The 43,304-nt window shown below is 55.1% G+C and carries 44 protein-coding genes and 1 tRNA gene; 24 read left to right on the plus strand and 21 right to left on the minus strand.

Translation table 11 applies throughout. From position 1 onward, the window contains the following. From ABJK70_RS01530 to ABJK70_RS01570, 9 genes are all read left to right on the plus strand, one after another. A partial coding sequence (locus ABJK70_RS01530) for a helix-turn-helix domain-containing protein (RefSeq protein WP_347257297.1) occupies nt 1-237 on the plus strand: 237 nt, incomplete at its 5' end. Between the two features lie 3 nt (nt 238-240). Further along, complete coding sequence (locus ABJK70_RS01535; RefSeq protein WP_347257298.1) at nt 241-810, plus strand: PIN domain-containing protein; 570 nt, start codon at nt 241-243, stop codon at nt 808-810. Between the two features lie 226 nt (nt 811-1,036). Further along, entirely contained in the window at nt 1,037-1,993 is a 957-nt protein-coding gene (locus ABJK70_RS01540; RefSeq protein ID WP_086134400.1) for a helix-turn-helix transcriptional regulator, read from the plus strand. 226 nt (nt 1,994-2,219) lie between these two features. After that, nucleotides 2,220-2,486 (plus strand): CopG family ribbon-helix-helix protein, encoded by a 267-nt coding sequence (locus ABJK70_RS01545; protein WP_077732361.1) that lies wholly within the window; start codon nt 2,220-2,222, stop codon nt 2,484-2,486. Then, on the plus strand, nt 2,483-2,773 hold the full coding sequence (locus ABJK70_RS01550) for a type II toxin-antitoxin system RelE/ParE family toxin (RefSeq protein WP_077732360.1): 291 nt from the start codon (nt 2,483-2,485) through the stop codon (nt 2,771-2,773). Before ABJK70_RS01545 ends, ABJK70_RS01550 begins: the two co-directional genes overlap by 4 nt. 172 nt (nt 2,774-2,945) lie before the next feature. Further along, nucleotides 2,946-3,443, plus strand: a complete 498-nt coding sequence (locus ABJK70_RS01555; protein ID WP_205781084.1) for a hypothetical protein — start codon at nt 2,946-2,948, stop codon at nt 3,441-3,443. 577 nt (nt 3,444-4,020) lie between these two features. After that, nucleotides 4,021-4,248: a hypothetical protein gene (locus ABJK70_RS01560; protein WP_077730419.1), complete on the plus strand. Its 228-nt coding sequence runs from the start codon at nt 4,021-4,023 to the stop codon at nt 4,246-4,248. Nucleotides 4,249-4,270: 22 nt separating this feature from the next. Continuing rightward, the gene (locus ABJK70_RS01565; RefSeq protein WP_168175412.1) at nt 4,271-4,435 is read left to right on the plus strand and encodes a hypothetical protein; all 165 of its coding nucleotides are present in this window, start codon (nt 4,271-4,273) and stop codon (nt 4,433-4,435) included. 189 nt (nt 4,436-4,624) lie between these two features. Continuing rightward, nucleotides 4,625-4,843, plus strand: a complete 219-nt coding sequence (locus tag ABJK70_RS01570) for a tyrosine-type recombinase/integrase (protein WP_347257299.1) — start codon at nt 4,625-4,627, stop codon at nt 4,841-4,843. A gap of 59 nt (nt 4,844-4,902) precedes the next feature. Here the strand turns inward: ABJK70_RS01570 and ABJK70_RS01575 are convergent. Then, nucleotides 4,903-4,979, minus strand: a tRNA-Met gene (locus ABJK70_RS01575). A gap of 194 nt (nt 4,980-5,173) precedes the next feature. Between ABJK70_RS01575 and ABJK70_RS01580 the strand changes: the two genes are divergently transcribed. Then, the gene (locus ABJK70_RS01580; RefSeq protein ID WP_347257300.1) at nt 5,174-5,551 is read left to right on the plus strand and encodes a VTT domain-containing protein; all 378 of its coding nucleotides are present in this window, start codon (nt 5,174-5,176) and stop codon (nt 5,549-5,551) included. Nucleotide 5,552: 1 nt separating this feature from the next. Here ABJK70_RS01580 and ABJK70_RS01585 read toward each other — a convergent pair whose 3' ends face one another. After that, on the minus strand, nt 5,553-7,457 hold the full coding sequence (locus ABJK70_RS01585) for a cytochrome c peroxidase (protein ID WP_347257301.1): 1,905 nt from the start codon (nt 7,455-7,457) through the stop codon (nt 5,553-5,555). 185 nt (nt 7,458-7,642) lie between these two features. On the opposite strand from ABJK70_RS01585, the gene ABJK70_RS01590 reads away from it, so the two are divergent. Beyond that, nucleotides 7,643-10,108, plus strand: a complete 2,466-nt coding sequence (locus tag ABJK70_RS01590; protein ID WP_347257302.1) for a glycogen/starch/alpha-glucan phosphorylase — start codon at nt 7,643-7,645, stop codon at nt 10,106-10,108. Nucleotides 10,109-10,189: 81 nt separating this feature from the next. Here ABJK70_RS01590 and ABJK70_RS01595 read toward each other — a convergent pair whose 3' ends face one another. From ABJK70_RS01595 to ABJK70_RS01610, 4 genes are all read right to left on the minus strand, one after another. Next, nucleotides 10,190-10,660 carry a hypothetical protein gene (locus ABJK70_RS01595; RefSeq protein WP_077730423.1) on the minus strand — a complete coding sequence of 157 codons (471 nt, stop codon included), beginning with the start codon at nt 10,658-10,660 and terminating at the stop codon, nt 10,190-10,192. Between the two features lie 245 nt (nt 10,661-10,905). Beyond that, entirely contained in the window at nt 10,906-11,778 is an 873-nt protein-coding gene (locus tag ABJK70_RS01600) for a carbon-nitrogen hydrolase family protein (RefSeq protein WP_347257303.1), read from the minus strand. Between the two features lie 247 nt (nt 11,779-12,025). Further along, nucleotides 12,026-12,631, minus strand: a complete 606-nt coding sequence (locus tag ABJK70_RS01605) for a GNAT family N-acetyltransferase (protein WP_077730425.1) — start codon at nt 12,629-12,631, stop codon at nt 12,026-12,028. A 10-nt stretch (nt 12,632-12,641) separates the two neighbouring features. Further along, nucleotides 12,642-13,052, minus strand: coding sequence for a ketosteroid isomerase-related protein (locus ABJK70_RS01610; protein WP_077730426.1), 411 nt, complete (start codon nt 13,050-13,052; stop codon nt 12,642-12,644). A gap of 324 nt (nt 13,053-13,376) precedes the next feature. On the opposite strand from ABJK70_RS01610, the gene ABJK70_RS01615 reads away from it, so the two are divergent. Both ABJK70_RS01615 and ABJK70_RS01620 read left to right on the plus strand, forming a co-directional pair. Then, on the plus strand, nt 13,377-14,153 hold the full coding sequence (locus ABJK70_RS01615) for an MBL fold metallo-hydrolase (protein WP_077730427.1): 777 nt from the start codon (nt 13,377-13,379) through the stop codon (nt 14,151-14,153). Then, nucleotides 14,150-16,324, plus strand: coding sequence for a bifunctional diguanylate cyclase/phosphodiesterase (locus tag ABJK70_RS01620; protein WP_347257304.1), 2,175 nt, complete (start codon nt 14,150-14,152; stop codon nt 16,322-16,324). Before ABJK70_RS01615 ends, ABJK70_RS01620 begins: the two co-directional genes overlap by 4 nt. A 33-nt stretch (nt 16,325-16,357) precedes the next feature. Here the strand turns inward: ABJK70_RS01620 and xseA are convergent, their stop codons facing one another. The 3 genes from xseA to ABJK70_RS01635 are packed head-to-tail and all read right to left on the minus strand — an operon-like array spanning nt 16,358 to nt 18,561. After that, the gene (gene xseA, locus ABJK70_RS01625; protein ID WP_347257305.1) at nt 16,358-17,716 is read right to left on the minus strand and encodes an exodeoxyribonuclease VII large subunit; all 1,359 of its coding nucleotides are present in this window, start codon (nt 17,714-17,716) and stop codon (nt 16,358-16,360) included. Between the two features lie 42 nt (nt 17,717-17,758). Then, entirely contained in the window at nt 17,759-18,133 is a 375-nt protein-coding gene (locus ABJK70_RS01630) for a S4 domain-containing protein (RefSeq protein ID WP_240502519.1), read from the minus strand. 53 nt (nt 18,134-18,186) lie between these two features. After that, a complete protein-coding gene (locus ABJK70_RS01635; RefSeq protein WP_077730430.1) occupies nt 18,187-18,561 on the minus strand; it encodes a rhodanese-like domain-containing protein in 375 nt (124 codons plus the stop codon). A gap of 282 nt (nt 18,562-18,843) precedes the next feature. Between ABJK70_RS01635 and rimP the strand changes: the two genes are divergently transcribed. The 7 genes from rimP to pnp all read left to right on the plus strand — a co-directional run bounded on the left by rimP (nt 18,844) and on the right by pnp (nt 27,324). Further along, nucleotides 18,844-19,296, plus strand: a complete 453-nt coding sequence (rimP, locus tag ABJK70_RS01640; protein WP_077730431.1) for a ribosome maturation factor RimP — start codon at nt 18,844-18,846, stop codon at nt 19,294-19,296. 16 nt (nt 19,297-19,312) lie between these two features. Then, nucleotides 19,313-20,818 (plus strand): transcription termination factor NusA, encoded by a 1,506-nt coding sequence (nusA, locus tag ABJK70_RS01645; protein ID WP_077730432.1) that lies wholly within the window; start codon nt 19,313-19,315, stop codon nt 20,816-20,818. A 29-nt stretch (nt 20,819-20,847) separates the two neighbouring features. Beyond that, nucleotides 20,848-23,496 carry a translation initiation factor IF-2 gene (gene infB / locus ABJK70_RS01650; RefSeq protein WP_086134393.1) on the plus strand — a complete coding sequence of 883 codons (2,649 nt, stop codon included), beginning with the start codon at nt 20,848-20,850 and terminating at the stop codon, nt 23,494-23,496. A 31-nt stretch (nt 23,497-23,527) separates the two neighbouring features. Next, complete coding sequence (rbfA, locus tag ABJK70_RS01655) at nt 23,528-23,893, plus strand: 30S ribosome-binding factor RbfA (RefSeq protein ID WP_077730434.1); 366 nt, start codon at nt 23,528-23,530, stop codon at nt 23,891-23,893. 9 nt (nt 23,894-23,902) lie between these two features. After that, nucleotides 23,903-24,832 (plus strand): tRNA pseudouridine(55) synthase TruB, encoded by a 930-nt coding sequence (truB, locus tag ABJK70_RS01660; RefSeq protein ID WP_077730435.1) that lies wholly within the window; start codon nt 23,903-23,905, stop codon nt 24,830-24,832. Nucleotides 24,833-24,953: 121 nt separating this feature from the next. Next, nucleotides 24,954-25,223 (plus strand): 30S ribosomal protein S15, encoded by a 270-nt coding sequence (rpsO, locus tag ABJK70_RS01665; protein ID WP_086134391.1) that lies wholly within the window; start codon nt 24,954-24,956, stop codon nt 25,221-25,223. A 19-nt stretch (nt 25,224-25,242) separates the two neighbouring features. Then, nucleotides 25,243-27,324, plus strand: a complete 2,082-nt coding sequence (gene pnp / locus ABJK70_RS01670) for a polyribonucleotide nucleotidyltransferase (protein WP_240502529.1) — start codon at nt 25,243-25,245, stop codon at nt 27,322-27,324. A gap of 67 nt (nt 27,325-27,391) precedes the next feature. Here the strand turns inward: pnp and epmB are convergent, their stop codons facing one another. Continuing rightward, nucleotides 27,392-28,372, minus strand: a complete 981-nt coding sequence (epmB, locus tag ABJK70_RS01675; protein ID WP_156880072.1) for an EF-P beta-lysylation protein EpmB — start codon at nt 28,370-28,372, stop codon at nt 27,392-27,394. 82 nt (nt 28,373-28,454) lie between these two features. Between epmB and efp the strand changes: the two genes are divergently transcribed. Together efp and epmA are read left to right on the plus strand one after the other, a co-directional pair. Continuing rightward, entirely contained in the window at nt 28,455-29,021 is a 567-nt protein-coding gene (gene efp, locus ABJK70_RS01680) for an elongation factor P (protein ID WP_077730439.1), read from the plus strand. Nucleotides 29,022-29,095: 74 nt separating this feature from the next. Further along, a complete protein-coding gene (epmA, locus tag ABJK70_RS01685; RefSeq protein WP_347257306.1) occupies nt 29,096-30,079 on the plus strand; it encodes an EF-P lysine aminoacylase EpmA in 984 nt (327 codons plus the stop codon). Nucleotides 30,080-30,105: 26 nt separating this feature from the next. Here epmA and ABJK70_RS01690 read toward each other — a convergent pair whose 3' ends face one another. From ABJK70_RS01690 to ABJK70_RS01725, 8 genes are all read right to left on the minus strand, one after another. Further along, entirely contained in the window at nt 30,106-30,504 is a 399-nt protein-coding gene (locus ABJK70_RS01690; protein WP_077730441.1) for a TraR/DksA family transcriptional regulator, read from the minus strand. 46 nt (nt 30,505-30,550) lie between these two features. Next, entirely contained in the window at nt 30,551-30,796 is a 246-nt protein-coding gene (locus ABJK70_RS01695; protein ID WP_077730518.1) for a DUF1496 domain-containing protein, read from the minus strand. A 77-nt stretch (nt 30,797-30,873) separates the two neighbouring features. Beyond that, a complete protein-coding gene (gene alr, locus ABJK70_RS01700) occupies nt 30,874-31,956 on the minus strand; it encodes an alanine racemase (protein ID WP_077730442.1) in 1,083 nt (360 codons plus the stop codon). Nucleotides 31,957-31,958: 2 nt separating this feature from the next. Next, entirely contained in the window at nt 31,959-33,344 is a 1,386-nt protein-coding gene (dnaB, locus tag ABJK70_RS01705) for a replicative DNA helicase (RefSeq protein WP_077730443.1), read from the minus strand. Nucleotides 33,345-33,346: 2 nt separating this feature from the next. Beyond that, a complete protein-coding gene (gene hldE / locus ABJK70_RS01710) occupies nt 33,347-34,768 on the minus strand; it encodes a bifunctional D-glycero-beta-D-manno-heptose-7-phosphate kinase/D-glycero-beta-D-manno-heptose 1-phosphate adenylyltransferase HldE (RefSeq protein WP_347257307.1) in 1,422 nt (473 codons plus the stop codon). Between the two features lie 82 nt (nt 34,769-34,850). After that, nucleotides 34,851-36,140 carry an amidase gene (locus ABJK70_RS01715; protein ID WP_347257308.1) on the minus strand — a complete coding sequence of 430 codons (1,290 nt, stop codon included), beginning with the start codon at nt 36,138-36,140 and terminating at the stop codon, nt 34,851-34,853. 12 nt (nt 36,141-36,152) lie between these two features. After that, the gene (locus ABJK70_RS01720; RefSeq protein WP_168183833.1) at nt 36,153-37,586 is read right to left on the minus strand and encodes an Nramp family divalent metal transporter; all 1,434 of its coding nucleotides are present in this window, start codon (nt 37,584-37,586) and stop codon (nt 36,153-36,155) included. Nucleotides 37,587-37,631: 45 nt separating this feature from the next. Continuing rightward, entirely contained in the window at nt 37,632-38,603 is a 972-nt protein-coding gene (locus tag ABJK70_RS01725; protein WP_347257309.1) for a DUF6635 family protein, read from the minus strand. 179 nt (nt 38,604-38,782) lie between these two features. Here ABJK70_RS01725 and ABJK70_RS01730 point away from each other — a divergent pair, with 179 nt between their 5' ends. Beyond that, nucleotides 38,783-39,193, plus strand: a complete 411-nt coding sequence (locus tag ABJK70_RS01730) for a hypothetical protein (protein WP_077730446.1) — start codon at nt 38,783-38,785, stop codon at nt 39,191-39,193. 266 nt (nt 39,194-39,459) lie between these two features. Here ABJK70_RS01730 and ABJK70_RS01735 read toward each other — a convergent pair whose 3' ends face one another. Beyond that, nucleotides 39,460-39,726: a DUF2024 family protein gene (locus tag ABJK70_RS01735; protein ID WP_077730447.1), complete on the minus strand. Its 267-nt coding sequence runs from the start codon at nt 39,724-39,726 to the stop codon at nt 39,460-39,462. Nucleotides 39,727-40,175: 449 nt separating this feature from the next. Between ABJK70_RS01735 and ABJK70_RS01740 the strand changes: the two genes are divergently transcribed. After that, a complete protein-coding gene (locus tag ABJK70_RS01740) occupies nt 40,176-40,751 on the plus strand; it encodes a MarR family winged helix-turn-helix transcriptional regulator (RefSeq protein ID WP_077730449.1) in 576 nt (191 codons plus the stop codon). Nucleotides 40,752-40,803: 52 nt separating this feature from the next. Here the strand turns inward: ABJK70_RS01740 and glnK are convergent, their stop codons facing one another. Then, nucleotides 40,804-41,142 carry a P-II family nitrogen regulator gene (gene glnK / locus ABJK70_RS01745; protein WP_077730450.1) on the minus strand — a complete coding sequence of 113 codons (339 nt, stop codon included), beginning with the start codon at nt 41,140-41,142 and terminating at the stop codon, nt 40,804-40,806. A gap of 27 nt (nt 41,143-41,169) precedes the next feature. Then, nucleotides 41,170-43,107, minus strand: coding sequence for an acetate--CoA ligase (acs, locus tag ABJK70_RS01750; RefSeq protein ID WP_077730451.1), 1,938 nt, complete (start codon nt 43,105-43,107; stop codon nt 41,170-41,172). Nucleotides 43,108-43,304: the final 197 nt, after the last annotated feature.

A 43,304-nucleotide genomic window follows, 5' to 3' on the forward strand; every position in this document is an offset into this window, starting at 1 on the left:
TTAATTCCGGTACATGCCGAACTGACGACTCAAGAAGCGGCCGACATCCTCAATGTCTCCCGCCCTTACCTCATAAAACTCCTGGATGAGGGAACAATCCCTTATCACAAAGTTGGAAAACACCGCCGAGTGCGGTATCAGGATGTCGTCGATTACAAAACACGCATCGACCAGGAACGGCGGAAGACATTAGAAGAACTGGCAGCCCAGGCACAAGAACTCAACATGGGCTATTGATGAATGAGCAACTTTGCTGTCGTATATGACGCCTGCGTGCTTTATCCCGCACCGCTCCGCGACTTCTTGATGTGGCTTGCGTTGACCGACCTATACCGGGCCAAATGGAGCGAAAAAATCCATCAAGAATGGATTCGAAACCTGATCGCCGAACGGCCGGATCTCACCATAGACCAGCTCAACCGAACCAAACAGCTCATGGACAACAACGTCCGGGATGCCTTGGTAACGGGTTACGAATACCTGATTCCTGCCCTCGACCTTCCCGATCCCAATGACCGCCATGTTCTGGCGGCTGCGATCCGGAGCCATTCCAGCCTGATTGTCACGTTCAACCTGAAAGACTTCCCGGCGCGAGAGCTCGCAAAGTACGACATTGAAGCGATTCACCCCGATGACTTCATCTTGGATCTATTCGATCTCGATGCCTCTAAGGTTTTGGAAGCCGCCGCAAGCCACCGGCGGAGCTTAAAACACCCGGCAAAAACGGTTGAAGACTACCTCGATACCCTACTGAGACAAGGCATTCCGGAAACCGTCAGCACCCTTAAAAGCATGTCCTTCGCTCTTTAAACGAAAGCCAGAGCACCAATTCGAACACGCGCGAAGCGCCAATGAGCGGTTGCTGGACGACATGAAGCGTAGCCGGAAACGAACGCTCTGAGCATATAGCGTTAGTCAAATAACGAAAGCTTTACACCTTCTCACCGGAATCGATTGCTGGGTGCCACCGGTTGTCTCTTGATAATATACGGTAATGTATATATTATACGTATAAATGTATCGTTGGAGGTAGAATATGGCTCGCTCGGCATTGAAAAGACGCAGACTCATGGCGGGAATGACCCAGACGCAAGTAGCTGACGCGATGGGAGTTAGTCAGCCTAACTATCAGCGCTGGGAGGCGGGTACCGCGTCGGTGCCAGCAGCAAAATTGAGAAAGCTTGCGAGAGTTCTAGAGACATCAGTCGATGAGATCCTTGGTAAGCCACTGGCGTTTGACTTGTTTGGAACAGACGAGAACGCGGGAGATGCTCGAAAGTACTTTGGCGAGGTGGCTATTCACTTTGGAACTAGAGGATCACTGCTGCTTCCTATTTCAGAAGAGGTTTGCTCAAGTTTGCATAGACAGCTGCAGGGAAGAAGTAGCTTTATCATCGCGGAGTCGCTTGACAATCGAAAGGTGTTTATTCGGCGTGCTGCAATCAAGGATGTCTACTTTTCCAGTGAGGCGTATGACACCTATGGACCCGAGGTGTACGAGGACCATTTAGGCGTACTGCCCGACGATGATTTCTGGCGAATAGTGGAGCACATGGACTTCTTAGACTGTCTTGAGGAGGAGTTTGAGGAAAGCAAGATAAATGAAGTTCTTAATAAGATCGTGATGACCGATGAGGATCTAGAACGTCTCGTGGTGTCTGGCAAAGTTGCACCGGAGGATCGCGAGAAGGTGAAAGAAAAGGCAGCTGCAGAAACTCAAAAATTTTTGGACCGCGCGACGAGTATTATCTGGCAGCTGTCTTCGGGGCAGTTACGCTGCGAATACTTAAACGAGAGCAAGCTTCTTTACGACACATTCAGCCTTATTGAGATTGACCCGGATGACGTTGATGAACTGATCTATCTGCCTGTTGAGGGATACCATAGATCGATCTTCATCAGAAAATCCGAAATCGACTATGTATCGATTCCTGCCCACAAGTTCAACGAGGGATCACTTGAAAGTGCTGAAGAGGAGCTCGACAACTCTTAGGCTTGCGTCTCGCCGCCGGATTTTTATTGATGGATGCGCTCACTACCGAAAACGAAGGTTTTGAGCTGGGGCTTAAATCAAATAACGAAAGCCTGACACCCTCTCCCAAAATGTCGCCCAATGCCCCTCTTCACACGCGGACGAGTCTACCCTTGAATTAGAGTGGTCCCCGTGGAATGATTACCTATGAACCACGTTGAACCATTCCGATAGGGGAGGGTGAATTATGACGACCGAAGCCTTTACTGTGCGCACTGACGGCGAGACCGTTAAACGCCTTGACCAACTCGCAGCACAGCTCGACCGCTCGCGCAATTACCTGGTGAACCAGGCGATCCAGGAATATCTGGAGCTGCATGCTTGGCAGATCCAAAAGATTGAGGCCGGCATTGCCGCCGCCGATCGCGGCGATGTGATCCCGCATGAGGAGGTGATGTCCGAAATGGACGCCTTGATTGAAGAAAAAATCAGAGCGTTCGAAGACCGTTCGTGAAAATCGTCTGGACCGGCCCCGCCCGCCAAGACTTGCGGGACATTTACCTTTATATCGCCCAAGATAACCCCTACGCAGCGCGTAAGCTTCAGAATGAAATCCGGCAACGCGTTGCGCTTCTGCAAGATAATCCCGGACTCGGCCGACGGGGCCGAGTCACTGGGACGCGGGAACTTGTCATGGGAGATTCCCCCTACATTCTGCCTTACCGTGTGCGTCAGGACTGCATCGAAATTCTGGCTGTTTATCACGGCGCCCGGAAATGGCCGGAGGAGTTTCCAGAATAAACCCAATGAAGCCGAGGCATGGCGCTATGTAAAAACTTGCCAGAAGAATATAGGAGGGCTTCCAACGGAATTGGAATTAGCTATAAAGAAATAAGCGTAACCAGGATCTTCAGTAAGTCTCCTCAGTAGGGGGCCTGCCAATCCCAAAAAGAATAATTACAGGAACCTATAAATGAGTGATGGGGAAAAACTAAGCTCTGCCGCCTACCAACATTCTCAACAAAGCGTGCAACAGCCTGATGTCGGGATCGAAGCACAATTCCCGAATAAGAAAGCACCGAAAACCTACCGCTACGATTCCAGCCTCGCTCCGGAGCTCTGCTGGGATGAGAACGCCGAGCGCCCTTTTGCCGAGTGGCTGCTCAACCTCGTGGCCGAAGCGGCAGAAAAGGGGGAAAGCGATGTCTTTGCGCAGCCGCAGTTGTGGGAGGGAACACAGGAGAAATTCTCGTCGCTATCGCAATGTGCGGCCCGGCTCAAGAGCCTCACCAAGCCCTTTCTGAACTGGGCAGGAAAGGCCGAACGGCAACAGATTTCAGTGCCGTGCCCCTATTCGTGCATGAGCGGCATTCTACCCAAGCCATTTTGGAAACCCTTAAAAGCCATAAGGCCAGTGGGACCAACCTGGACCTGTTCGGGGATGCCAAACTGGACTTCCGTACGGCGTTAGTGACGCGCGCCGCCAATTCTTCTACCGCTTTATCGTTCATAGCTCTCTCGTCAAGTGATGGCTAACTCTACTGATAGTCAAAAATCGCGGAATTTAAAGTAAGAAAAAGCGGAAAGTTTTGCCAGTATTCGCTTACATAAGGCCGGAGAAAAAATTTAGTCTTGGCTGGCTAACCTGATCCCTCTTATCAGCGCTCTTCCGGCGATTATCCAGCCCCTTTTAGATTTCTTCTGGTCTCCTCGATCTCCGGACTGATGTGTCCGGCTTCCGGCTGCATGAGGCCGATCACGAGCCAATAAGCATACTGCGGCCAAAGGTTTCCTACGGCTTCTATCTCTGGTGCGCCAGCGCGTACGTGTCGCCGCTTGATGTTGCTCCATCGCATGCGATCTATGCCCGTTTTCCGTTCAAGTTCCGTTGGGGTGAACTCGGCATGATCTATAAGCGCTTTTAATCGTTCTTGCAGATCCATATAAGAAAGTTAAATGATGCCATTAAGGCAGTTGCCATAATGACAACATCTCAGAAATCAATACTACGCATTGCAGCCACAAAGCGACAGTTGAAGAGGAAGCGTATGGAAGACGAACGTTTGGGTCAAGTCACCCCCTCGGTGCCGCCCCTCCAGATCCCGATCGCCTACATCACGAGGCAACGCTATGCCGAACTCTCCGGCGTCCCGGTCGGCATCGTCGACGCCTGGGTGAACCGGGGCCATATCCCCTCCAAGGTCATCGGCAAGCACCGCCTGGTCAACGTCGCCTTGATGTGGGCGCAAGCCTTCCAAGCCGACAGCTTTTTGTAATCGCATCGGGGAAGACACCGCCATGACGAAAACCGCCCGCCAAAAAGCCATTGGCCAAACCGTCACCGTCAAAGTCAGCGCCATCCGGGAACTCTGCGACTACGCCCTCGGGTTCTACGAACGCCAACGGCAAAGGGGCGGCGATCTCAAACTCGCCGCCTACCAGGACGCCATGGGCCACCTCTAGGCCCTGCAAAAACTCTTCATCGCCGACACCGCAATCGTCGAGCGGGTCAACGGCTCCATCGAGCGCTTGAACCACCTCTCCATCCGTTGGTCGATCATCCGGGGTCGTTCAATGCATTGGGCGAGGTCTATCGAAAGCGCAGCCTGAGGGTGTACGAGTTCGGACGTTATCTCCGACCGAGACAGCGGTATGGTCAAGTGTCATCGGTCTTTCGTCGAGAGATCGGAAATTGAACTTCCCGAAGGGCAGATGTCTCACGTTCTCCGCCATACCGTCGCCAGCCAACTCATGATGAATGGTGGTAACATCCTGGCGCTTCAGCGAATCCTCGGCCACGCCAATCTAACCATGACCATGCGCATCTTGCGCCGGATCTTCTGCGGGAAGTGCTCGAATTTGATCCTTTGACGGGGATGACACCGAAAATAAAAAGGCTTAGGCGAAACGCCTAAGCCTTTTTGAATTTGTGGTAGCTACGGGCGGACTTGAACCGCCGACACCCGCATTATGAATGCGGTGCTCTAACCAACTGAGCTACGTAGCCATAAATTAGAGTTGAAATAGTACTTTTTTCACGTCGCTTCTGTCAATATTCGCGATTGGCCATGTCACGGTATTTTGAATTTTTTGGCCGCGAAAAAAGCAAGTTGGCGTTTATACAGAATATTTCTTAAACAATCGGCAATGGAAGTTTTGACAGGCACATTTGCTCTTTGGAGTCTTTTCGGCAGCGCGTTTGTGTCCGCTACTTTGGCGCCGGGCGGTTCGGAGGCCGTGCTTGCTTATCTCGTCAGCCAGACCGAGCTCTCGCCGGAAGTGTTGCTGTTGACGGCTACGTCCGGGAATACGTTAGGGGCTGTCACAACTTGGGTGTTGGGATTTTTCACTGCGATCAAGTATCCGGCCGAGCGCCTTGCAAAGTCGCGCCAGGAAAAGGCGGTAGCCTCGGTGCGAAGATGGGGTCTTCCGATCTTATTGTTTTCGTGGCTGCCCGTCGTCGGGGACGGATTCTGTTTCGCGGCCGGCTGGTTGCGTCTGCCGTTTTGGCGGTCGGTCCTGGCTATGGCGATAGGCAAGGCTTTGCGTTATGCCGCTGTCGTTTATGCATTTGTTTGAGTCATCGTTGCGCTTGCTTGTCCATGGGATCGCCGACCGGCGCGGCGAAGGCATCGGAAACGATGGCCGGTACGTTACTGCCCGTTAGTGATCGCAGAAATGCGACAAGAGCCTTGATTTCAGTCGGATCGAGGTTCAAGGGCTTAATCAGCGGATCGAGATTTTCGTTGGGAACGCCGCCTCGATTGTAGAACTCGAGAACTTCCTCTAGCGTGGAAAGAGAGCCGTCGTGCATGTACGGCGCGGTCAACGCGATGTTGCGTAAGGCAGGCGTTCGGTATTTCCAACGGTCTTTAGGGTCTTGGGTGATTTCGTAAAAGCCGAGATCGTTCGGTTTGGGCTCGCTGACGGCGGCGAGGATGTCGGCGTCGATTTCGAGGGTAACTCCCGGTGCCGCTTGGATTTTCTGCTTTGGCTTATCGTTGGCCATGGCGGCGCGGAAGCCGATGCCGGTATTGTGCATCAGCTGATCGGTGAACAAGGCGTGATCCTTGGCGATCGTGTGGCACTGGGAGCAACCGGCCTTGCCGGTGAACAGTTCGAAACCGAGACGCGCTTCGGCAGGCAGCGCGTCTTTTTTCTTCCCGAAATGCCAGCGGTCGAAAGGCGAATCGGCCGAGTTCAAGGTTCTTTCATAGCTGGCTAAAGCCATGCCTATGGTTTCCATCGAAGGGCCGCGCTTGAAGGCTTTTTCGAAAAGGCCGGCGTAATCGGGGAGGCCCTGAATTTTATCGACCACGTAACCGACCGAAGGAGCCCCCATTTCGTTGTTGGCTAACAGAGGCCCCCAGACTTGCTGTTCCAAGCGGCTCTCGCGTCCGTCATGGAACAGACGTTTAAGATAAGCCACGTTATATATCGTCGGCGAGTTGCGGCGTACCGTGCGCCCTTCGATGCCGACGGCAGTCGCCTGCTCGTTGCTGCTGAAGCCTTGCTCCGGAATGTGGCACATGGCGCACGAGAAGGTGTTGTTCAAGGATAGACGACGATCGAAGAACAGTTTTCGGCCCAGTTCGACCTTGGCCGGGGTCATCGGATTGTCCCTCGGCGTTGGAACCGGGGGCAGGCCCAGGGGAGGGCGCTTGGCGTATTCGACCAGGTTGGTTCGCTGGCCGGAGCGCTCCGCGAGAGCGATGGACCGGGTGGCGAAATCGGCTGCCTCGTAACCCGTCTTATTGTCGTCGCCGCCGAGAAAAGTGACACGGCCGGCGCGTGGTTGCTGCGTCGCGACCGTCGATTTTTCCGCCAGGAGTGTTTTTACATCGTTCACTAGCGTGTCGGGATGCAGAAAAGAGACTGTATAGATATTGCGTATTTGCTTTTCCCGATCGATTAGGAAGACTCGGAGAACATGGGAGAATGTGCCGAGGAATTTTCCATCGGCGTCGTAATCTTTTTGGATGGATTGACCGTAGGCGGTCAGAATCGGCTGGATTTCCTGCTCCGAGCGGGTTGTCAGAAAGCGCCAGTCCGCATCTTTGGCGAAAGCTTTTCCGTAGTGAGCCATGACTTCCGGGGTGTCATGCTGGGGGTTGAAACTCAAGGTGATCAGACGCAAGTGCTTGAAGATTTCCGGCTCTTGTTCGAGACGGCGCTGAATCTTGTGAAAGACGGCGGTCGCGAGAGGACAGCCGTTGACATCGCTACAAGTGGAATAGATGAAGCTTAGAAGGATCAGTTTGTCGCCGTACAAGCCATGCAAATCCAGCTCGTTCCCGGTACTGTCCAAGACCTGTCCATTGGACGCTTCACCCAGCGCGGGCAAGACATAGGTGCCGGGCGCGGGTAATTCGAAGGCCAGCGGCTTGTAGCCCGGTGCCAAGGGTTTTTCCGGCTGGGCGGCGTATGCCGGGCCGAGCGAAGTGAACAGGCAATAGATGATAGGCGCCACATAGCGGATATTCATGAGACGTAACCGGAGTGCTGAATGATCGTAAACTAAAGAGGGGCTAAACCGTTCTTATTTTTATGTGGACGCACTTTGCGAGCACGTCTTAGACCGCTCGCGGTCAAAAAATTCGTCGGGCCGGTCGTGCACCGGTCCAAATCGATTGGATAGGATAACATTCGAGCTCAAGGAGCCTACGGGCGATGACGGTATCTCAAGATCTATACGAACTCTTAAATCCCAAAGACATTCCTTCGCTAAAGCGCGCTCTGGTCAACCGCCTGATTTACTCCATCGGCAAGGACCCGGTCGAGACCCAGGAGCGGGACTGGTTTTTTGCGTTGGCGTATGTGGTCCGGGATCTACTCACTGTGCGCTGGATGGAGTCCATGCGCCGGTACTATTTGCAGGATGCGAAGCGGGTTTATTACCTGTCGATGGAGTTTCTGATCGGCCGGGCCCTAGGGAACAGCTTGCTCAATATCGGATGTTATGACGAATTCAAGCAGGTCTTGGAAGATGTCGGGCTAAGCCTGGAGGAACTAGCCGAGACCGAGGAAGAAGCCGCCTTGGGCAACGGCGGATTGGGGCGTCTTGCGGCATGTTACCTCGATTCCCTCGCCACGCTCCAGCTTCCGGGATTCGGCTACGGGATACGTTACGACTACGGAATGTTTTCGCAGCGCATAGAAGACGGGTATCAAATCGAGCATCCGGAAAACTGGCTGCGTTATGGCAATCCCTGGGAGTTCCCCCGGCCCGACGTTCTTTACCGCGTGCAGTTTCGCGGGCATGTCGTGGAATATCGGGATGTCGACGGGCTGGTGCGATATCGATGGATCGATACGGAAGACGTGATGGCCATGGCCTACGATATACCCGTTCCGGGCTATGGCGGCGAAACCGTCAATAACCTGCGCCTTTGGGCGGCGAAGGCTTCCCGTGACTTCGAGTTGAAATATTTCAACGAAGGCAATTACATCAAGGCGGTCGAAGAAAAAACCCAGTCTGAAAACCTGTCCAAGGTGCTGTATCCGGACGATACCACGCAAATGGGGCGGGAGCTGCGGCTCAAGCAGGAATATTTTTTCGTCAGCGCATCGCTGCAGGACATTCTGAAAAGCTTTTCAACCGATCACCGCGACTTTTCCGAATTGCCCCGGGAAGTGGCCATTCAACTCAACGACACCCACCCATCGGTCGCGATTCCCGAATTGATGCGTATCTTGGTGGATGAGCATCGCGTTCCCTGGGACGACGCTTGGGACATTACCGTTCGGACCTTTTCCTATACCAACCACACGCTGCTGCCCGAAGCCTTGGAAGTCTGGTCGGTGCGTTTGTTCGAGGAGCTGCTTCCGCGCCATCTGCAAATCATTTACGAGATCAATCATCGCTTTCTTAAGGAGGTCAGTGAGCGGTTTCCGGGCGATACCGGACTGCTCCGTCGGGTTTCGATCATAGATGAAGATCGGGGAAGACGACTCCGGATGGCCCACCTTGCCATCATCGGCAGCCACAAAGTCAATGGCGTGGCCGCGTTGCACACCCAGTTGATGAAAACCACGATATTCCGGGATTTCGAGACAATTTTTCCTGACCGGTTCGTGAACATCACCAACGGTATCACGCCGCGGCGTTGGCTGAATCAGGCCAATCGAGGTCTCGCCGCGCTGATCACGGAATCCATCGGCCCCCACTGGGTGACCGATCTGGAGCGGCTACGAGAACTTGCGCCTTTGGCGGACGATGCCGAATTTCGCGCGCGGTTTCGAGCGGTCAAATCGGCCAATAAGGCGCATTTGGCGGCGCTCATCGATGAACGCCTGAATATTCGGATCGATCCGACAAGCCTGTTCGACGTACAAATCAAACGCATGCACGAATACAAGCGCCAACTGCTCAATGTTCTGCATGTCATCACTCGGTATAACCGATCGCGTTTCGGGTCCGCGGGCGACGCCGTACCGCGCACGGTCATTTTCGGCGGCAAGGCTGCGCCGGGTTACCACGCGGCCAAGCTGGTCATAAAGTTGATCAACGATGTGGCGAAAGTGATCGCCCAGGACCCGGCGATGGATGGCCTTTTGAAAGTGGTTTTCGTCCCCGACTACAACGTGTCTCGCGCGATGGAAATCATGCCGGCGGTAGAGCTGTCCGAGCAGATTTCGACGGCCGGAATGGAAGCTTCGGGCACCGGCAATATGAAGATGGCGGTTAACGGCGCGATCACCATCGGCACTTTGGACGGAGCGAATATCGAGATTCGGGAGCGGGTGGGCGAGGACAATATTTTCATTTTCGGGCATACCGCCGAGCAGCTCGGCGAACTGCGCCGAAGCGGCTATAACCCTTGGAACTATTACCACGCCAACAAGGAGCTGAAGCTCGCGCTCGAGATGATTTCGACGGGGTATTTCTCGGCGGACGAGCCCGATCGGTTCAAGCCCTTAGTCGACTCTTTGCTTCGAGAGGGAGATAGGTTCGCGTTGTTAGCGGACTATGAGTCGTACATCGCTTGCCAGGAGGAAGTCGATCGCTTGTATCGCGATCCCGAGATGTGGACGCGAAAAGCGATTTTGAACGTCGCTTTTTCCGGTTGGTTTTCGAGCGATCGCGCCATCGAGGAATATGCGGAGCGAATCTGGGACATACCCACCCGCCGGTAAGTCTAGAACAGCGAAGGTGCCCGCCGCCGGCAGATCGCCGTCGTCCATTCGGCGAACTGGCCGGTTCTAGGATAGGGGCGATCAGGCTGTAGTCAGACCTTCCTCGTCGGACGCTTCGGTGTGCGAAGCGTCGTGGACGCCTTCGTGCCGTCCTTCGAATGCCTTCCTGGCCGCTTCGGCGCCATCGCGTACGCCTTCTTCCATTGCACTGTGCGCGGGAAGCAGGTTGGCGACCATCAATGAGCCGAAAACCACGCCATAGCTCAAGTAATAGAAACCCGAATACACGCCTTTGTGAATCATGCCGCCGACCTCCGGAATGAGTTCGGCAAAAGCCGAACGTGCGTGTTCTGCGCCTTCCTTGATGGCTTCCCCGAAGCCTTCTCGGGCGCCTTCTGCCGGTTCGGTAACCTTTTCTGAAATATATTCCGGGCGCTCGCCCACGGAACCGGTAGTGGGCTCTGCAGCGGCTTTCTTAACGCTTTCGGAAGCCGGCTTTTTCTTGGTCTCCGCAGTATCCTCGGCGTGCTTTGAGGGTTGCTTCTTTGCCATAGTCGTTCTCCATCTCGAACGAAGAAGAAGGAATGTGAGAGATTCCGGTCGGAATGCCAGTGGGACGATTATATCGCCATAGCGCAGTTACCGGGATGTGTTCATCAAAGACCAGAATTCCGACGATTAGTTCGACCGGTTTGCCACAAGGGCGGGGGTGAGTCGGAAGTCTTGGGATTACGGAGACTCGCAAGACCTTTCGACGGAGCAAGCGCCGGATGAGCGGCGCTTGCTCCCGATCTTTATCAGACGTAGCGAAACTGGCCTGGCCAATCGCGGTAATTGAACACCTGTCCGGTTTGCCGGATGTGGGCTATCGAAGCGAGATCGATTTCGGCGTAAACCCACTGCGCTTGATTGAGCTCGCCGATGGCGAGTATTCCGTTGTCCGGATAGCCGTAATCCACCGGCGTGTAGACCGCGGCGGCGCCGATATTGACGTCCACCGCTTCCGACCACGGCGCCTGACCCACCGTGGGCGATTGCACGACATAGCATTGGTTCTCCAGAGCGCGTGCCTGGCAGCCGATGCGGACGCGGTGATAGCCCGCCAGTGTGTCGGTACAGCTCGGCACCAGAATCAAATCGGCACCGGCCTCAACCTGCTTGCGAGCGATCATCGGGAACTCGCTGTCGTAGCAAATATTGATGCCGATCCGTCCGAATTCGGTATCCAGCGTCTTGATTTCCTCGCCGCCGGTAATCAGCCAGTGTTCGTTTTCGAACCGGGTCATCTGAAGCTTGTCCTGATGATCGGTCGTTCCGTCCGGCCGGAACAGAAACGACCGATTCCGATAGCTGCCGTCCTCCATTCGGACGGGAAAGGAACCGGCCACGATATGGACGCCGTGTTGTTCCGCCATGTCGGAAAACAGCATCACGAAATCCGGCAGCAGAGTCTGCATTTCGCTCAGTTGTTTGGACAGCGATTTGTAAACTTCTTCCGGGAAAAGGGACGCGAGCTCCATGCTGAAGTACTCCGGGAACAGCAGCATCTTGGCGCCGTTATCCGCGGCGTCGGCGACCCAGCGGGCGATTTTGGCGGAATAATCGTCCCAGCTCTTGAGAAAGCCGATGTCGTATTGCGCGGCAGCCAAACGAAACGGTCGAGATGACATCAGGTGTTTTCCTTTAACCTAGAAACGGCGGTTGGACGTGCCCGACTGCACGGCGGGCGGGACGGATGGCAAGGCGCGACGATGCGGCGGGGTAGTCTCCCGCAAAGAGGAGCAACGCCGCCAGGTGGCCCGCCCGCCGTGCAGTCGGGTGCGTAGCGGCGTCACCCAAACGGTCAGGCAGAAAAAAGCTAGGACGATTAGAAGTCATCGGACTTTCCCGGTTCATCGAAGCGGTCAACTGCTGTTTCTAGGTTAATGGCTTGAGCCAGAAGACCATGGGTTTGGGCGATTCGATTTCCTCATCCAGGTCTTTCCACGTGTACGTCGTCGCCAATTCCGGATGCTTGGTATAGCCGAATTTGCTCCAGATCCGGTCGAGCGGGACGTAATCCGCGGGGCGACGCGGATGATTTTCGGGGCGCTGCACGCAGCAGAAGCAGCTCCAGTCGAATCGGCCAAGAGACCGGGCGTGGCCTTCCCGTTCCTCGAAGAACTTGGGATAAATGCCTTTACCGCGGTAGTCCTTCAGCAATACCGATTCCCCGCAATAAAAAATTTTCTTCGGGTCGTAACCGTGTTCCACGAAGGGCTTCTGAAACTCTTCGGTTTCGTGTTCCATCGGAATTCCGGTCGTCGCGCCCACCACTTTATCGCCGTCCAGCACCAGCACGATCACACTTTCCGGCGACCGCGTATAGGTCTGGAGGTATTTCTCCTCGTACTCGTAGCTTCCGTCGTAGAGATATGGAAAATCCCGGAATACTTCGATTCGCAGTCGCGCCAGATCAGGCAAAAACGGCTGCAATTCCGGGTCTTGGCCGGTAAAGCGCTTGATGCTGATCGAGTCGGTCATAGCCTTAGCCTTAGCCCTTTTCGACTTGGGCGATCCAGTCCTGCAAGTTGTAGTAATTGGTGATGCGCGCCACCTTGCCGTCGCGGATGTCGAAGAACGCGCCGGCCGGAAGACGATATTTCTGGCCTTTGGCGGGCGGCAAGCCTTCGTCGGTCACCAGATATTCGCCGAGAACCACGAATTCCGCAGCGGCCCGTTTGCCGTCGTCGCTGGTCATGATGACCATGTCGACCAACTGTTCCTTGTAGTTCCGATTCATCCGGTTCATGAACTCGCGAAATGCCTCTTTGCCGATTTCCCGCTGTCCTTGGTTGATGTCATGGATAACATCATCGGTAAGCAGGCTTAGAAACGTATCCATGTCTCCGGCGTTGAAAGCAGTGTAGTACTTTTCGATCAGTGCTTGGCTCTCTTTGTTCATGGCAAATTCCGCTAAAGGTTGATGTCGTTCCGGATCGCATCCGGCATATATAGGAAAAAATGTAAACTCGCTAGTTTAATCGATCTTGACTGGAATATCGATGAGGCGAATCGATTGTTTGTAGTCGCTTATTGCGTTTGTAAGAAAAGGCTTACAGAAAAATTTTCATTTAAATGATACGGTTTTTCTGCCCTTCAGCCAGGTATCGTCGTGGATTAGCGTACGATTCGGAAATGTGCTCTAAAATAGTGCTCCAGGGAAGCGAGTCACGTGATACTAAACGGACATCCACAACGGAATAATAACAATAACAAGAGGTTAGCCGTGCGAAACGTTACGTTGTTCAAAACGCCGGAGCATCGGTTCATTTTGCTAAACGAGAGCGAACCGGGCGAAGAAGAAGGTATCCGTTCCAATCAGTATCTGGTTCTCCATGATGGATATGGAGTCTTGCTCGATCCAGGTGGTTTTGGGGTTATGCCTGGGGCGCTCACCGAATTGCTTCAATATCTTGAGCCTCGGGATTTACGCGCCATCATTTTGTCGCACCAGGATCCCGACATCGTGGGTGGACTTTCTACTTGGTTAGAGCTCACCGCGGCCCCGGTATATGCTCCTCGCATCTGGCTCCGCTTTCTTCCGCACTACGGCATCAGGGATTTGAGCCGCTTCGTTCCAGTACCGGATGAAGGTATGTCATGTGCTTTTTCGCCGGGCTTTGAGTTGAAATTATTGCCGGCACATTTCTTACATTCCGAAGGCCAGCTCAATGTTTATGATCCGATCGCCAAAATCCTATTCACCGGCGATATAGGAGCGGCGATGCTTCCAGAGCATTTGGCATACGAGTTCGTTGATGATTTCGCGAGTCATCTCCCTTATATCGAAGGATTTCACCGCCGCTACATGTGTTCGAACCGAGCTGCCAGGTGCTGGGTAGATACGATTTCAGGCCTGGAAATCGAAATGTTGGCTCCCCAGCATGGGCCGATTTACCGGGGCAACGCTGTAAGGGATTTTATCGGCTGGTTTTCGAATTTGCAGTGCGGGATCGATCTCATGGAAAAAGGAGGACGCTTTCCTAAGGACACGCAATTATGAATTTGATGGCCAAAACCATCCCCGATTCTCTCGACCCTCAGCGTGGAATGCCATCGCAGCTCAATAAGCTGCGCAAACAGGTGATGGAGCAGTTATCCTCGCTGCTCGAAAGTCAAACCCGGACGCAGATGTTCGGCGCCACGATTCGAGCCATGATAGAACGCGTCCACGCTAGCGTCATTGCCGATCTGGAAAGCGATACCCCGAGATCTAAAATCATATTGCAGCACTGCAGTAAATTAGATCGCAGCTTGAATCTGCTGGCGGACGAAAGACAGCGGCAATGGCATCGAAACGGAAAGTACATACAGGAAGTTTTGAGGGAGTTCAGTCAGACCATGGATCTTTTGGCTTCGACGCTGGTGGAGAAAGAATTGTTCGAGCGCCAGAGCCAAGTGTTGGAGCAAATCATTTTTTCCCATGAGCGTGTGACGCATTGGGATGAGTTCGTTCAGGAAATTCTTGTCGGTTTCCGCAATATCTTTCCTTTTGATTTCTTTTTCATCGCCTTTCTCGAAGATCACGGCTTATCGCTGTTTTTCTATTACTTCGGCTCGTATTCCGATCAAATCAAATGTTCGGTCAAGGAGCGACTAATCGGGGAAGCGATCGAAAAGCTCAAGCTGCCTCCGGATGCGGCGGTCGAGATCGAAGAATATCAGGTTGGCGGTGACGCAAATATCATTGATCTAGACGATATCAGAACCCTTACTGTGATGATGCCTGAATATGCGCCTCAGCTCGCGGGATTGCTCGGGGTGGTTTACTCCTCAGCAACGCCGCCGGATGTGCAGGAACTCAGCATGATCCGTTCTTTGCTGTCGGTAATGGTCATGGTGGTTGGTTCAAGCAAGTCGCTGGGGCACACATTGGATGAGCTGGAATACTATTCCGAGCACGATCCGCTCACCGGACTTTGCAACCGGCGACGGTTTACCGAAATGTTGGATTACGAAATCGAGCGCTCTGCGCGGCACGGGCATGAGTTCTCGATCTTGTTGCTCGATCTGGATAATTTCAAGGACATTAATGATTCGTACGGCCATCCCGCTGGCGACAAAACGCTGGTTCAAATCGGTGAATGCCTGCACGGTTATTTACGCAAGGGCGACATTGCTTTCCGCATTGGCGGGGACGAGTTTGCTGTGATTCTGCCCGAGACGCCGCCATCGGGTGCGCTGAGTGTGGCCGAGTCGCTGCGGGAGCGGCTGCGCGGAATGCGACTCGAGGCACCGGACGGACGCCAGTTCTATATCACCACTTCGATTGGTCTGGTCAGCTATCCGAAGAACGGGAAGGATGCCGTCGACTTGATTGCCGGCGTGGACATGGCCCTCTATCACGCCAAGGGAATGGGCAAGGACGAAGTATCGACGCTTGAATCGGCGGACGAATCGGTGAAGCTGAGCCGTCACAGCCGGATCTATGCAGAAGAGCTTCGGCAAGCCCTGAGCGAACACCGCATCATTCCTTATTATCAACCGATCGTTGATTGCCGAAAGGGGACATTGTTCGCTTACGAAGCGGTTGCGCGCCTCATCAAACCCGGACGAGAAGTCGTGTCGGCCGGGGTATTTATAAAGACAGTTGAAAAATACGGATTGGCTCGGGAATTGGATAGGTCCATTCTGACGGATGCGTTTTCCGCCGCGAGCGCGTTAGTCGAAGCGGACGACCCCTTGCCTCGCTTGTTCATCAATTTATCGGCTCAAGAAATGCGAGAACGTGGAATTCTCGGGTTCGCGGAGGGGCTATGCGATCGCCTCGGTTTTCCGCCGAGTCGTGTCGTCTTCGAAGTCATGGAGAGGGAAGCGATCGGCGACATGGCTCATATGCGTAAGTTTTTGGCCAAGTTGCGGCGTATCGGCTTTTCCTTCGCCCTGGATGATTTCGGGAGCGGTTACAACTCTTTCCATTACCTGCGGGAATTGCACTTCGAATATGTCAAGATCGACGGCGAGTTCGTGCGCAACATCTTGAATTCCCGCATCGACCGGGCGTTGGTGGGCAATCTCAGTCGTCTTTGCCGCGATCTCGGCATTAAAACCATTGCAGAGTTTGTCGAATCCGAAAACACCTTGGCGGTTCTTCAAGACATGGGAATCGATTACGTCCAAGGCTTCCATATCGGAATGCCGCTGCCTGATTTTGTACCGAAGCCTGGCGTATAAAGGTGATAGGTTCCTCCTGATCGCCGCCATTTTTCAGGATTTTCGCGCCTCCTCGATTCGGCTGATCAGGATGCCGTCCGCAAGCCGGGTCTCCATGCTTTCACCCGGCTGGATATCGCGATAAGAGCGCAGAATTTCTCCCGTGTCCTGTTTGTAGGCGACAGCATAACCGCGTGTCAGCGTCGCCAAAGGGCTCACCGCGTGGAGGTGCTCCGCGAGGCCGGAGACATGCTGATCCTGCTTTTCGAGAGCCCGCTGAATCGCGAGACAAAGGCGTTGGTAAATCTGACATCGTCTTTCTTCGAGCATCTGTAGGCGCTGTTGGGGCCGGTGTCTGGACAAAGCAGCGAATTGTGTCCGCAGTCGCACGTCCAGATTGGACAGCGAATTTCTCGTTACTCGCTTGAGTTGGAGGTCCAAAAGATCCAATCGCTGGCTTTGGGTTTGGAGGCGTTTGCTGGGATGTTCTTGCTGCAAGCGTTTGCCGAGAACGCGCAGTGTATTTCGATCGCGTTCGAGCCCCGCTTTCATGCGGAGGCAAAGCTGCTGCTCGATCCGTTCGAATCGGGCCAGCAAGGCGGCGCAATCGGGCGTTACCGCCTCCGCGGCTGCCGACGGTGTCGGCGCGCGCAGATCCGCGACGAAATCGGCAATCGTGGTATCTATCTCATGCCCGATCCCCGTAGCCACCGGCGTCTTGCATTCGAAAATCGCGCGGGCCACGATTTCTTCGTTGAACGCCCATAAGTCTTCCAGAGATCCGCCGCCGCGGGCCAATATCAGGACATCGCACATCTGTAGCCGATCCGCCGCGGCGAGGGCCTTCACGACTTCGAATTTAGCTTCGGCGCCCTGTACCTTAACCGGGAAAATGATTACGGGGACCGAGGGGTAGCGGCGCCGGAGCACGGTAAGAACATCATGGACGGCCGCCCCCGTCGGCGAAGTAATGACGCCTACGCATTGCGGCAGACTCGGGATCGGCTTTTTGTGCTGGGCATCAAATAGTCCTTCGGCCGCCAAACGCTGCTTTAAAGCCTCAAACGCGCGCAACAGTAGGCCGTCGCCGGTTTCTTCCATGTATTCGACGATCAGTTGGAAATCGCCGCGCGGTTCGTAGAGGCTGACTTGAGCCTTGATCAGCACGTGATCGCCGTTCTCCGGCTTGAAGTCGAGGGATCGGCTCTGTGCACGGAACATGGCGCAGCGTATCTGAGCCTCGGTATCTTTCAGACTGAAATAAATATGCCCGGAAGAGGGGGTCGAGAGATTGGAGATTTCACCCTCGATCCAGATGCTGCCGAAGCAGTCGTTGAGCAGAAAACGGGTTTCCCGGTTCAGTCGCGAGACGGTGTATACGACCTCCGGCCGAGGAGCGGGTTTAGACGACATGGTCATCGTGGTTGAAAGGCGATTCAGAAAATCTACGCGCCACTATTCCGGGCCGCGCTTGAATCGGTGGATCTGGCGCCGCTCCTTCTTGTTCGGCCTGGTTTCCGGTTGGAGGGAAAGCGACCGTTCATCGCGTCGCCTGTCGACTTCAGCCTGCCGGCGCGTGATGCTTTCCGGAGTCTCTTCGTAAAGCAGCACTGCTTCGGCGGCTGGACGACGCTGGGACGATAAAGCTTGAACCGTAATATCCCAAATGTATTGATCCTTGCTGATTCTAAGCTTTGCGCCAACGCCGATTTCCTTTCCGGGCTTCGCCCGTTGTCCGTTTAGATGCACTTTGCCCCCGTTGATGGCATCTATGGCCAGCTGGCGGGTTTTGAAAAACCGGGCTGCCCACAGCCACTTGTCGAGGCGCATTCGCCCTTCAGAGGCCGAGCGATCGTCTCCATTACGACTAGACGCCATAAGCTTCAAGAAGCGGGAGGCGTTTCCACCGCTTGGCCGGATTCCTGCCAAAGTTTAAAGCCGCCCGCGAGGCTGACGGCGTTTACGTAGCCCAGCTTTTTGAGTGCCTCGGTCGCCAGAGCCGAACGGCCGCCGGTCTGGCAGTAGACGAGGATGTCGGCGTCACGCCGATTTTGAAACGTCGGGTGGCTGTCGATCTTGAACTCCAGTACGCCGCGCGGAATGTTTACCGCGCCAGGCAAGGCGCCTAGCGTGAATTCCGCCGGTTCCCGGACATCCAGAACCAGTGCTTTGCCGATTAGGGCTTTAGCTTCTTCGGGATTGACTTCTCTAATGTGTCGCTTCGCTTCGGCGACCAAGTCCATCGGAGTTAAAGGCATCGGAATTCTCCTCTCTTTATCGTGTCTCTTTATGGTACGCCCGCGGTTATTAATTGGGTATAGGCAATCGGTGCCCGCGTATGATAACGGGAGTTCCACATTTAGTTGTTTGTGTGGTAACATGCGTCTATAAACAGCGGGTTACTTTAAGAGTGTGTGATTAGAGTCGCCCCGCTTTGATAAGGTATGCCCCATAGGGGCTTTTTTAGTTTTTAAAGGGAATAACAAAACAAGAATGGGCCATTGCGCCCATTTTTTGTGAGTGAAATTTACGAGGTCGCAATGAAGCCGCAGGAGCGTTTGGCGGGTTTGATTGAGCCGGTCGTTAGCGGCTTGGGATATGAACTGATAGACATAGAGTTCGACGCCCACCGGCGCGTGCTCCGAGTCTACATCGACAGCGAGTCTGGCATCACTCTCGACGATTGCACGAGGGTTAGCTATCAACTGAGTGGCGTACTCGATGTGGAGGACCCGATTCCCGGTCGTTATCAGCTTGAAATTTCGTCGCCAGGTCTTGACCGGCCGCTTTCCAAGTTGGAGCACTTCGTGCGCTTCAAGGGTAGTCTGGCCCGTTTGCAGCTCGCCCGGCCCATCGATGGGCGGCGCAAATTTAAGGCTTACCTGGCAGGCGTGGAAGGCGATTACGTTCTAATTCAAGAGGGTGGCGAAACTTTGCGAATTCCATTTGAATCAATTGAAAAGGCGCGCCTGGCGCCTGAGTTTGGTAGTTAAATCTAAGGACGACGCGATGGCGAATAAAGAAATCTTGTTGGTGGTGGATGTCGTATCCAATGAGAAAGACATCGATAAAGAGGTCATTTTCGGCGCCATAGAGGATGCGCTTCGCACCGCAACAATCAAGCGCCACGACAACAAAATCGACGTGCGCGTCGCGATTGACCGGAAAACCGGGGGCTATGAGACATTCCGTCGTTGGCTGGTCGTTGACTCCAATGCGGACTATGAGGCTGGCGTCGAAAACCCGGATATCGAGATTTCCTTGGACGAGGCACGAAAGATTCGGCCCAATATTCAGGTTGGCGACTATATCGAACAGCCCATCGAATCCATTGAATTCGGACGCATTGCGGCGCAGACCGCCAAGCAGGTTATTGTACAGAAGGTGCGGGATGCGGAACGCCGGAAAGTCGTCGATGCCTACAAGAACCGGGTCGGCGAGCTTGTGACCGGCGTCGTCAAGCGCGTCGAGCGGGGCAATGTCTACCTCGATCTGGGCGGTAACGTCGAAGCCTTTGTTCCCAGGGACGAGATGATACCCCGCGAGGCTGTGCGGTCCGGCGATCGTTTGCGGGGCTATTTGAAAGCTGTACGCCCGGAGTCTCGGGGGCCTCAGTTGTTCGTCAGTCGCACGGCACCCGAACTTTTGATTGCATTATTTAGGCTGGAGGTTCCGGAGGTCAGCGAAGGGGTCATTGAAATCAAGGGGGCTGCTCGAGATCCCGGAGTTCGTGCGAAAGTGGCCGTAAAGAGCAACGATCTACGGCTAGATCCGGTGGGCGCATGCGTGGGTATGCGCGGTTCCCGGGTCCAGGCGGTATCCAATGAGTTAGCCGGTGAGCGTATCGATATTATTTTATGGAACGAGAACGACGCTCAATTCGTGATTAACGCGATGTCGCCGGCTGAGATCGTCTCGATCGTGGTCGACGAGGACAAGCATTCGATGGATATTGCCGTGGCGGATGAAAACCTGTCTCAAGCCATTGGGCGCGGTGGACAAAACGTGCGACTTGCATCGGAGCTGACCGGATGGACGCTCAACGTAATGGGCGCTTCCCAGGCGGAAGCCAAGAATGAGCTGGAGACGGCCAAGCTCATGCAGTCGTTCATGGAACAGCTGGACGTGGACGAGAGCGTCGCCGAGATTCTGGTTAGAGAGGGATTTTCGACGGTTGAAGAGTTGGCTTACGTTCCAGCCAAGGAGCTATTGGAGATCGAGGAGTTCGACGAAGACATCGTCGAGGAGCTACGAAATCGAGCGCGCGACGCGTTGCTGATCAAGGCGATCGCCAACGAGGAAGAATTTGAATCTTCGGAGCCTTCCAAGGAGTTGCTGGAGATGGAGGGAATGGACCGTGAAACGGCCTTTCGTCTTGCTGCGCGAGGTGTGAGGACAATAGAGGACTTGGCCGAACAATCGGTCGACGAATTGCTGGAGGTTGAGGGTATGGACGAAGCTAGGGCTGCGCGTTTGATCATGACGGCCCGCTCACCGTGGTTTGCTGAAGGTTAAGAGGATTTGACAGGGCAGGGGCTGAAAGAATGAGCGATGTGACGGTACGGCAACTTGCCGATGTGGTCGGCATTCCGGTAGATCGACTGCTTACGCAGTTGGGCGATGCGGGTTTGGAAAAAAGCGACGCGGACGATGTTCTCAGTGATACTGAAAAGCTTCGATTTCTGAGTTATTTGCGGCAGAGCCACGGCAGAAGCGAGGGGGAAATGGCAGAGCCGAAGCGGGTAACGCTGCAGCGGCGCACCGTTAGCGAGCTTAAGCAGGGCAAGATTCCCGGCAAGGGCGTGAAGACCATCAGCGTAGAAGTCCGCAAGAAGCGGACCTATGTCAAGCGAAGCGAGCTTCCGGAGCTGAGCGAACGTCGCACTGAGGTGGAAAAGGCGCGGCAGGCACTCGAGGACCAGCAGAGAGAACTTGAAGCCCAGGAGGCTTTGCGCGCTCAGCAGGAAGAAGTCCGTCGTAAGGCTTTGGAAGAAGAAGAGAGAAGGAAGCGCGAAGAAGCGGAGAGAGCCGCCGAGCAACAGCGTTTGCTCGAAGAGGCTAGACGAGCGGAAGAAGAGAGGCAGCGGGAGGAGGCTCGACGTCTGGTCGAAGAGCAGCAGCGTACCGAAAAAGCAGTGAGTGTGGAAGAGCGTGAGCCGCCCGCACCCGCGGCAGAAATACCTGCGCCTAAAAAACCGGTCGTTCCGCCTGTGTCGGCCGAGCGGGAAGAGGTGGAGCTCCCACGTCATTTAGAGTCAGAAGCCAAACGTGCCAAAAAGAAGCCGGGCGTTGAACGTCCTAAAGGCCGAAGCGAAGGTGCTCGTGAGCCCTTTGGTCTCGATGACGCAAGAAAAGATAAAAAGAAAAAGCTTAAAGTCACCAAAGGCCCTGTTGCATTTCCGGAAGCCCGGCACGGATTTGAGAAGCCAACCGCCCCGGTGGTGCGTGAGGTCGCCATTCCCGCATCCATTACGGTATCGGATTTGGCCCAGCGGATGTCCATTAAGGCGACCGAAGTCATCAAAACGTTGATGGGAATGGGAGTGATGGCCACCATCAACCAAGTACTCGATCAAGATACCGCCACTTTGGTGGTCGAAGAGTTGGGCCATAAGGCCATACCGCAGGTCGAAAACGCTCTGGAGGCCGAGATTATGGCTACCATGTCGGTGGCTGAGGAGATTGAGCAGTTGCCGAGAGCTCCGGTGGTAACCATCATGGGACACGTCGACCACGGCAAGACTTCATTGCTCGACTATATTCGCAAGAGCCGCGTCGCGGCCAGCGAGGCGGGTGGCATTACCCAGCACATCGGCGCTTATCAGGTCAAGACGGATCACGGCGCGGTGACTTTCTTGGATACGCCTGGCCATGCCGCGTTTACGGCGATGCGTGCACGCGGTGCCAAGGTCACGGATATCGTGGTGCTGGTGGTCGCTGCCGACGACGGCGTGATGCCGCAAACTCGCGAAGCCGTGGAGCACTCCCGCGCCGCCAATGTTCCCCTGGTCGTGGCAGTCAACAAGATCGATAAACCGGAAGCCGATCCGGATCGAGTAAAACAAGAACTAACCGGGCTCAATGTGGTCCCGGAAGAATGGGGTGGGGACACCCAATTCGTGAGTGTTTCCGCCAAGACCGGTCAGGGTATCGACGCATTGCTCGACGCCATTCTCGTGCAGGCTGAGGTTCTTGAGCTCAGAACGCCTTTCGAGATACCCGCAAGCGGCGTGGTATTGGAATCGAAGCTCGAGAAAGGGCGAGGGCCAGTGGCAGACATTCTCGTGCAGCGTGGACAGTTGAAGAAGGGCGATTTTATCCTGTGCGGCATGGAATTCGGGCGTGTCAGGGCCATGTTCAACGAAAATGGCAAGCCAGTGAAAGAGGCCGGACCGTCGATGCCCGTCGAGGTGCTGGGGCTGTCGGGCGCGCCGAACGCCGGCGATGAATTCATCGTCGTTGCCGACGAGCGTAAGGCGCGTGAGATCGCCTTGCATCGTGAAGAAAAACTGCGTGTCAGTAAATTGGCGGCGCAGCAGGCGACCAAGCTCGAGGATGTCTTCTCGCGCATGGAAAGCGGCGAAAGCGTGGATCTGAACCTGATCATCAAGGCCGACGTGCAAGGCAGTCTTGAAGCGCTGAGAGCGTCGGTGACGGACCTTTCGACTGATAAGGTCAAAGTGAAAGTCATTGCCGGTGGTGTCGGCGGCATCAACGAATCCGACGCCAATCTTGCTTTGGCGTCCAACGCGATCATCATCGGATTCAACGTCCGTGCCGATGCGGGTGCGCGCAAGATCATTGAGGAGCGGGGCATCGATTTACACTATTACAGTGTGATTTACGATGTGATCGACGAAATCAAGAAGTCCATCAGCGGGATGCTGGAACCCGAGTTCAAGGAGCAGATCGTCGGCGTTGCCGAGGTTAGGGACGTGTTCCGTCATCCGAAATTCGGTGCTATCGCCGGCTGCATGGTGCTGGACGGCCACGTAAAACGGAATCTGCCGATCCGCGTGTTACGAGACAACGTGGTGGTCTTCGAAGGGCAGTTGGATTCTCTGCGCCGCTTCAAAGAGGACGTCGGCGAGGTCAAAGCGGGCATGGAGTGCGGTATGGGCATAAAGAACTACAACGACGTCAAGGTCGGCGACCAGATCGAAGTGTTCGAAAAAGTGCAAGTGCAACGCTAGACGATTCAGTATCGAGACGGTCTAAGTTCATATGCCGAGAGAGTTTAAACGGAGCGACCGGGTTGCCTCGCAGCTCCAAAGGGAATTGGCGGATCTTATTCGGACGCAGGTAAAAGAACCTCGCCTTGGAATGGTTACCGTGAGCGATGCCGTAGTAAGCCGTGATCTTGCTGTAGCCAAAGTTTTCGTGACTTTCTTGGGAGCCAAGGAGCCGGCCGAAAAATGTGTGGCGCTCTTATCGACGATGATCCCGATGCTGCGTCGCGAACTGGGAAAGCGCCTTCGCATCCGTAATATGCCCGAGATCCATTTCGTCTACGACGATTCGATCGAGCGCGGCATGCATATGGATGCACTCCTGGATCGGCTGCATGAAGAGCCGAAAAGCGGCGAATAGGTGGTAGCGATGAGTCGCCGCAACGATTTGCGGTCCATTAACGGCATTGTGCTGTTGGACAAAGCTTCCGGTATGACGTCAAACGCGGCGCTGCAAAAGGTCAAGCGGATTTTGAAAGCGCAAAAGGCCGGTCATACCGGAAGCCTCGATCCGCTCGCCAGCGGTTTGCTCCCGATTTGTTTGGGCGAAGCGACGAAATTGTCGGGGTTTCTCCTGAATACGGACAAACGTTATCGGGTGAAGGTTCGCCTTGGGATAGCGACACTTACCGGAGATTCCGAGGGCGAGATTGTCGAGACGAAGGCCGTGAAGCCACTGAGCGAGGACGTGGTTGAGCAGGTTCTGGCTGGATTCCGCGGCGAGATCCTTCAGGTTCCGCCGATGTACTCTGCGCTCAAGCATCAAGGGCGACGCCTTTACGATTTGGCCCGCCAAGGCATCGAGGTGGAACGGGAACCCCGTCGAGTGGTCATTCATGAATTGAAGCTGCTGGGGTTCGATTCGTCGAGTCTGCAATTGGACGTCGCGTGTTCGAAAGGCACATATATCCGGACCCTTGCCGAGGACGTCGGCAAAGCGTTGGGTTGCGGCGGCCATGTCGAGATGTTGAGACGTACGGGGGTAGGAGACTTATCGATTGCCGACTCTCACACGCTGGAAAGTATGGAAACACTCGATGAAAGCGAATTGCTGGGACTGGTTCTCCCGATGGATCGCATCGTATCCGCCTTGCCGGCGGTTCAATTGAGTGACGAACTCGGTTTTTATGTGCGAAAGGGCCAAGCCGTTTTAGTTCCTAAAGCGCCGAAGCATGGATGGGTTAGATTGTATGCAAAACAATCTGTTTTCATGGGAGTGGGCGAGATTCTTGACGACGGACGGGTGACACCGCGGCGTTTGGTCAAGGCGGTTCAGAGCGATGTTCAGGAGCTATCTTAATAGGGTGGCTCTTAGATCGTAAATTACTCTGAGTTCGTTGGCGTTTCGATTGAAACGCATCTAGAGCTACAGTTACAATTGTGAGTTTATTAAGTTAAACAAGTTTGTTCAGGAGAAAAAAATGGCCTTTGAAACAGCAGACAAGAGCGCTGTGATGCAAGAATATCAGCGAGCGACGAACGACACCGGCTCGCCGGAAGTTCAGGTGGCCCTGCTTACTGCCCGGATTAACCACCTTACTCCGCATTTCGTTAAACACAAGAAAGATCACCATTCGCGGCGCGGCTTGTTGCGCTTGGTCAATCGACGTCGCAAATTGTTGGATTACTTAAAGAGCAAGGACTCCGACCGTTATCGGACTTTGATTGAACGATTGGGTCTACGTAAATAGTTGTTCACCCGGTAAAGGTATTATTGTGAATCCGATTCGGAAACAGTTTAAGTACGGCGAATATCTCGTTACCTTCGAGACCGGCGAAATTGCGCGCCAGACGGATGCCGCCGTTATGGTGGATATGGCCGGAACCGTGGTTTTGGTCACTGCCGTTGGCGAGAAAGAGGCGTCGCCCGAGACCGATTTCTTCCCCCTGACCGTCAACTATCAGGAGAAAGCCTACGCGGCGGGTCGCATCCCCGGCGGCTTTTTCAAGCGCGAGGGACGGCCGAGCGAGAAAGAAACCCTCACCGCGCGCTTGATCGATCGGCCCATTCGCCCGCTTTTTCCGGAAGGATTCACCAACGAGGTTCAGGTCGTTGCCACGGTTCTCTCCCTGAATCCCGAAGTCGATCCGGATATTCCCTCGATGCTGGGGGCATCCGCGGCTCTGGTGCTTTCGGGCATGCCTTTCCAAGGACCGATCGGCGCAGCGCGCGTCGGCTATATCGATGGCCAATTCGTGCTCAATCCTTCCGGTTCGGTTCTTGAAGATTCAAAGCTGGACTTGGTCGTTGCCGGTACGGAAAAGGCGGTTCTGATGGTCGAGTCCGAAGCCGATATGCTTCCGGAAGAAGTCATGCTCGGAGCCGTGTTGTTCGGCCACGAGCATATGCAGACGGCTATCAAGGCGATCCATGAACTGGCCGAGACCGTGGGTGTCACGCCATGGAACTGGGAGCCACCCGCTGCCAACGCGGCCTTATACCAGGCCGTTAAGGATTTGTCGGCAGCGCAGATTGCCGAAGCTTATCAGACAGCTGATAAGCAGACTCGTCAGCAGAAACTCAGAGAAATTCGCAAAGCAACGATCGATGCTTTGACGGCGGACGGGAATTATGCCGAGAACGCCGTTCGAGGCATGCTGGAAAAATTGGAATCGGATGTGGTCCGGTGGCGGATTCTGAACGAATCCAAACGCATAGACGGACGGGATTTGAAGACCGTACGGCCGATTACGATACGTACAGGCGTACTGCCGCGTACTCACGGTTCCGCACTGTTCACCCGCGGCGAGACTCAGGCCCTGGTGGTTGCCACCTTGGGTACGGGACGCGATGCTCAATTGATCGATGCAATAGAAGGCGAATATAAAGAATCCTTCATGTTGCACTACAATTTCCCGCCTTTCTGCGTGGGAGAGATCGGCCCGATAGGCGCGCCGAAACGGCGTGAAATCGGACACGGCAGGCTGGCGAAGCGCGGCGTGCAGGCCATCATGCCCGCTCCGGAAAGCTTCCCCTACGTGATTCGAGTCGTTTCTGAAATTACCGAATCCAACGGCTCCAGTTCGATGGCGTCGGTGTGCGGAACCAGCTTGGCACTGATGGATGCCGGGGTTCCGACCAAGGCTCCCGTTGCCGGGATCGCCATGGGCTTGATCAAAGAAGGCGATCATTTTGCGGTGCTCTCGGACATCATGGGCGACGAGGATCACCTCGGCGATATGGATTTTAAGGTCGCCGGCTCCAGCGACGGCGTGACCGCATTGCAAATGGACATCAAGATCGACGGCATCACGCCGGAAATCATGCGGCAGGCGCTCGAGCAGGCCAAAGAAGGGCGTTTGCATATTTTGGCGAAAATGGCGGAGGCTTTGCCGGCTCCCCGGAAGGAGATGTCGGATTTTGCGCCGCGCATCATGAGTTTCACCATCGATCCGAGCAAGATTCGCGATGTCATCGGCAAAGGCGGCGCGACGATTCGTGCGATCACCGAAGAGACGGGAGCCAGCATCGATATTAGCGACGACGGTGTCGTTAAAGTGGCTTCGGTCGACAAGGAAGCCGGAATGGAGGCTCGTCGCCGTATCGAAGCGATCACGGCCGAAGTCGAGGTTGGGAAAGTTTACGAAGGCCGTGTCGCCCGGCTGATGGATTTCGGCGCATTCGTTACGATTCTCCCTGGTAAGGACGGGCTGGTCCATATTTCGCAGATTTCGGACGAACACGTGGAGAAAGTCAGCGATAAGCTGGCCGAGGGCGACATCGTCAAAGTTAAGGTTCTTGAGATCGACCGTCAGGGAAGGGTTCGTCTCAGCATGAAAGCCGTCGACTAAATAAGTCGATACTTCCGACGTGGCGGGGTTCCGGCTCCGCTGATGGCTTTTCCGGAGTTTTGAAATCTTATCCGACCGGCGTCTTGTACGGTCGGCCCACCTCCTCCCGAACGAGTTTGGGAAGCAGATAACCAGGCAATGCTTCCCTCATGACTTGGTAAATCGCTAACGCATCTTCCGTCGACAGGTCGAAATGGCTGGTCCCTTGCGCCTTGTCCAGTACGTGCAGGTAATACGGCAGCACGCCGTTCTCGAAAAGTGTTTCACTCAGTCGAACAAGGGTTTCGGCATCGTCGTTCACGCCTTTTAACAATACGGTCTGGTTAAGGAGTGTAATTCCGGCCTTTTGGAGTGCGTTTAACGCATCGTTGACGTCGTGATCGAACTCGTTCGCGTGATTGGCGTGAATGACGACCACGCTTTTTAAACGAGCCTCCGTCAGCGCGGCGATAAGTTCGGTTGTGATGCGGTTCGGTAGAACTACCGGGAGGCGCGTGTGAATTCGAAGTCGCCTGATGTGCTGTATCTCCCCGATTTTTTGGATTAACTGGGCCAAGCGTTCGTCGCTCAGCACCAAAGGATCCCCGCCGCTGAGAATCACTTCGTTGATACTTAGGTCGCTCCGAATGGCGTCAACGGCATCCTGTTCCTGCCGTTTGCCGATCATGTTCGCGTCGTACGGAAAATTTCGCCTGAAGCAATAACGGCAGTGGATGGCGCACGCACCGGTGGTGATCAGCAACATTCGTCCATGGTATTTGTGCAGCACTCCCGGGGCGGTCACGGCTTTTAAGTCTCCCACCGGATCGTTTGCAAAGTTCGGATGGTCGATCAGTTCCTGCGCATCGGGCAACACTTGAAGCAAAAGCGGGTCGCGAGGATTGCGTTTGCTCATGCGCCGAGCGTAGCTTTGCGTAACGCGAAACGAAAAACGGTCCGTCGCCTCCAGGAATTCCGCTTGATGGATCTCATCCAACTCCAAGAAAGCGAAGAGGTCGGCGGGTTTGGTAAATGAGTCGGCCAGCTCGGCCTGCCAGGGCGTTTTCATAGAGACGTCGGGTTTCTTAGGACAAAGCCGTACATTATAATGCGCGGTATTTTTTGAGTTAACTGAAGCGAACGAGGAGAGAATGGCGACATTCAGCACCAATGAATTCAAGGGCGGTTTAAAAGTGATGCTCGACGGCGATCCGTGTTCGATCATCGAGAACGAATTCGTCAAGCCGGGTAAGGGGCAGGCATTTAACCGCGTAAAGCTCCGCAACCTCAAGACCGGCCGTGTCATCGAGCGCACGTTCAAATCCGGAGAAACATTGGAAGGTGCGGACGTCGTCGATACGGAAATGCAATATTTGTACAACGATGGCGAGCAGTGGCACTTCATGGTTCCGGAGAGTTTCGAACAGTATGCCGCTGACAGCGATGTGGTGGGCGATGCCAAGAAATGGCTCAAAGAGCAGGACGTATGCATCGTCACCCTGTACAACAATGCTCCCATTTCGGTCACGCCGCCCAACTTCGTGGAGCTGACGATTGTTGAAACCGATCCCGGCGTGCGTGGCGATACCTCCGGTGGCGGCGGCAAGCCGGCAACCCTGGACACCGGAGCGGTCGTCAGGGTCCCTCTGTTCGTGCAGACCGGCGAGGTGATCAAAGTCGATACCCGCACGGGCGAGTACGTATCTCGGGTCAAATAGCATCCCTTCATGCTCGACGGCGGACGCGGCATGTCCGCCGTATCCGCCGACCTCAAGCGACGTTTCTTCCGACGATGGCGGACTGGCGCCCCAGTTGTTCCCTGACTGCTCTTAAGAAGCGGGCAGCTTTGCTTGCGACAATTCGGCAGTTTTTTTCGGCTAGAAACGTCTTGGAAGTCGAGACGCCACTGCTGTGCCGCGCCGGCGTTACCGATCCGAATCTCAATCCTTTCACGACCGTTCTCCGTCGGCCCGGCAGTAGTGAGGGCGAACAACTTTATCTGCAAACCTCTCCGGAATTTGCAATGAAGCGCCTGCTGGCGGCGGGCAGCGGTTCAATCTACCAGATCTGCAAGGCCTTTCGGAACGAAGAGTCGGGGCGCCATCACAATCCCGAATTTACGCTTTTGGAATGGTACAGGGTGGGATTCGATTTAGCCGAATTGATCGACGAGATCGATGCGTTGCTGGCAGAAATCTGCCGTGATCACCTGATTTTGGCAGCGTCCGAGCGATTTAGTTATCGCGAACTTTTTCGTGAGCATGTAGGCGTCGATCCGTTATCGGCCTCGTTCGAGGAACTCTCCGAACGCTCAAGAGTTCGGGATCTTCCCGAGGCTGAGGCGCTTTGCGGCAGAGATCGCTCGCTTTGGCTCGATTTGCTCTTCAGTCATCTGGTCCAGCCCCATCTCGGGCGAGGGCGGATCACTTTCGTTTACGATTTCCCCGCTTTTCTTCCTTCCCTTGCGCGAAAAAAGCCGGACGACCCGCTTGTGGTCGAAAGGGTGGAGATATTTCTCGAAGGATTGGAGTTGGGCAACGGGTTTCACGAATTGGCCGATGCTGTCGAGCAGGAAGAGCGCTTTGATCGGGATCTCGCCATCCGGGAAGAAAACGGTTTGCCCTTGCCGGCTAAAGACGAGCGCTTGCTGGCGGCGCTGAGGAGTGGACTGCCGGATTGCTCGGGTATAGCTCTTGGATTGGATCGCCTGCTGATGATCAGGATGCGAGCGGAATCTATCGGGGATGTCTTGGCGTTTCCGACGGCGCAAGCTTAACCCGGAAAGGCGCCGAATGGCAGAATCTACAGAGACGGTGAATGCGTCAAGGCTTGTTCCTTCTCGTACGCGCTCTGGCAGGCAATACAGCGCTCGGTCGTAGGGTTCGCCTCCAGCCGCGCTAACGCGATCGGTTGCTCGCAATCGACGCAAATGCCGAATTCGCGGCTGCCGATACGGATGAGAGTGGATTCTATCTCGCGAATTTCCTGAATATGCCGATCTATCGTTTGCAGTTCCATATCGATGACCAGATTGGCGACCGAAGCTTCTTCCGAGTCGTGAACCTCGCCGGCGACATCGGTAAAGTGGTGACGACCCGACTGAATGACTTCTTCACGAACGCCTCGGGTCAGTTCTGCAAGACGCGTTTCGAGTCTATTGCGGAATGCTTCGAGCTGTTTATCGGTAAGGTGCTGCGGCATAACGTTATCCTCTCGTCAGTGGAACAAGGTGGCCGTTATAACGGAATTAAGGATTGTCCGGGTCGCAAGAGCCGGTTCTGATCCAAACTCCGTAATCGCAGCGCAGAAGCGTATCGCCGCTACAAACATACGTGCCGTGTGCATATCGTTTGTCGTTGAAGTGACAAACCGGTTCGCCGGGCACTTGCTGCTTTAATACCAGATAATCGTCATCGAATTCCTCCAGAATCGGCGACGTCCTCAGCTCCGGGTCGGGAGCGCCCACTTGGGGTTTGGCGATGCGTTCGGCCACAACGGCTCCTTTGTACAACGTCTTCGATTTGGACGACGAGTGATTATCGGCCGAAAGATCCGATCAAAAAATACGTGCTATTCCCACCGTTCGACCATCTTGACCCGCGGTGTGACGCCGCAGAGCAGGGCATAGGGAATAGTCGAGGCGTATTGAGCGATTTCCTCGACGGGCAGGCCTTTGCCCCATAGAGTGACTTCATCCCCAACCCGAGCGTCGGGGCAATCCGTGAGATCGAGGCTGATCATATCCATGGAAACGCGTCCGATCAGGCTTGCCCGCCGACCGCGAACCAGCACCGGCGTGCCTGACTGCGCGTGGCGAGGATAACCGTCGCCATAGCCGATCGAAACGATTCCGAGGCGAGTCGGGCGCGGGCAAATCCAATCACCGCCATAACCCACGGCATCGCCGGCTTTCAGATTCTTTATCGCGATGAGCCGGCTCCGGAAGGTCATCACCGGTCTGAGGCCTTCGTCCGGACCGGTACGACCAGGAAACGGCGACACACCGTAAAGCGCAATTCCGGGGCGGACCCATTCGACACGTGCGGTATCCCAGGCCAGAAGTCCTGCCGAATTGGCGATGCTGCATTCGGTTTGAACGTTATGGAGCGCGCTTTTGAAGCAATCCAGCTGTATTGCCGTAATCGTGTCCTGAAAAACGTCGGCATTGGCCAAGTGAGTCATCACGGGAATAGGTTGGCGCACAGCGGAACACCGTTGAAGCCTCGAATAACAGGATGAGAATTCGTCCGGCAGCAAGCCGAGCCGGTGCATTCCTGTATCCAGTTTCAACCAAACCGATACCGACTCCATCGAGGAAACTTGCTCCAGAAGTTCCACCTGAAACGGGGAATGGATGACGGGCTCCAATCCGTGGCGACTATGGAGCTCCAGTTCTTCGCTATCGACGAAGCCTTGAAGCACGGCGATACGCTGCCTTATGCCCGCGTCGCGAAGGGCGATGCCTTCGCCGAGGCGGGCTACGGCGAAGGCATCGGCATCGCTCAATACCTTGGCGATCCGAATCAGCCCGTGGCCGTAGGCGTTGGCCTTGATCACCGCCATGATTTTCGCTTTCGGCGCAAACGCTCGAATGCGCGTGAGATTATGCGTGACTGCCGTCAAATCGAGCTCGGCATAAGCAGACAGCATCATTCTTAAAAGTCCTCGCCCGCGTACGGATCCGAGATAAAGTTTTCGAAGCGCGTGTATTGGCCGAGGAAGGTAAGGCGCACGGTTCCGATCGGGCCGTTACGCTGTTTCGCGATGATGATTTCGGCGGTGCCCTTGTCGGAGGAATCGGGGTGATAGACCTCGTCGCGGTAGATGAACACGATCAGGTCCGCGTCCTGCTCGATCGAGCCCGATTCGCGCAGGTCGGATGGAACCGGCCGTTTATTGGGGCGCTGTTCCAGGTTGCGGTTGAGCTGCGAAAGGGCGATCACCGGAACGTTCAGCTCCTTGGCCAATGCCTTGAGCGAGCGGGAAATTTCCGAGATCTCCGCCACACGGTTTTCGCCGCCGGAGCACTGCATGAGCTGAAGATAGTCGAGCACCACCAGTCCGAGTTGACCGTGCTCGCGTGCCAGGCGGCGGCAACGGGCGCGGACTTCGGTGGGTGTCAGGGCAGGGGTGTCGTCGATGAACAGCTTGGTTTCCGCCAGGATATTGATGGCGGAAGTCATGCGCGGCCATTCGTCGTCCTCCAGCTTTCCGGTGCGCACCCGGTGCTGGTCGATGCGGCCCAGAGACGACATCATGCGCATGGCCAGTTGTTCGCCCGGCATTTCCATGCTGAATACGGCTACCGGAACCTGCTCCTTGATGGCCACGTTTTCGGCAATGTTCATGGCGAAGGTGGTCTTTCCCATGGATGGGCGGCCGGCGATGATGATGAGATCGGAGGCTTGCATGCCAGAAGTCATTTCGTCGAAATCGGCGAAACCGGTGCTCGCGCCGGTGATGTGGCCTTCCTTGTGGAAGAGCATCTCGATTCGGTCTATGGCGGCCGACAAGAGCGACTTGATCGGCTTGAAGCCGACTCCGCCGCGCCGCCGCTGATCGGCGATCTGAAAAACCTTTTGCTCGGCTGTTTCGAGCAACAGGGCCAAATCGCGATTTTCCGGCTGGAAGGCTGAATCGGCGATTTCGGTACCTGCATGGATCAGCTGCCGCAATACCGACTTTTCACGCACGATATCGGCATAGGACGAGATATTGGCGGCGCTGGGCGTCTCCTTGGCCATCATCGCGAGATAGGCGAGTCCGCCCGCTTCTTCCAGCGAACCGGTTTTTTCCAGGACTTCCGACAGGGTGACGACGTCGAACGGCGTCTGTTTTTCCGCAAGCTGCTTGATCGCGCGGAATATCAGTTTGTGATCCTTGCGGTAGAAATCCTCTTCTCCCACCCGGTCGGCCACGACGTCCCAGGTTTGGTTGTCGAGCATGAGACCGCCGAGTACGGATTGCTCGGCGTGGATGGAATAAGGGGGAACGCGAAGCGCGTCCACCATTCTGTCCGTTAAACGGGCGTGATCAGACATGTTCAGGTATTGCGTATGGCTTGAATGATTCGGGTGGTCGAATAATCGCCTAGAAAATCCAGAATCCTGACTTCTCCTCCGTTGGCCAGAACATGATCGTGGCCGGCTATTTCGGTGATGTCTTTGTAGTCGCCGCCTTTCACGAGAATATCGGGCAGCAGGCGTCCGATGACGTCGCGCGGCGTATCTTCTTCGAACGGCACGACCCAATCGACGCATTCGAGAGCCGCCAGCATGGTCATGCGATGTTCGAGCGGATTGACCGGGCGGCCGCTGCCCTTGAGGCGTCTTACCGAGGCGTCGCTGTTGACCAGCACGATAAGCCGGTCACCCAGAGCTCGGGCTTGCTGGAGGTATTGGATATGGCCGGGATGCAGGATGTCGAAGCATCCGTTGGTGACGACGATCTTCTCTCCTTTGCGTCGCGCCGTGCCGAGCAAAGGCAAAAGTTTGTCGAGCTCGATCGCGCCGCGATGATGGGCGCGCTGACCGTGCAGGGCGTCATCCAATTCTTCGAGAGTCACGCTTGCCGTCCCTAGCTTGCCCACGACGATTCCGGCGGCGAGATTTGCGAGACCCGTGGCATCCTCCAGCGATGCGCCCGCCGCCAGAGCTGCGGCGAGAGTCGAAATGACGGTATCGCCGGCTCCGGTTACATCGTAGACCTCTTTGGCGTGGGCTGGCAAATGCCGGGGGGACTCGCCGCGTCGCAGCAAAGTCATCCCGTGTTCGCCGCGTGTAATCAAGAGGGCCTTTAGCTCGAGCTTTTCCAGCAGGCCAAGGCCCTTCTCCGCCAGTTCATGATCATCCCGGCAAGGTCCGGCCACGGCCTCAAATTCGCTGCGATTGGGAGTGATGAGGGTGGCGCCGCGGTATCGATCGAAATCGGTGCCCTTTGGGTCCACTAAAACCATTTTGCCCGCTTCTCCGGCGAGTTGAATCAGTTCCTGAACTGAATTGAGGGTTCCCTTGCCGTAGTCGGAGAGTACCACGACATCGGCCTCGTTCAACTTCCCGGCGAAATTCGCGAGGAGATGGGCCGACGGGACGTCATGAAAGCGGTCCTCGAAGTCCAGCCGGATGAGCTGTTGATGGCGGCTCAGCACTCTGAGCTTGGTGATGGTCGGCCGTCCCGGAATTTGCTCCACAACACAGTCGATACCGGCGGATTGCAGGAGAGCGATAAGATTCTCTCCGGCTTCGTCGCGCCCACAATAACCGATGAGGCTGGTTTGCGTCCCAAATGTCGCAATATTGAGGGCGACGTTGCCCGCACCACCCAATCGTTCCTCGACGCCATTTACCAGTACGACCGGAACCGGAGCCTCCGGCGAAATGCGGGAAGTGCCGCCGTGCCAGTAGCGATCGAGCATTAAGTCGCCGACGACCAGGATGCGGGCCGAGTCGAAATTAGGAAGCTGCATGGATTCAAGGAAGCGAAAAACGGGGCGATAGGATACCACCACCGGGTAGCTTTGATCTTCGGAAAAGCGCGCCTTAGGACGATTATCTCGTTCGGCGGGAGGCGAATAGCGATTCGATGCCCTGCGCCCATCGGACTAGTGTTTCGTCGTTTCCCCACGATCCAGCGATTTGTATTCCGACCGGTAAACCGCGGATGACGCCGGTCGGAATACTGAGGAGAGGAACGCCTGCTTGAGTCCAGGGCAACTGCATCACCGAGTCGCCGGTGCTGTTCAGCCCATGAGGGGCCGGTCCGGTCGCGGAAGGGGAAATCCAAGCATCGATGCCATGTTGTTGCATCAGCGCTGCGAGGTGTGCTCCCTGACGTAGTCGGACCGCTCTGGCGATCTCAAGGTCCGATGCCGAAGCCTTGAGGCCGCGCTCGATGAGCTCTGCGGTTTCCGGACGGTAAAGCGGTTTGTACTTTCGGTACCAATTTTCGTGTACCTGCGCAGCTTCGGCAGCAACGAGCAGATGATGCGAACGATAGAGTTCCTCGAAATCGGGAAATGCCGATACTTCGATGAGAACATACCCGTTGGCTCTAAGCGTCTCGCAGGTCTCTTGAAAACCGAGTCTAGCGTCCGGCGTGACATGATCGAGGTAAGGGCCGTCCGGAATTCCAAACCTCGGACGACCATGGGTTAGGGATGATTTCCAGTCCGGAACCAGCGCCTGTGCAGCCAATTCGATTCCATCGACATCGGAAGCGAACCAGCCGACATGGTCCACGCTCGGCGCCAGGGGAATTACGCCGTCCACGGGAACTCTTCCGTAGCTGGGCTTGAATCCGCAGACGCCGCAGAAAGCGGCGGGCCGATTGATAGATCCGATGGTCTGCGTGCCTAGCGCCAATAGGCAGAGGCCGGCGGCTACGGCCGCCGCGGAGCCGCTGCTCGATCCACCCGGCGTGTGCTCGGGATTGCAGGGATTGCGTGTCGGACCGGGGGCAATATAGGCGAATTCAGCGGTGACGGTCTTTCCGATAATGAGAGCGCCGGCATCTTTCAGGCGCGTCACGGTGCTGGCTTCCGCACCGCTAAGTTCTTCGGGCGGCAAGCGACTGCCTGCGCGCGTTTCAAATCCGTCGATGTGAAAGATATCCTTGATGCCTATCGGCGTGCCGAACAAAGACGGCCGATTCTCGGGCTTCGGATAACGGTGCAGCAAATCGTCGGCCTCCCGATAGAGCCGTGTCCAGCGATGCTCCTCGGGCACGAAAGCCAGGACGTTCGGCTCGATTTCGGCAAAGCGGTTTTCGAGCTCATGGAGGTACGCCAGTAAAGGCCATTCACCGCTTCGAAGCCTGTTTGCAACTATGGTCGATTTCATGGCGTTGTTCATTTAGCCGGCAAACATGGACCAGCCATAGGCCAGTGCGAGTCCGAGATAGACCAGAAAGCTCAATCCCAGGAGCCAGCGTCCGGTATCCGGCGGTCTGGCCCATATCGGCAGCTGCGGCGCAAGGCGGCGAAAATTGAGCAGATACAAAGCCACGGGGAACATGACGGTTCCCGCAAAACCGATGACGGCGCTGGTCAGGATCAACGTGCCCGGCGTATCGAGCAGCATGGTCAACGACGTGATCAGCGTCAGTAGCGTCAGAAAGATGTAATACCAGGTACGTAGAGCGATTCGCCGGCTTTTCGGAAAGAGTACATGGACGATGTCGGCCTGCATCCGGCTGACGGCATCCGCCGTCGCCAGCCAAGTATCGGTCAGAAAGGCCGCGGCTACCGCGAGGAACAACAGCCGCCCGATTTCGCCCCAGCCGACCTCGAAAAAGCGGCTTTGCACCACCGCAAGTTCGTACTCCTGAGGTAACAGGCCTTTGGGAAACAGGAGCGCATAAGCCAGAAGACAGGTCATGAGTGTCGTCAACAGATTGCCGACGATCCCGATCAGAACGTCGGCGCGAAGGAATTGCTGCCATTTCCGCCAGCGATCCTCGTTTTCAGGCAACGCATCCGGAAGAAAGCCGTCGCTGGTGATGACCTCGGGCTTGCCGGCAACGGGCCCCGTGATTTTGCCCATGTGCACCGCCATCCCGACGCCTTTGTCACGCAGCCAGTACGAATAGAACAAGATCCAAAAGCCGCCCAATCCGGCGAACGCGATGGCGGTAAGCAACTTAGTGGCGTCCTGCGGTTCCCAAGGACGAGGCAACGGAGCCGTAGGGCCCAATAGACCCCGAAGAAAGCCCGGTACCGCCGCGATGACCTCGGTCTGGAGACAAGCCCAGAGCAGGCCGGCCACGGTGGTGACGGCCACTATTTTCATGAATCGCTCGACCAAGACGTATACGACTTTGCTGAACACGATGGCGGCCAAGAACACGCCGATCGAGCAATATCCCCAAAACAGCGATTGGCTACGGGCGTCCCAGCCTTCGGGAAGGTGGGTCAAGGCCGCCAAAGCCGTACCGCCCGCCGAGGCGAAGGCTCCGAACCAGAGGAACGAGACCGACATCAATATCCACAGAAGAATGCCGAAAACGCGGTTGAGCCGGATGAACCCGTGAAAAATGCTCTCGCCGGTCAATAGCGTGTAGCGGCCGATTTCGACGTTGATCGGGTACTGGAGCAAGCAGGCCGGAATCAAGAGGAATAGGAATGTCAAACCGTATTTCGCGATCAGATAGGGCCACCAGATCAGTTCGCCGCTGCCTTGTGCCAATGCCATCCATACGATTCCGGGGCCTAGGGCGGTCCACCAGCCGGGAAAGGCGGGTAAAGGTTTTCGGGCGAGATCGGACAGCGCGGAGATCGGGCGATTCATAGTGTTATTGTTATCAGTGATCCGAATGGGGGTTTGAAAAGCCGATTAGCTTAGCGTTTTAGCGGCCACCCGCAAAATATCGAGAAGATCGAAAACGCGGGCGACATAGTGATCCCGGACTCGATAATTCCGATGCTCTTTTCCGCGAAGTTCGTCGCCTATCGCGTCGATAAACTGATTGAGACGCCGTTCGTGTATGCCCGTTTTGGCCAGCAGGGGATCGACGACGACCCAGGATAACGCCGCAATCGCACTGACGGCGGCCATCGTCGTGCCAGTGGCGGCGATAATCAGTCCGGTCGACGCGGACGCAGGAAAGAGGCCGTAATACCAGGCTCCGATCGTGGGACCCAGCAAGAAATTGGCGATGGCCGTGTACTGGGCGATGGCGGAGGCTGCGGCCATGCCGGTCGAGAACGCACCGGGTAGGGCTTTGTTAAAAGCGGCGTAGCTGGTGGCGAGCGAAACCAGGCTGCCGGCGAGTTCGGTGACGGCGATGCGGGTTTTGCCGTATTCAGCCAGATTGCTTTCCAGCTTCCGGCGAAATTCGGGGTGATCCGCCTTGCTTCGGATTTGTCCAAGAAATTGCTCGCACAGCTCGGAAATCTCGGGATTGCACAGAATGGTTTCCATAAGGGCATCCCGGCGGGATGTCCGTTTCCCCTGAACATACGGCAGTTCCAGCAGTTCGGTATAGATCAGCCACTGCAATTCCGCTTGTAAGGCGGTCGGTATGCCGGTCGGCATCTTGTCGAGAATCCGGCTTATCCTGTGACCCCCGGTTTTTCGAAACAGAGCCGCCGTGCCATGAATGATGAAGCTGGGCAAACCCCATAGCATGTTCAGCGGATGTTTGTAGAAGTCCTTGCCGAAGGTTTTTTTGTGGAGCGCCAAGGCGCCCGTGAAAGAGAAATATTGCTCGACGAATTCGGGAACTTTAGCTTTTCGTGCGACCAAATAGGTTTCAATCCCTTGTGTTACGGCGCGTTCGATGGTCCGAAGTGTGTCGGTTTCCATAGGCATCAGTCATCGTTGGGAATCGGTGCAACCTAGTGAACTCTGCCGCCGGAAGCCATGTGTACGTAGTGTCGGCAGTCGGGCTGAATCCTTAAATTGTCTGGCAACCGGCGCCGTTCGTGCTCATAATAAATGTCTTTTTTGCTTTGGTTAGAGACAACCATTCGTTAGGTTTGATTATGAAAAAATTGATGATTGCGTTTTTGGCCGTTTTTTTGCTGGCCGGTTGCACGAGCAAGGAGAAAACCACTCTAAAAGAGGCGCTCGTCGCTAAATTCAAAGACGATTCCGATTTGAAAGATTATAAGCTCGATCCCGAGACTATCGCGGATTGCGTAGTTGGGGAAATCAGTAACGGATTGCCGGGTTTCGCGGGTGATCCTCGCCGTGAACAATTTTTTCAAGCATATACGCATTTCGCGAATGCAAAATCACCGGCTGATGCGGAGAAAGCCGTTAAGGATTACGAGCAATTATTTGGTTCGGTTAAAGAAGCCCGGCATGCTGCGTTGAGCATTACCGACCATGTCATGACTTGTATGGGCAAGGCGGTGGCTGTAGCTGGAGGGGATCAGGACGAGGGCAATTAAGCGGCATCCTCCTGACTACACAGTTAAGACGGAACAATCTCGGGGATGGCACCATAGAGCACCTGACATCCGAAAAGATTGTTTCTTAGGGGAAATACCGCTGAAATCGAACTCCGCCCGCGCGTGAATGCACAAAGACTTACGTCATAAAGACCGCGATTCGGATTGTAAAAACAGGCGGCGCGCGGGCGGCTACCTTAAGGAACAGTCTACGTATCCGAGATACCGGTAAGGAACGAATTCAGCCACCCCATATCGGATGGTGGTTATCGGGGACAGCCTTCTAGTTTAAAAATTGCATAGCCTTGGGTTTCGATGTCTTTCTGCATTTCCGCCGGCGCATGCGGTTCGCTATGGCAATAGGCACAACTTTCGGAGTTCACGACGGCATCTTCCTCACCGACGGACCTTAGCCAGTCGCGGGCACATTGCAGGGCTTTTGTTGGATCGTTTTCCGGAAGTATCACATCGAAGTGCATGATTTTTCCGCTTGCGCTACGCGCGTAGGTATCAAAAACATGGATTTGGCTCATATCTTCTCTCGTCGATGTTGAGGATGGATAAAGGAGTCGTTTGCGCACGGGAGACTGTGGCGATAACGTGGTGCCGCGCGATATCCAACGAGGGAATGCGTGCGCTCGTCGATTTTGAGCTCGGCAATGGCTTTGTGAAGCCGGACATGTGCACGCTTAGGTTTTGGATCTTAAACCCCGGATGCGGCAGTACTTGCGAACAGTGCACCGAGGCGGGTGATTAAGCCGACAATCGTCGATGTTCATACAGAATTTCCATATCGACATGGACAAATCTTGAAAAAACGGAGTGCGCCTGCTATCAGAACAGTGAGACACGGAGGTTTCGCATTCCACGACCAAAGGAATTGTCGGTTCTACATGATGTCAATAGGTATTGTGTCGATACTAACTCTAGCGGAACTTTAAAGATTTTGTCAATATGATATTGATCCGATACTATTAGATGTATGAATACTGAATCGATTTACGATTACTTGGAACGTATCGCCAACCTCATTCGGACAGACGTCCGAAAGACGGGGGTTGCGAAAGGATTGCAACCGGTGCAGTTGGAAGCGCTCCATTATCTGAGCCGGTGCAACCGATACAGCAACACGCCAGTTGCGGTGGCCGATTACTTGGGCCTAACCAAGGGAACGGTATCGCAAACCTTGGGGGTCTTAGAATCTAGTGGCTTTATCGAAAAGCAGGCCGACCTCAATGATCGTCGTGTGGTTCATCTCAATCTGACTGTTGACGGCGCTCGCGTGGTTTCGGATGCAATTCCGCCTAATATCCTGAAATCCGCAGTGGATGGGCTGTCTGAGACCTCCCGGAATGAGATTACAGCAACTCTGAATCAGGTTTTGAGGGAGTTGCAAACGGCGAACAAGCTGAAAACGTTCGGCTCCTGCAAAACTTGCAGGTATCACTTGACCCAGGAAGACGGAAGGCGCCGGTGCGGACTGACCATGGAGTGGCTAACGGAGGCCGACGCGGAAAAAATATGCCGGGAGCATCAGCCAACAGCGGAAAGTGTCTAGATTTGCAAAGTGATTAATAGGACGGGCCGAGAGCCCGCCCCAAAGGACAGAATCAAATCGCTTGCTCGCCGGTTTCACCGGTCCGAATCCGGATAGCCTGCTCGAGGTTGGTTACAAATATTTTGCCGTCGCCAATTTTGCCCGTGTTGGCGGCTTTGATGATGGAATCGACAGCCTGATCGACCATGCTATCGGTTACCGCCACTTCGACTTTTACTTTGGGCAAGAAATCAACCACGTATTCGGCGCCGCGATAAAGTTCCGTGTGTCCTTTTTGACGCCCGAAACCTTTTACTTCCGTTACCGTAATCCCGCTGATTCCAATTTCGGACAATGCTTCCCGAACATCGTCCAATTTGAACGGTTTAATGATCGCGGTGATGAGTTTCATTATTGTCTCCGATGATGTGAAATGTTCTTAGCCTCGGTTGGCTCGATTTCGAATGATATCGTCGACCACGGTAGGATCTGCCAAGGTGGAGATATCGCCGAGATTGCGGATATCGTTGGCCGCGATTTTCCGAAGTATGCGGCGCATGATCTTGCCGGATCGCGTTTTCGGTAGTGTCGGAGCCCATTGAATGATATCGGGTGTGGCAATCGGACCGATTTCCTTGCGGACCAGCTGCACTAGCTCCTCTTCAAGCTCTGGGCTCGGCGAGACGCCGGCTACCAAAGTGACATAAGCGTAGATTCCCTGTCCTTTGATATCGTGCGGATAACCCACAACGGCGGCTTCCGCCACATGGTCATGCAGGACCAAAGCGCTCTCGATTTCTGCGGTGCCCATGCGATGGCCCGACACGTTCAGCACATCATCGACGCGCCCGGTGATCCAGTAATATCCATCGGCATCGCGTTTGGCACCGTCACCGGTAAAGTACTTGCCGGGATAAGTTGAAAAATAAGTATCAAAAAAGCGTTGGTGACTGCCGAATACCGAGCGAGCCTGGCCCGGCCAAGAGCGGGTAATCGTCAGTACCCCCTCGCACGCTCCTTCCAATACGCTACCCTGGCTGTCGACAATGGCCGGTACGATGCCGAAAAACGGACGCGTCGCGGAGCCCGGTTTGAGCGGCGTGGCGCCGATCAAGGGAGTAATGAGTATTCCACCGGTCTCCGTCTGCCACCACGTATCGACTATAGGGCAGCGGCCGCGGCCTACCTGGTGATAATACCATTCCCATGCCTCTGGATTGATGGGTTCGCCGACAGAGCCCAGAACGCGCAAGCTGTCCCGGCGGGTGCTATCAAGCCAATCTTCCCCCAGGGCCATCAAGGCGCGGATGGCGGTGGGAGCGGTATAAAAAATATTGACACGATGCTTTTCAACCACACGCCAGAAGCGGTCGGGAGCCGGGTAGGTCGGAACGCCTTCGAATATAAGCGTGGTTGCGCCGTTACACAGAGGGCCGTAAACGGTATACGAATGGCCGGTAATCCAACCGACATCCGCGGTGCACCAATAGATTTCGCCCGGACGGTAATCGAACACATATCGGTAAGTCATTGCCGCATAGACCAAATAACCCCCGGTCGTGTGAAGTACCCCCTTCGGTTTTCCGGTAGATCCGGAGGTGTAGAGAATAAACAACGGGTCTTCCGCATCCATGGATTCGGGCGGGCAATCGGGAGAAGCCTCCGACACCGCCTCGTGATACCACACATTATGACTGTCCCAATCGATACTCCCGCCGGTATTCCGAACGACAAAAACCGTTGTCACATTTGGACAAGCCCGCAGTGCGGTGTCCACATTGGCCTTCAGCGGTACTATTCGTCCACCCCGTCTTCCTTCATCCGCACAGATGACATACCGACAGTCGGCATCGAGAATGCGATCCCGTAATGCGTCGGCGGAGAAGCCTGCGAACACGATGGAGTGGACGGCCCCGATCCGAGTGCAGGCCAGCATTACCACTGCCGCTTCGGGGATCATTGGAAGATAGATGCAAACCCGGTCACCTTTTTGAACGCCATGCTTTTTCAGAACATTAGCAAACCGGCAGACTTGTTCGTGCAGCTCGCGGTAGGTGAGCTTCTTGTCGATATTCGAATTGTCTCCTTCCCAGATGATTGCGACTTCGTCACCCTTTTCGACTAAGTGGCGATCGAGGCAGTTATAGCTGACGTTCAGTTTGCCTCCTTCGAACCATCGAATACGGGCGGTACCGAAGTCGCAATCCTGAACCTTGTCCCACGGCTTGAACCAGTCGACAAAACGTTCCGCTTGTTCAGCCCAAAATTTGTCCGAATCCGTGATGGAGTGTTCATACATCTCCTGATAAAGCGCTTCGGTAATTTGCGCTTCGGCAGCTACTTCCGGCGGCACTTCGTAGACTTTTTCGAAGGACATTGGCTTTTCCGATGATCTTCAGAGTGGGATAGGGAGGCTCTGACAGGTGTTGATTTTACCGAATTTTCCGGCGAGTGACCCGCATCATCAAGTCTAACGAACATCGGCATCTTCGTTCTTAAGCCCGCCTCAGCCATAACGCTAGCTTGAGGGCAACCAACATGACCGGCTTTTTAGTACAACTTAGGCGTTCTTAA

This window comes from Methylocaldum sp. (genome assembly GCF_039794385.1).
Taxonomy (GTDB): domain Bacteria; phylum Pseudomonadota; class Gammaproteobacteria; order Methylococcales; family Methylococcaceae; genus Methylocaldum.

Excerpts from the sequence above, each read along its gene's own strand:
- ABJK70_RS01535 (WP_347257298.1), top strand. The coding sequence starts at position 241 with ATGAGCAACTTTGCTGTCGTATATGACGCCTGCGTGCTTTATCCCGCA.
- ABJK70_RS01540 (WP_086134400.1), top strand. The coding sequence starts at position 1,037 with ATGGCTCGCTCGGCATTGAAAAGACGCAGACTCATGGCGGGAATGACC.
- ABJK70_RS01545 (WP_077732361.1), top strand. The coding sequence starts at position 2,220 with ATGACGACCGAAGCCTTTACTGTGCGCACTGACGGCGAGACCGTTAAA.
- ABJK70_RS01555 (WP_205781084.1), top strand. The coding sequence starts at position 2,946 with ATGAGTGATGGGGAAAAACTAAGCTCTGCCGCCTACCAACATTCTCAA.
- ABJK70_RS01560 (WP_077730419.1), top strand. The coding sequence starts at position 4,021 with ATGGAAGACGAACGTTTGGGTCAAGTCACCCCCTCGGTGCCGCCCCTC.
- ABJK70_RS01565 (WP_168175412.1), top strand. The coding sequence starts at position 4,271 with ATGACGAAAACCGCCCGCCAAAAAGCCATTGGCCAAACCGTCACCGTC.
- ABJK70_RS01570 (WP_347257299.1), top strand. The coding sequence starts at position 4,625 with ATGGTCAAGTGTCATCGGTCTTTCGTCGAGAGATCGGAAATTGAACTT.
- ABJK70_RS01585 (WP_347257301.1), bottom strand. The coding sequence starts at position 7,457 with ATGAATATCCGCTATGTGGCGCCTATCATCTATTGCCTGTTCACTTCG.
- ABJK70_RS01590 (WP_347257302.1), top strand. The coding sequence starts at position 7,643 with ATGACGGTATCTCAAGATCTATACGAACTCTTAAATCCCAAAGACATT.
- ABJK70_RS01595 (WP_077730423.1), bottom strand. The coding sequence starts at position 10,660 with ATGGCAAAGAAGCAACCCTCAAAGCACGCCGAGGATACTGCGGAGACC.
- ABJK70_RS01600 (WP_347257303.1), bottom strand. The coding sequence starts at position 11,778 with ATGTCATCTCGACCGTTTCGTTTGGCTGCCGCGCAATACGACATCGGC.
- ABJK70_RS01605 (WP_077730425.1), bottom strand. The coding sequence starts at position 12,631 with ATGACCGACTCGATCAGCATCAAGCGCTTTACCGGCCAAGACCCGGAA.
- ABJK70_RS01610 (WP_077730426.1), bottom strand. The coding sequence starts at position 13,052 with ATGAACAAAGAGAGCCAAGCACTGATCGAAAAGTACTACACTGCTTTC.
- ABJK70_RS01620 (WP_347257304.1), top strand. The coding sequence starts at position 14,150 with ATGAATTTGATGGCCAAAACCATCCCCGATTCTCTCGACCCTCAGCGT.
- xseA (WP_347257305.1), bottom strand. The coding sequence starts at position 17,716 with ATGTCGTCTAAACCCGCTCCTCGGCCGGAGGTCGTATACACCGTCTCG.
- ABJK70_RS01630 (WP_240502519.1), bottom strand. The coding sequence starts at position 18,133 with ATGCGCCTCGACAAGTGGCTGTGGGCAGCCCGGTTTTTCAAAACCCGC.
- ABJK70_RS01635 (WP_077730430.1), bottom strand. The coding sequence starts at position 18,561 with ATGCCTTTAACTCCGATGGACTTGGTCGCCGAAGCGAAGCGACACATT.
- rimP (WP_077730431.1), top strand. The coding sequence starts at position 18,844 with ATGAAGCCGCAGGAGCGTTTGGCGGGTTTGATTGAGCCGGTCGTTAGC.
- nusA (WP_077730432.1), top strand. The coding sequence starts at position 19,313 with ATGGCGAATAAAGAAATCTTGTTGGTGGTGGATGTCGTATCCAATGAG.
- infB (WP_086134393.1), top strand. The coding sequence starts at position 20,848 with ATGAGCGATGTGACGGTACGGCAACTTGCCGATGTGGTCGGCATTCCG.
- rbfA (WP_077730434.1), top strand. The coding sequence starts at position 23,528 with ATGCCGAGAGAGTTTAAACGGAGCGACCGGGTTGCCTCGCAGCTCCAA.
- truB (WP_077730435.1), top strand. The coding sequence starts at position 23,903 with ATGAGTCGCCGCAACGATTTGCGGTCCATTAACGGCATTGTGCTGTTG.
- rpsO (WP_086134391.1), top strand. The coding sequence starts at position 24,954 with ATGGCCTTTGAAACAGCAGACAAGAGCGCTGTGATGCAAGAATATCAG.
- epmB (WP_156880072.1), bottom strand. The coding sequence starts at position 28,372 with ATGAAAACGCCCTGGCAGGCCGAGCTGGCCGACTCATTTACCAAACCC.
- efp (WP_077730439.1), top strand. The coding sequence starts at position 28,455 with ATGGCGACATTCAGCACCAATGAATTCAAGGGCGGTTTAAAAGTGATG.
- epmA (WP_347257306.1), top strand. The coding sequence starts at position 29,096 with ATGGCGGACTGGCGCCCCAGTTGTTCCCTGACTGCTCTTAAGAAGCGG.
- ABJK70_RS01690 (WP_077730441.1), bottom strand. The coding sequence starts at position 30,504 with ATGCCGCAGCACCTTACCGATAAACAGCTCGAAGCATTCCGCAATAGA.
- alr (WP_077730442.1), bottom strand. The coding sequence starts at position 31,956 with ATGATGCTGTCTGCTTATGCCGAGCTCGATTTGACGGCAGTCACGCAT.
- dnaB (WP_077730443.1), bottom strand. The coding sequence starts at position 33,344 with ATGTCTGATCACGCCCGTTTAACGGACAGAATGGTGGACGCGCTTCGC.
- hldE (WP_347257307.1), bottom strand. The coding sequence starts at position 34,768 with ATGCAGCTTCCTAATTTCGACTCGGCCCGCATCCTGGTCGTCGGCGAC.
- ABJK70_RS01715 (WP_347257308.1), bottom strand. The coding sequence starts at position 36,140 with ATGAAATCGACCATAGTTGCAAACAGGCTTCGAAGCGGTGAATGGCCT.
- ABJK70_RS01720 (WP_168183833.1), bottom strand. The coding sequence starts at position 37,586 with ATGAATCGCCCGATCTCCGCGCTGTCCGATCTCGCCCGAAAACCTTTA.
- ABJK70_RS01725 (WP_347257309.1), bottom strand. The coding sequence starts at position 38,603 with ATGGAAACCGACACACTTCGGACCATCGAACGCGCCGTAACACAAGGG.
- ABJK70_RS01730 (WP_077730446.1), top strand. The coding sequence starts at position 38,783 with ATGAAAAAATTGATGATTGCGTTTTTGGCCGTTTTTTTGCTGGCCGGT.
- ABJK70_RS01735 (WP_077730447.1), bottom strand. The coding sequence starts at position 39,726 with ATGAGCCAAATCCATGTTTTTGATACCTACGCGCGTAGCGCAAGCGGA.
- ABJK70_RS01740 (WP_077730449.1), top strand. The coding sequence starts at position 40,176 with ATGAATACTGAATCGATTTACGATTACTTGGAACGTATCGCCAACCTC.
- glnK (WP_077730450.1), bottom strand. The coding sequence starts at position 41,142 with ATGAAACTCATCACCGCGATCATTAAACCGTTCAAATTGGACGATGTT.
- acs (WP_077730451.1), bottom strand. The coding sequence starts at position 43,107 with ATGTCCTTCGAAAAAGTCTACGAAGTGCCGCCGGAAGTAGCTGCCGAA.